Annotated in this window: 44 protein-coding genes, 1 tRNA gene and 1 pseudogene; 21 read left to right on the forward strand and 25 right to left on the reverse strand. The window is 65.9% G+C overall.

The window, feature by feature from the left end:
• Positions 1-116: 116 nt before the first annotated feature.
• Entirely contained in the window at positions 117-2108 is a 1992-nt protein-coding gene (locus tag QOJ24_RS27880; protein ID WP_526267022.1) for a potassium transporter Kup, read from the forward strand.
• Positions 2109-2113: 5 nt separating this feature from the next.
• Here QOJ24_RS27880 and QOJ24_RS27885 read toward each other — a convergent pair whose 3' ends face one another.
• Genes QOJ24_RS27885 through QOJ24_RS27895 form a run of 3 tightly spaced genes read right to left on the reverse strand, consistent with a single transcriptional unit; the run spans position 2114 to position 5854 of the window.
• Positions 2114-2953: a carboxymuconolactone decarboxylase family protein gene (locus QOJ24_RS27885; protein ID WP_526266961.1), complete on the reverse strand. Its 840-nt coding sequence runs from the start codon at positions 2951-2953 to the stop codon at positions 2114-2116.
• 7 nt (positions 2954-2960) lie between these two features.
• Positions 2961-4334 carry a metallopeptidase TldD-related protein gene (locus QOJ24_RS27890; protein ID WP_526266962.1) on the reverse strand — a complete coding sequence of 458 codons (1374 nt, stop codon included), beginning with the start codon at positions 4332-4334 and terminating at the stop codon, positions 2961-2963.
• Positions 4335-4336: 2 nt separating this feature from the next.
• On the reverse strand, positions 4337-5854 hold the full coding sequence (locus tag QOJ24_RS27895; protein ID WP_526266964.1) for a metallopeptidase TldD-related protein: 1518 nt from the start codon (positions 5852-5854) through the stop codon (positions 4337-4339).
• 46 nt (positions 5855-5900) lie between these two features.
• Here QOJ24_RS27895 and QOJ24_RS27900 point away from each other — a divergent pair, with 46 nt between their 5' ends.
• From QOJ24_RS27900 to QOJ24_RS27910, 3 genes are read left to right on the forward strand one after another with little or no spacing between them, the layout of a single operon-like run.
• Positions 5901-6770: a carbohydrate ABC transporter permease gene (locus tag QOJ24_RS27900; protein WP_526266966.1), complete on the forward strand. Its 870-nt coding sequence runs from the start codon at positions 5901-5903 to the stop codon at positions 6768-6770.
• A complete protein-coding gene (locus QOJ24_RS27905) occupies positions 6757-7584 on the forward strand; it encodes a carbohydrate ABC transporter permease (protein ID WP_526266968.1) in 828 nt (275 codons plus the stop codon). Before QOJ24_RS27900 ends, QOJ24_RS27905 begins: the two co-directional genes overlap by 14 nt.
• The gene (locus QOJ24_RS27910) at positions 7581-8918 is read left to right on the forward strand and encodes an ABC transporter substrate-binding protein (RefSeq protein ID WP_526266969.1); all 1338 of its coding nucleotides are present in this window, start codon (positions 7581-7583) and stop codon (positions 8916-8918) included. Before QOJ24_RS27905 ends, QOJ24_RS27910 begins: the two co-directional genes overlap by 4 nt.
• On the opposite strand, the gene QOJ24_RS27915 is transcribed toward QOJ24_RS27910, so the two are convergent.
• Entirely contained in the window at positions 8915-9748 is an 834-nt protein-coding gene (locus QOJ24_RS27915; protein WP_526266970.1) for an energy-coupling factor transporter transmembrane component T family protein, read from the reverse strand. The genes QOJ24_RS27910 and QOJ24_RS27915 overlap by 4 nt on opposite strands.
• On the reverse strand, positions 9745-11811 hold the full coding sequence (locus QOJ24_RS27920) for an ABC transporter ATP-binding protein (RefSeq protein WP_526266972.1): 2067 nt from the start codon (positions 11809-11811) through the stop codon (positions 9745-9747). Before QOJ24_RS27920 ends, QOJ24_RS27915 begins: the two co-directional genes overlap by 4 nt.
• A gap of 101 nt (positions 11812-11912) precedes the next feature.
• Here QOJ24_RS27920 and QOJ24_RS27925 point away from each other — a divergent pair, with 101 nt between their 5' ends.
• The 3 genes from QOJ24_RS27925 to QOJ24_RS27935 all read left to right on the forward strand — a co-directional run bounded on the left by QOJ24_RS27925 (position 11913) and on the right by QOJ24_RS27935 (position 14513).
• Positions 11913-12353 (forward strand): MarR family winged helix-turn-helix transcriptional regulator, encoded by a 441-nt coding sequence (locus QOJ24_RS27925; protein WP_526266974.1) that lies wholly within the window; start codon positions 11913-11915, stop codon positions 12351-12353.
• 27 nt (positions 12354-12380) lie between these two features.
• Positions 12381-13592 (forward strand): MFS transporter, encoded by a 1212-nt coding sequence (locus QOJ24_RS27930; RefSeq protein ID WP_526266976.1) that lies wholly within the window; start codon positions 12381-12383, stop codon positions 13590-13592.
• An 81-nt stretch (positions 13593-13673) separates the two neighbouring features.
• A complete protein-coding gene (locus tag QOJ24_RS27935; protein ID WP_526266978.1) occupies positions 13674-14513 on the forward strand; it encodes an SDR family NAD(P)-dependent oxidoreductase in 840 nt (279 codons plus the stop codon).
• A gap of 8 nt (positions 14514-14521) precedes the next feature.
• On the opposite strand, the gene QOJ24_RS27940 is transcribed toward QOJ24_RS27935, so the two are convergent.
• A complete protein-coding gene (locus QOJ24_RS27940; RefSeq protein WP_526266979.1) occupies positions 14522-15253 on the reverse strand; it encodes a VIT1/CCC1 transporter family protein in 732 nt (243 codons plus the stop codon).
• Between the two features lie 101 nt (positions 15254-15354).
• Between QOJ24_RS27940 and QOJ24_RS27945 the strand changes: the two genes are divergently transcribed.
• Both QOJ24_RS27945 and QOJ24_RS27950 read left to right on the forward strand, forming a co-directional pair.
• Complete coding sequence (locus tag QOJ24_RS27945) at positions 15355-17328, forward strand: acyl-CoA dehydrogenase family protein (protein ID WP_526266981.1); 1974 nt, start codon at positions 15355-15357, stop codon at positions 17326-17328.
• A gap of 29 nt (positions 17329-17357) precedes the next feature.
• On the forward strand, positions 17358-18134 hold the full coding sequence (locus tag QOJ24_RS27950; RefSeq protein ID WP_526266983.1) for an SDR family NAD(P)-dependent oxidoreductase: 777 nt from the start codon (positions 17358-17360) through the stop codon (positions 18132-18134).
• Here QOJ24_RS27950 and QOJ24_RS27955 read toward each other — a convergent pair whose 3' ends face one another.
• The 3 genes from QOJ24_RS27955 to QOJ24_RS27965 form a co-directional block, all read right to left on the reverse strand.
• Positions 18135-18617, reverse strand: a complete 483-nt coding sequence (locus tag QOJ24_RS27955; protein ID WP_526266984.1) for an LppP/LprE family lipoprotein — start codon at positions 18615-18617, stop codon at positions 18135-18137.
• A 49-nt stretch (positions 18618-18666) separates the two neighbouring features.
• Positions 18667-19056, reverse strand: a complete 390-nt coding sequence (locus tag QOJ24_RS27960; RefSeq protein ID WP_526266986.1) for a nuclear transport factor 2 family protein — start codon at positions 19054-19056, stop codon at positions 18667-18669.
• Between the two features lie 369 nt (positions 19057-19425).
• A tRNA-Asn gene (locus tag QOJ24_RS27965) sits at positions 19426-19498 on the reverse strand.
• A gap of 146 nt (positions 19499-19644) precedes the next feature.
• Here QOJ24_RS27965 and QOJ24_RS27970 point away from each other — a divergent pair.
• Positions 19645-19896 (forward strand): hypothetical protein, encoded by a 252-nt coding sequence (locus tag QOJ24_RS27970; protein WP_526267024.1) that lies wholly within the window; start codon positions 19645-19647, stop codon positions 19894-19896.
• Here QOJ24_RS27970 and QOJ24_RS27975 read toward each other — a convergent pair.
• The 3 genes from QOJ24_RS27975 to QOJ24_RS27985 all read right to left on the reverse strand — a co-directional run bounded on the left by QOJ24_RS27975 (position 19893) and on the right by QOJ24_RS27985 (position 23401).
• A complete protein-coding gene (locus QOJ24_RS27975; protein ID WP_526266988.1) occupies positions 19893-20162 on the reverse strand; it encodes a DUF7155 family protein in 270 nt (89 codons plus the stop codon). The genes QOJ24_RS27970 and QOJ24_RS27975 overlap by 4 nt on opposite strands.
• Before the next feature lie 79 nt (positions 20163-20241).
• Positions 20242-22140 (reverse strand): DNA primase, encoded by a 1899-nt coding sequence (gene dnaG / locus QOJ24_RS27980; protein ID WP_526266989.1) that lies wholly within the window; start codon positions 22138-22140, stop codon positions 20242-20244.
• A gap of 4 nt (positions 22141-22144) precedes the next feature.
• Positions 22145-23401 carry a deoxyguanosinetriphosphate triphosphohydrolase gene (locus tag QOJ24_RS27985; RefSeq protein ID WP_526267025.1) on the reverse strand — a complete coding sequence of 419 codons (1257 nt, stop codon included), beginning with the start codon at positions 23399-23401 and terminating at the stop codon, positions 22145-22147.
• A 78-nt stretch (positions 23402-23479) separates the two neighbouring features.
• Between QOJ24_RS27985 and QOJ24_RS27990 the strand changes: the two genes are divergently transcribed.
• A complete protein-coding gene (locus QOJ24_RS27990; RefSeq protein WP_526266990.1) occupies positions 23480-25468 on the forward strand; it encodes a TPM domain-containing protein in 1989 nt (662 codons plus the stop codon).
• 85 nt (positions 25469-25553) lie between these two features.
• Here the strand turns inward: QOJ24_RS27990 and QOJ24_RS27995 are convergent, their stop codons facing one another.
• Entirely contained in the window at positions 25554-26939 is a 1386-nt protein-coding gene (locus QOJ24_RS27995) for a glycine--tRNA ligase (protein WP_526266992.1), read from the reverse strand.
• Between the two features lie 116 nt (positions 26940-27055).
• Here QOJ24_RS27995 and QOJ24_RS28000 point away from each other — a divergent pair, with 116 nt between their 5' ends.
• Both QOJ24_RS28000 and QOJ24_RS28005 read left to right on the forward strand, forming a co-directional pair.
• Positions 27056-27433 carry an ArsR/SmtB family transcription factor gene (locus QOJ24_RS28000; RefSeq protein WP_526266993.1) on the forward strand — a complete coding sequence of 126 codons (378 nt, stop codon included), beginning with the start codon at positions 27056-27058 and terminating at the stop codon, positions 27431-27433.
• Entirely contained in the window at positions 27430-27834 is a 405-nt protein-coding gene (locus tag QOJ24_RS28005; RefSeq protein WP_526266994.1) for a Fur family transcriptional regulator, read from the forward strand. Before QOJ24_RS28000 ends, QOJ24_RS28005 begins: the two co-directional genes overlap by 4 nt.
• On the opposite strand, the gene QOJ24_RS28010 is transcribed toward QOJ24_RS28005, so the two are convergent.
• The 3 genes from QOJ24_RS28010 to recO are packed head-to-tail and all read right to left on the reverse strand — an operon-like array spanning position 27831 to position 29903.
• Positions 27831-28229: a hypothetical protein gene (locus QOJ24_RS28010; RefSeq protein ID WP_526266995.1), complete on the reverse strand. Its 399-nt coding sequence runs from the start codon at positions 28227-28229 to the stop codon at positions 27831-27833. The two genes, QOJ24_RS28005 and QOJ24_RS28010, sit on opposite strands and share 4 nt — an antisense overlap.
• Positions 28229-29107 (reverse strand): decaprenyl diphosphate synthase, encoded by an 879-nt coding sequence (locus QOJ24_RS28015; RefSeq protein ID WP_526267027.1) that lies wholly within the window; start codon positions 29105-29107, stop codon positions 28229-28231. Before QOJ24_RS28015 ends, QOJ24_RS28010 begins: the two co-directional genes overlap by 1 nt.
• Complete coding sequence (recO, locus tag QOJ24_RS28020) at positions 29058-29903, reverse strand: DNA repair protein RecO (protein ID WP_526266997.1); 846 nt, start codon at positions 29901-29903, stop codon at positions 29058-29060. The genes QOJ24_RS28015 and recO overlap by 50 nt, the downstream gene beginning before the upstream one ends.
• 64 nt (positions 29904-29967) lie before the next feature.
• Here recO and QOJ24_RS28025 point away from each other — a divergent pair, with 64 nt between their 5' ends.
• Both QOJ24_RS28025 and QOJ24_RS28030 read left to right on the forward strand, forming a co-directional pair.
• The gene (locus tag QOJ24_RS28025) at positions 29968-31413 is read left to right on the forward strand and encodes an amidase (protein WP_526266999.1); all 1446 of its coding nucleotides are present in this window, start codon (positions 29968-29970) and stop codon (positions 31411-31413) included.
• A 35-nt stretch (positions 31414-31448) separates the two neighbouring features.
• A pseudogene (locus tag QOJ24_RS28030) lies at positions 31449-31906 on the forward strand (CAP domain-containing protein); the annotation flags it as partial.
• A gap of 58 nt (positions 31907-31964) precedes the next feature.
• On the opposite strand, the gene era reads toward QOJ24_RS28030, so the two are convergent.
• The 8 genes from era to hrcA form a co-directional block, all read right to left on the reverse strand.
• Positions 31965-32864 (reverse strand): GTPase Era, encoded by a 900-nt coding sequence (gene era / locus QOJ24_RS28035; RefSeq protein WP_526267000.1) that lies wholly within the window; start codon positions 32862-32864, stop codon positions 31965-31967.
• 67 nt (positions 32865-32931) lie between these two features.
• Positions 32932-33249: a cytidine deaminase-like protein gene (locus QOJ24_RS28040; protein WP_526267001.1), complete on the reverse strand. Its 318-nt coding sequence runs from the start codon at positions 33247-33249 to the stop codon at positions 32932-32934.
• Positions 33242-34534 carry a CNNM domain-containing protein gene (locus QOJ24_RS28045; RefSeq protein ID WP_526267003.1) on the reverse strand — a complete coding sequence of 431 codons (1293 nt, stop codon included), beginning with the start codon at positions 34532-34534 and terminating at the stop codon, positions 33242-33244. Before QOJ24_RS28045 ends, QOJ24_RS28040 begins: the two co-directional genes overlap by 8 nt.
• Positions 34531-35067: an rRNA maturation RNase YbeY gene (ybeY, locus tag QOJ24_RS28050; protein WP_526267004.1), complete on the reverse strand. Its 537-nt coding sequence runs from the start codon at positions 35065-35067 to the stop codon at positions 34531-34533. Before ybeY ends, QOJ24_RS28045 begins: the two co-directional genes overlap by 4 nt.
• Before the next feature lie 3 nt (positions 35068-35070).
• Entirely contained in the window at positions 35071-36105 is a 1035-nt protein-coding gene (locus QOJ24_RS28055; RefSeq protein ID WP_526267006.1) for a PhoH family protein, read from the reverse strand.
• Positions 36106-36247: 142 nt separating this feature from the next.
• Complete coding sequence (locus tag QOJ24_RS28060) at positions 36248-37000, reverse strand: 16S rRNA (uracil(1498)-N(3))-methyltransferase (protein WP_526267007.1); 753 nt, start codon at positions 36998-37000, stop codon at positions 36248-36250.
• A gap of 6 nt (positions 37001-37006) precedes the next feature.
• Positions 37007-38149: a molecular chaperone DnaJ gene (gene dnaJ, locus QOJ24_RS28065; RefSeq protein ID WP_526267009.1), complete on the reverse strand. Its 1143-nt coding sequence runs from the start codon at positions 38147-38149 to the stop codon at positions 37007-37009.
• Between the two features lie 30 nt (positions 38150-38179).
• Positions 38180-39211, reverse strand: a complete 1032-nt coding sequence (gene hrcA, locus QOJ24_RS28070) for a heat-inducible transcriptional repressor HrcA (RefSeq protein WP_526267011.1) — start codon at positions 39209-39211, stop codon at positions 38180-38182.
• Positions 39212-39373: 162 nt separating this feature from the next.
• Between hrcA and QOJ24_RS28075 the strand changes: the two genes are divergently transcribed.
• From QOJ24_RS28075 to QOJ24_RS28100, 6 genes are all read left to right on the forward strand, one after another.
• A complete protein-coding gene (locus QOJ24_RS28075) occupies positions 39374-39688 on the forward strand; it encodes a type II toxin-antitoxin system VapB family antitoxin (RefSeq protein WP_526267029.1) in 315 nt (104 codons plus the stop codon).
• 104 nt (positions 39689-39792) lie between these two features.
• A complete protein-coding gene (locus QOJ24_RS28080) occupies positions 39793-40497 on the forward strand; it encodes an MIP/aquaporin family protein (RefSeq protein ID WP_526267013.1) in 705 nt (234 codons plus the stop codon).
• A 7-nt stretch (positions 40498-40504) separates the two neighbouring features.
• Positions 40505-41140 (forward strand): glycosyltransferase, encoded by a 636-nt coding sequence (locus tag QOJ24_RS28085; protein ID WP_526267015.1) that lies wholly within the window; start codon positions 40505-40507, stop codon positions 41138-41140.
• Positions 41141-41429: 289 nt separating this feature from the next.
• Entirely contained in the window at positions 41430-42143 is a 714-nt protein-coding gene (locus tag QOJ24_RS28090) for an aquaporin (RefSeq protein ID WP_526267016.1), read from the forward strand.
• On the forward strand, positions 42136-43611 hold the full coding sequence (locus QOJ24_RS28095) for a catalase (protein ID WP_526267017.1): 1476 nt from the start codon (positions 42136-42138) through the stop codon (positions 43609-43611). Before QOJ24_RS28090 ends, QOJ24_RS28095 begins: the two co-directional genes overlap by 8 nt.
• Positions 43608-44246, forward strand: a complete 639-nt coding sequence (locus tag QOJ24_RS28100; protein ID WP_526267018.1) for an HD domain-containing protein — start codon at positions 43608-43610, stop codon at positions 44244-44246. The genes QOJ24_RS28095 and QOJ24_RS28100 overlap by 4 nt, the downstream gene beginning before the upstream one ends.
• Positions 44247-44255: 9 nt before the next feature.
• On the opposite strand, the gene QOJ24_RS28105 is transcribed toward QOJ24_RS28100, so the two are convergent.
• Positions 44256-44713 (reverse strand): sensor histidine kinase (locus tag QOJ24_RS28105; protein ID WP_526267020.1); only part of this gene is annotated, 458 nt, incomplete at its 5' end.

Below are 44713 nucleotides of genomic sequence, written 5' to 3' on the forward strand. Positions count from 1 at the left end.
CTAGCGCGCGACCTCGGTGCCCGAACAAGCACTTCTTCGGATTCCCCGACTGCTTCTCAGCGCCCAGGTGGGGCTGGAATCCTCCATCACGGGCCCCATCTGTCGCCGACGCCCAAATGCTAACGCCGCGGTTCAGAGGCTGCCGCCGATCCAGGCCTTACGATCGACCTGCCGCATCGCTGCCAGCCAAGGGACCACCGTTGGAAACGAATACCGCGAAGTCTGTCCGGCCGGTTGTCGTCCTCGCAGCGCTCGGCGTGGTGTTCGGCGACATCGGAACCAGCCCGATCTACACCGTCCAGACGGTATTCAGCCCCGACGATCCCCATCCGGTACCGCTCAATGATCAGAACCTTTATGGTGTCGTCTCGCTGATCTTCTGGTCGATCATGGTGATCGTCACGCTTACCTACGTGAGTCTTGTGTTGCGCGCCGACAACGACGGCGAGGGCGGCATCATGGCCCTGATCACCCTGCTGCGCCGCTGGGGCTCGGAGACGCATCACCGCACGGCGCTGATTCTCGCCGCGCTCGGCGTCTTCGGCGCATCGTTGTTCTTCGGCGACAGCATGATCACCCCGGCGATATCCGTGCTTTCCGCGATCGAGGGCATCGAAGTCGTCGACCCGGATTTCGAGCGATGGGTCGTGCCAGTCACCGCGGGCATCATCGTTGTGCTCTTCTACGTTCAGCGGCACGGCACCGCCATCGTCGGGCGGGCGTTCGGACCGGTGATGGTCGCGTGGTTCGTCGCGATCGGCGCATGCGGAGTCACCGGCATCATCGCGCATCCCCAGATTCTCAAGGCACTGTCGCCGACCTACGCGCTGACATTCATCGTCGGGCATTTCGAGATCGCCTTCTTCGCGCTCACCGCCGTCGTGCTGGCGGTCACCGGCGCGGAGGCACTGTATGCCGACATGGGTCACTTCGGCCGCAAGGCGATCACCCGGGGCTGGCTGTTCGTCGTGCTTCCGGCACTCGCACTCAACTATCTCGGCCAGGGGGCGCTGCTCATCAGCGATCCCGCCACCATGCGCGCACCCTTCTTTCTTCTGATTCCCAGTTGGGCACTATGGCCGATGGTGCTCTTGGCCACCGCCGCAACGGTTATCGCGTCGCAGGCCGTGATCACCGGCGCATTCTCGGTCGCTGCGCAGGCCGCTCGCATCGGCTACCTCCCGCGGCTGCGAGTCATCCACACGTCCGCGGCAACCGAGGGTCAAATCTATGTCCCGTGGATCAACGGCCTACTCATGGTCGCCGTGCTGACCCTCGTCCTCGCGTTCCGAAGCTCCGAACGCCTCGCATACGCCTACGGCATGGCCGTCACAGGCACCATCACCATCACCCTGCTGCTCTTCCTCTACTACGCCAGGACCCGATGGAATGCACCGATTGGCCTGGTGGTGATCGGCGGCGGCATCCTGCTGCTGATCGATGTGTTGTTCGTCGCGGCGAATCTCACCAAGGTTGTGCACGGCGCATGGCTACCGCTGCTGATCGGCATCGTGGCCTTCACTGTGATGGTCACCTGGCACCGGGGCCGTGCGATCGTCACCGTCGCAAGGGAAAAGGCCGAGGGACCGCTCGACGACTTCATCAACGAGGTCCGCGAGTGCGATCCACCATTGGCTCGAGTCCCCGGCACCGCGGTCTTCCTCAACCGCGGAAAAGACACCGCCCCGCTGGCGCTGCGGACCTGCGTCGAACACACCCACGTGCTGCACCACCACGTGATCATCGTCTCCATCGAAACGCTTCCAATGCCGCGCGCAGCGGAGTCCGACCGCATCCAAGTGGACTCGCTCGGCTACAAGGAGGACGGAATCGTTTTCGTCACAGCCAATTACGGCTATATGGAGAAGACTCACGTGTTGGACGCGCTACGCAGCCTGACCCGCAAGCAGGCTGAGGGCAAGATCGCGATAGACGACGCGTCGTTCTTCCTGTCCAAGCTCGAACTCGTCCGGGGTCGCAAGAAGACGATGGCGCAGTGGCGCAAACGACTGTTCATCGCGACCTCCTACATCACCGCCGATGCCGCCGAACGATTCGGGCTGCCGCGCGACCGCATTGTCATCATGGGTTCGCGCATCGAGGTCTAGGCCGCTCAGCTTGCGACCGTCTGGCCGGTTTCGTCGATGACGAACCGCTCCGTTCCGCTCTCGACTCGCGGTGCGTCGGCCTTGAGCGCGACGGCTATCTTGTTGCCCGCGTTGCGCATCACGTCGACGGTCAGCTCGTAGGATTCCGCCTCGGTGAAATGAATTCGCACACCCGCGGCCACCTCTGCTGAGATCTTCGCGGGCGTCCATATCAAAGCATCGGTGTACCTCAGCGCCGCCTTGTGCCGGTCACTGAGTCCGGTCGACGTTTCGTACAGTTCGATCTGGTCGTAGAGTGATTCCGACCCGCCTGCGTCAAGTGCGCTGCCCTCGCGACGCGACTTGCACAGACGACAGTCGTGTTGCGTAGCACCGCGTAACCGGACGACTTCCGTTGTGAGCGGGTCGATTTCACGCAGCCGCGCGACGCCCGGCTGGAAGCGATTGAACAGCACGTCGCCCAGGCCGCTGCCGTGATCCCAGTCAACCGCATCCGACCACGGCGCGGGCAACGCCAGCGACTCCAGGCCCGCGCGCACCCTGGGTAGGAAGTCGGCGATATAGGTCAGTACCACAGCGGGGAACGCCGCTCGACCCAGAGTCGACGTGAACCTGGTTCGCAGTTCTTCGCCGACGGATGACACGTCGACGCTGAACTGTTCGGCGAATTCGACAGCCACCGACTCCGCCTCGTCGGCGGGGCCGTCGACGTCGAGTTCGGTGGGCAACGGTGGCAGCGAGAGCGTCTTGGCGCACGTCTGGCGGACCAGCGCGTTGATTCTGCCGTGCTCGGGTGGTGCGAGCGCTACCAGTCGTCCGAGTTCACCGTTCAGCGGATCGCGCATCGTCGCATTATTGCGCCTGGCTGACCGACGACATGTGAAAGTCCGGTATCCGCAGCGTGGGCATCGCCGCGCGGGTGGCCCAGTCGCCCCATTCGCGCGGCAGCGTGACCTCGCTGACGCCTGCTTGACCGACCCGGCGCAGCAGGTCAAGCGGGCTTTCGTTGAACCGGAAGTTGTTGACCGCCCCGGTGACCTGACCGTCCTCGACCAGGTACACACCGTCGCGGGTGAGCCCGGTCAGCAGCAGCACGGCGGGGTCGACGACGCGGATGTACCACAGCGTCGTCAGCAGAAGCCCACGCTCGGTGCCCGCGACCATGTCGGCCAGGCTTTCGGTGCCACCGGTCATCACCAGGTTGTCGGCCGCCACCGCAACGGGCACGCCGAACTCGGCGGCGGCCGCGCGCGGATAGGCCAGCGAGTTGATCGTGCCGCCACGAATCCAATCGACGCGATCGATGTCCATGCCGTTGTCGAACACCGAGGCCTGGTCCGACGAACTGGTCGCCGCGACGAAGGGCAAGCACTCCAGACCAGGGGCCGCGGGGTCGGAATAGAGGGTCAACGGCAGATCGCTGAGCGTCTCCCCCACCCGGGTGCCGCCGCCGGGGGCCGAGAAGGCGGTGCGGCCCTCCTGCGCCCCACGGCCCTCCATCGACCACGACAGGTAGATCATCAGGTCGGCGACGGCTGACGGCGGCAGGATCGTTTCGTAGCGTCCGGCCGGCAACTCAACAGTGCGCTGCGCCCAGCCGAGCCTAGTCGAGAGCTCCTCGAGCATGGAATCGGTTGGCACGTCTGCGAAGTCCGGTGTCCCCACGCCCGCCCAAGCGCTTGCGCCATCGCGTTTGGCATTGATCTCGACCGAGCCGGTGGGCTGGGTGTAGCGCCTCCGCAGTCCACCCGAAGTCGCGACGAACGTCGTCTCCAGGATGTGCCGTGCGTAGCCGTAAAGCCGGTCGGCGCGGGGAAATCCACGGTTCAGCGCTTCTGCGACGCCACCGAAGACCTCGACACCGGTGCCCGGAATCGGAGCGTCCCAATCATTCGTCGCATCTGTCCCGGGAAGGGGCGGCGCGCTGTCGCGGGATTCCGGCGCCGCAAGCGCCGCCTCCTGCGAAGCAGCCACCAGGCCCGGAATGACGGACGGATCGACCTCGCTGGAGGTCAACGACGCCACGTGACCGCGTTTGCCGCGTCGCACCACCGAGATCACCGTTGTCCTGCGCTGCACCGAGACACCGTTGGTGGTCATCGAGTTGTTGGCCCACCGCAGCGAGGCGTCGCTACGGTCGGTGACGGTCACGATGGTCTCGTCGGCCTTACCGAACCGGGCCGCCTCCGCCAACACCGCGTCGACGACTTGCTGTGCGCCGATCACCGCTACCGCCCCCCTTCGGCGCGCGTGTTGAGCACGTTGACGCCGCGGAACAAAGCCGACGGGCAGCCATGGCTGACCGGCGCAACCTGTCCCGGTTGCGCCTTGCCGCAATTGAATGCGCCGCCCAGTCGCCATGTCGAGCGGCCACCGACGGCTTCCATCGCACCCCAGAAGTCGGTGGTGACGGCCTGATAGGCCACATCGCGAAGTTGCCCGTCCAGCTTCCCGTCGCTGATGCGGAAGAATCGCTGTCCGGTGAACTGAAAGTTGTACCGCTGCATGTCAATCGACCAGCTCTTGTCACCGAGGATGTAAATACCGTCCTCGACCCGCGCTATCAGGTCGTCGGTGGACACGTCGTCGGCGCCCGGCTGCAGTGACACATTGGCCATCCGCTGGATCGGCACGTGGTGTGGAGAGTCGGCGTAGGAGCAGCCGTTGGACCTGGCCATGCCCAGCCGTGGTGCGAACACCCGGTCAAGCTGGTAGCCGACGAAGAGACCGTCGCGCACCAGATCCCACCTTTGCGCCTGTACACCCTCGTCATCCCAACCGACAGTGGCCAGCCCGAAATTCTCGGTACGGTCGGCGGTCACATTCATCACCGGTGATCCGTACCGCATGGTGCCCAGCTTGTCCGGCGTGGCGAACGAGGTCCCCGCGTAGGCGGCCTCGTAGCCGATGGCGCGGTCGTATTCGGTGGCGTGACCAATGGATTCGTGGATCGTCAACCACAGGTTGGACGGGTCGATGACCAGGTCGGTCGGTCGCGGTGTGACGCTCGGCGCCTTGACCTTCTCCGCGAGCAGCGTCGGCAACGCTGCCAGCTCGGTGGTCCAGTCCCACACGTCGTCACCGTCGACGGCTTCCCAGCCCCGCCCCGCCGGGGGCGCCAGGGTGCGCATGGTCTCGAAGGATCCAGCCGCGGCGTCAACGGCGACGGCCTCGAGCGTCGGTTGCACGCGCACCCGCTGTTGGGTGATCGACGAGCCTGCCGTGTCGGCGTAAAACGTCTGCTCCTTCACCGCGTGCAGGTTGGCAGAGACATGATTGACGCCGTCGGCGGCGAGCAGCCGCCCCGAGTACTCGGCGAGCAGGCCGATCTTGTCGGCCGACGGGATCGCGAACGGGTCTATCCGATAGTCGGACACCCAGCTGACGTCGGCGTACACCGGCTCGGGAGCCAACTCGATGGTCTCGGCGTTGAGCGCCGCCAAGGTGCGCGCCACCGCGACAGCGCGACGGGCGGTCTCGGCCGCGACGCCCGCGTCCAACTCGGCGTGTGAGGCGAAGCCCCAGGTACCGTCGACGATCACCCGCACCGCAAACCCGACCTCCCGGTCGACGACGGCCGTCTCCAGCTCACCGTCGCGCAGCGTGACCACCTCGTTGACGATGCGGTGGATGCGCAGGTCGGCATGGCTGGCGCCGGCGGCCACGGCCGCCGTCAGCACGGCGTCGGCAAGCTCACGGCGCGGCAGTGCGAGAAAGTCGGGATCGACTTGTCGGGGTGCACTCACGGCTAACACCGTAGTTCGACGGCGCCACGCCCGCTTTAATGGCTCAGTGGCCAATCGGGTACGAGCAACAGCGGTGGGGTACGCCCTGCTGGCGCCCAGCCTGTTCGGCGTCGTCACGTTTCTGCTGCTGCCGATGCTGGTCGTCGGATGGCTCAGCGTGCACCGCTGGGATCTATTGGGACCCGTTCAGTATGTCGGACTAGACAATTGGCGCTCGGTGCTGACCGACCCGTCGTTCGCGACGTCCCTTGTGGTGACGGCGCTGTTCATCGTGATCGTGGTTCCCACGCAGTCACTGCTCGGTCTCGCCGCCGCGGCGATGCTAGCCCGCAGCCTGCCCGGTAGTGGCTTCTTCCGCACGCTGTACGTGCTGCCCTGGATCTGCTCGCCACTGGCGATCGCCGTGCTCTGGCGGTGGATACTGGCCCCGACCGACGGCGCGATCAGCACGCTGCTGGGTGAGCGGATCGAGTGGCTGACCGACCCGGACCTGGCGCTACCCGTGGTCTCGGCGGTGACGATCTGGACGAACGTCGGGTACGTGACGCTGTTCTTCCTCGCGGGCATCCTCGCGATCCCCACCGATATACAGGACGCGGCGCGTACCGACGGTGCGAACGCATGGCAGCGGTTTCGCCGAATCACCTTGCCGATGCTGAGGCCGACGCTGTTCTTCGTTCTGGTCACGGGCGTCATCAGCGCGGCGCAGGTGTTCGACACCGTCTACGCACTCACCGCGGGCGGGCCACAGGGTCGTACTGATCTGATAGCGCATCGCATCTACGCCGAGGCGTTCGGCGCTGCCGCTGTTGGGCGCGCAGCGGTGATGGCGGCCGTGCTCTTCGCCCTTCTCGTCGGCGCGACGATCGCCCAACAATCGTATTTCCGGCGCCGGATCACCTATGACGTCGTTTAGTCGGGCAGTGTCCGCGCCGGTGATCTACGCCGTGCTGGCGACGGGCGCACTGATCACCCTGGCACCGTTCGCGATCGGAATGATGACGTCGTTCACGACGGCGGACCAGTTCAATACCGGTGAGCCGCTGTCGTTCCCGGTACCGCCAACGCTGCAGAACTACACAGGGTTGGCCGACGCCGGCTTCGGCCGCGCGCTGGCGGTGACTGCGCTGATGACCGCCGTCATCCTGGTGGGTCAGCTGACCTTCTCGGTGTTCGCGGCGTACGCATTCGCGCGACTGGAGTTCCCCGGCCGCGACGCACTGTTCTGGGTATACCTCGCGACGTTGATGGTGCCCGCGACGGTGACGGTGGTGCCGTTGTACCTGATGATGGCGCAGGCCGGTCTGCGCAACACGTTCTGGGCGCTGGTGCTTCCGTTCGTGTTCGGTTCGCCGTACGCGATCTTCCTGTTGCGCGAGTACTTTCGCGGGATTCCGACCGACCTCATCAAGGCCGCCCGCATCGACGGCGCCAACACACTCGACGTTCTCGTTCATGTCGTGGTGCCTGCCAGCAAGCCGATTCTGGTGACGCTGTCGCTGATCACCGTCGTCAGCCAATGGAACAGCTTCATGTGGCCGCTGGTCATCACCAGCGGTGCCAAATGGCAGGTGCTGACGGTTGCGACGGCCGGTCTACAGTCGCGCTACAACGCGCAGTGGACGTTGGTGATGGCCGCGACGACGGTGGCGATCGTTCCGCTGATTGTGCTGTTCGTCGCGCTCGGCAGGCACATTGTCCGATCCATCGTCGTGACCGGCTTGAAATGACTCTGCGCCCGAAGGTTTCGACGATGGCGGCGGCGGCCGTGGCTTTCACGATGGCGCTGCTTCTAGTTGCCGCGGTGCTGCTCGGCCGGTCAGCGGAACCCGCAGGCCGAACTGTGGTCACCCTGCGCCTTTGGGATGAGCAGGTGGCCGCCGCGTACCGGGAGTCGTTCGGCGAGTTCACCCGGATCCACCCCGACATCGATGTCCGGGTCAACGTGGTGGCGTATGCCAGCTATTTCGACACGTTGCGGACCGACGCCGCGGGCGGCAGCGCGGACGACATCTTCTGGCTGTCGAACGCGTACTTCGCCGGATACGCCGACAGCGGCCGACTGCTCGATATCGCAAAAGCACTGGGGCCGAAGGCAGCAACGGAGTGGGAGCCGTCAGTCATCGACCAGTTCACCCGCAACGGTGTGCTGTGGGCGGTGCCCCAGTTGACCGATGCCGGTATCGCCGTCTACTTCAACGCCGACCTCATCGAGGCGGCAGGCGTCGATCTGCGGCAGCTTCTTTCTATGCGTTGGTCCCCGGGCGATGTCGACACGCTGCGGCCCCTGCTCGCCCGGCTGACGGTCGACGCCGACGGACGCCGGGCCGACGAACCCGGCTTCGACCCCGGCCGCATCCGGCAGTGGGGATACAACGCGGCCAACGATCTTCAGGGCATCTATCTCAACTACATCGGCTCGGCAGGAGGGACGTTCTCCGACGGCGACAGGTTCGCCTTCGACAATCCCGGGTCGGTCGTGGCGTTCGACTACCTGGTCCGCCTCATCAACGGCGACCACGTCGCCCCGCCCGCATCGGACACCAACAGCAACGGCGACTTCTCTCGCAACCAGTTCCTTGCGGGCAGAATGGCGCTGTTCCAGTCGGGGACCTACAACCTGGCGGCGATCGCCGAGGACAGCCGGTTCCGGTGGGGTGTCGTCCCGATGCCTATCGGACCGGTCGGCCGGGTGAGCGTCACCAACGGTATTGCCGCAGCGGGAAATTCGGCAACCGTGCATCCCGACGCCGTTCGACAGGTCCTGGCGTGGATGGGCAGCGCTCCTGGCAATCAGTACCTGGGTGCGCGCGGAGCGGCCATTCCCGCCGTCCTGCCCGCGCAGCGCAGCTACTTCGACTACTGGGCCAGCCGCGGAGTTGACGTCAGACCGTTCTTCTCCGTGCTCGACGGTCCACGGATACCCGCGCCCGGGGGCGCCGGTTTTCCCGCGGGCTTCGAAGCGCTGCAACCGTATCTCGACGAGATTTTTCTCGGACGGGCCGACGTGGCCACCTCGCTGGGCGATGCCCAGGCCGCCGCGAACGCCGCCGCCCAGCGCTAAGTGGTGCCGAGCAGCGTGAGTTCCAGCGCCAGCGCGGCGGCGCATACCAGCGCGACGACCGAAAGAGCTACCCAGTCCAGCCGTTTGGGTCCCGACGGTGCCGCGGAGATCTGACCGGCACCTCCGCGCGCGGTGATCGCGTCGCCCATCTCGTCGGCACGGCGCAGGGCCACGATGACGGCCGCTGCGATCAGGTCCACCGCCTCAAGTGCCCAGCGTCGCCTGCGAGCCCGCCGCGTCGTCAACACCGATCTGGGGCGCAAGCTGCGCGCCGCATACAGAGTCCGGAACTCGTCGATCAGCATCGGGAAGGCGCGAAGGGCGAGTGCGAGGGTGACCGCCCACTCATCAATCGGTATCCGCAACCGGCGCAACGGTCTGCCCAGTTTTGCCACGGCGGGTGCGACCTCGGCGACGTTGGTGGTCCACGACACCATGCCGCCGAGCGCGAGCAGCACGATCGACAATGCGGTGATGCGCAGGAACTTCAGCAGACCACCCAGGCCGAGGTCGATCCCGAAGAGTTCGATGACGGGACTGCCGCCGGAAAGCGCCGCGGTGACGCCACCGAGTGCCAGCAGGAACCACAGCCACCGCGGTATCGACGGCAGCACACCGCGCGGAATATGGGCCAGCCGCATCGTGACGAGCACGAGGCCCGCCACGGCCCCGATCGGCACCCAGCCGGGATAGAACGTCAGCAGCACGCCGATGGCCGCCACCACAATGAGTTTCGTGCCCGCCCACAGATCGTGGATGACGGTGCGGCCGGGCACCGGCCGCAGCAGCACGACCGGCCTGCGTTGTTGCTTGCGGGTGGGAGCGGTCATGACACCCCCCCGGCTGCCGTCGGCGCGGTCGCCAGCACGCCGTCCTGCAGATGCAGGATGCGTGGGCACAGATCCTCGAGCCCGGTGAAGTCGTGTGAGATCACAATGACCGTCAGCCCCTCGTTGCGCCGCAGGTTCTCGAGCAGGCGCAGCAGTCCGCGCGCGCTGGCGCCGTCGAGTCCGGCCAGAGGCTCGTCGAGGATCAGCGCTCGCGGGGATCGCGCCAACAGGCCGGCAAGCACGACGCGACGCATCTGTCCGCCGCTGAGCTGGTCGATCCGCCGGTCGGCCAGCGTGGCATCCAGACCGACGGCGGCCAGCGCCTTGATCACCCGCGCACGGTCACGCGGCGAGAACCCTGCCGCCGATGCGACCTCGAGGTCCACACGGCTGCGCAGCAACTGCAGCCGCGCCGCCTGAAACGAGATCGCGACAGCACCAACCTGATCGGCAGCAGGTTCGCCGTCGAGCAGACAGCTTCCACTCGTCGGCTCGGCGAGTCCGGCCATGATCCACGCCAGGGTGGACTTCCCAGACCCGTTCAGGCCGTGAATCAGTACGCCGTCGCCCTCATGGACGGCGAAGTTGATATCGCGCAATGCCTCTGTGGCCCAGGGTGTTCCGCTGCCGTACTCATGGTTGACGTCGATGAGTTCGAGGACAGGCTCCTCCCGACGCGGCTGCAGGAGGCCTTTCGCAGCCGGCGCCTCCGTCGTTTCGACCATCTCCGTGTTGTCGGAGTCACCGTCGTCGCCGGTCAGGTCGATCGCCCGATCGGCGGAGTCCGCCTCGTCGTTGTAGTGGGTGATGTGCACCAACGACATCTGGTGGTGATCGGTCAGTCCGGACAGCACGGCCAGCAGCCCGTCGCGACCCTCCTGGTCGACCATGCTGGTCACCTCGTCGGCAATCAGCAGCGATGGCTCCCTCGCCAACGCCGCTGCGACTGCAAGGCGTTGTAGTTCTCCGCCAGAAAGCCCGCCGGTGTCGCGTTCGGCCAGGCCGTCGAGGCCCACCTCGGTGAGCAGCCGATGCACATCGGTTCTGGTGCCAGGCGGCAGTCCCCAGACCACGTCATCGGCAACCCGCGTGCCGAGCACCTGGCTCTCCGGGTGCTGCAGGATCACCGCGGTGCCGCCGAGGCGTCCCAGCCCTACCGAGCCCGGACGGTCGACGGTGCCCGATGACGGCTCGCGGCCGGCGAGCATCAGCATCAGTGTCGTCTTGCCGGAGCCGTTGGGCCCGGTCACTGCCACGTGCTCGCCGGGTTCGATGCTCAAGGTCACCGGGCCGAGCGCTTCATGGTCGCTTTCGGGATAGCGGAACCGGACATCGGTGAGCCTCACCGGCACTGGCGCGATAGTCGCCGTGTCGGGTGCGGAGTCGAGCTTGTGCACATCGGGTATCACGACGAGCCGGTTGATCACCTGCGACAACGCCCACCAGCCCATCAACATCACGACGGTGATGATGATCACCGACCACCCGCCGAGCAGATACGGCCAGTAGTTCAGCGCCGTGGCGAACCCGCTCCTGAGGCGCTCGGCTGATGCCTCCATGTCGGGCAGCCACCGCCAGTTCGGGAGACCCGACATGAACGCCGCGATGCCGTCGACGTTGGCGGTCATCGATTCGAAGATCAGGTGGCGCAGCCGGACCAGGACCGCGAGTGCTGCGACGACCGCGACCCCGAACACCGCGCCCGCCACCAGCCCGACGCCGAGAACCGTCAGTGTGCCGCGACCGCGCCGCAGGATCAGACCGATCAACAAACCGATGTAGGCGCAATTGATCACCGTCATGAAGCCGCCCATTCCGGCGATCAGGAATGCGATCGTCGCGCCCGCCACCGTCGCGGCGACCAGCACCCGAACCCGGAACCGGTAGACCAGCAGCCCCATCGGGACGGTGCCCAGCAGCGATATCCCGGCGGCGAACGGCACCACGACCGCGATGATGGCGGTCGCGGCACACAGCGCGGCCATCACCGATGCGTGGGCGAGCTCGACGGGATGCAGTGGACCTCGCCGCCGAGTCGCGCTCGAGCGGCGGGTCGCAGTCATTTCACGATTCTGCCAGTCGCCGCTCGGACCGCCTGTGTCGGCGCTGTGAGCGACGACACGAAGGTTTGATACGCATAGTAAAGCTATGTAATCATGGAGTGGTGACCCGGACTCTTGGCGCAGACCTGCTCGCCGTGGTGGCTCGACTCAACCGCCTTGCGTCGCAGCGGGCGCGCATCCCGTTGCCCTTCGCGCAGGGACGCTTGCTGTCCACGATCGAGGACCAGGGTGCGGCGCGCATCTCTGATCTGGCCGCGCTCGATCACTGTTCGCAACCGACGATGACCATGCAGGTGCGCCGGTTGGAGGACGCGGGTCTGGTGTCGCGCACCGTGGATCCCGACGATGCCCGCGCTGTGCTCATCCGCATCACCCCGAAGGGAGTGGACATGCTGCGGCAGGTTCGCGTCGATCGCGGAGCGGCGATCGACCCGTACCTGGAACGGCTCGACGCCGCCGACCGGCAGACGCTCGACGACGCCGTACGCGTGATGCGCAGGCTGCTCAAAGACGCGGCAGCGCCGAAACCAACCGTCAAATAACCTCAACCGTTAGGAGTAGCGCACCGTATGTGGCGCCAACCCAAGGCCGTATGGGCCGTCGCCTTCGCTTCCGTCGTCGCCTTCATGGGAATCGGCCTCGTCGACCCGATTCTCAAGCCGATCGCCGACAATCTCGACGCCACACCGTCTCAGGTGTCCCTGCTGTTCACCAGCTACATGGCGGTGATGGGGGTGGCCATGCTCGTCACGGGCGTCGTCGCCAGCCGGATCGGCCCCAAGAGGACGCTGCTGCTGGGCCTCGCGGTCATCATCGCCGGCGCCGGACTGGCCGGCCTGTCGGACACCGTGATGGGCATCGTCGGCTGGCGGGCACTGTGGGGTCTCGGCAACGCCCTGTTCATCGCGACCGCGCTGGCGACGATCGTGAACTCGGCGCGTGGATCGGTCGCCCAGGCGATCATCCTGTACGAGGCGTCGCTCGGCCTGGGAATCGCCGTCGGCCCCTTGGTCGGCGGTGTGCTCGGCTCGATCTCGTGGCGCGGCCCGTTCTTCGGGGTGTCGGCATTGATGGCGATCGCACTCGTCGTCACCACGTTCCTGCTGCCGTCGACGCCGCGCGCCGAACACGCCACGACACTCGCCGACCCGTTCCGCGCACTGCGCCACCGCGGACTGCTCGGCGTGGGAATCACCGCCCTGCTGTACAACTTCGGATTCTTCACCCTGCTGGCGTTCACTCCGTTCCCCCTCGACATGACCGCACATCAGATCGGGCTGATCTTCTTCGGCTGGGGCATCGCGCTGGCATTCACCTCAGTCGTGGTAGCGCCTAGGCTGCAACGCCGGTTCGGCACGGTGCCAACACTTTTGGTCAACCTGCTGGCGATGACGGCGACACTGGTGGTGATGGCGCTCGGCACGGACGTCAGGGCGGTGCTGGCCGCATGCGTTGTGGTCTCGGGCCTGTTCATCGGCATCAACAACACGCTGATCACCGAGACCGTGATGAAGGCCGCACCGGTCGAGCGTGGAGTCGCCTCGGCGGCATACAGTTTCGTGCGGTTCTCCGGCGCCGCGGTCGCGCCGTATCTTGCAGGTGTCCTCGGCGAACAGATAAGCGTGCACCTGCCGTTCTGGGTCGGCGCCGCCGCGGTACTTCTTGCAGCCGGTGTACTGGCGGCAACGCGGCGTCATCTTGTCGGCATCGACGCCGAGGAGGCCGAACTCGACGAGATCGCCGATCAGGCCGAATCGGTCACCATCGGCAGCGAGACGTAGTTTCGGCGCGCGCAGTTGCGCTGAGCGCAACCAAGCACGCCGAAATCGCACATGGGCGACGGCCCACAGCTACTGTCGGCTATGCCCGCGGTCCTTGTCACAGGTGCTTCACGCGGCATCGGGCGATCGATCGCCTGCCGCTTGGCAGCCAGCGGCTGGGACGTCGTCGCGGGTGTTCGCACCGAAGAGGATGCCGTCACAATCGGCGCAGTGGGCCCTCGGATTTCGCCGGTGCGGCTCGATGTCACCGACACCGCCCACATCGCCGCGCTCGACGACGCGCTCCCCGAGCGCCTGGACGCGGTCGTCAACAACGCCGGCATATTCCGCCCGTGCCCGGTCGAAGCGCTCAACGCTGACGACCTGCTCCGACAACAGCTCGAGGTGAACCTGATTGGAGCAATCGCTGTCACCCGGGCGGTGCTACCGCGCTTACGGCGATCAGCGGGCCGGATCGTTTTCGTCTCCAGCGTCAATGGGCGTGTTTCCTTCCCACTGTTCGGCGGATATTCCGCCTCCAAATTTGCGCTGGAGGCGGCGGCCGACGCACTTCGCATGGAACTCAAGCCGTGGAACGTCGCCGTAGTTGTGGTTCAGCCCGGCGAGACCGACACCGACATCTGGCGCACCATCGGGGCACAGGTCGAACAGAGCGCGGCGGCGATGCCGCTCGACCAGCGCGACCTGTACGCGCGCCACTGGTCTGGCCTCACAACGATGATCCCGATCGGCCAGAAGCTGACTGCACCCCCGGAGAAGGTTGCCGACGTTGTCGAGAAAGCGCTCAGTGCACGACATCCCAGGGCCCGCTACGCCGTGGGAATCGCCACCAAAGCGCAACTCGTCACGTTGAGCAAACTGCCCGCGTTCATGCGTGACCGGTTGCTGCGAGCGATGCTTCGCCAACCGGGACGTACATAGTGGCTGCCCTACAAGATCGAATCGACGAGCGTGCCGACCAAATAGGTGGCGGCGATCGCGACGCCACCGAACAGAAGCTGCCGCAGCGACGCCCACCAAATGGGCCTGCTGGTGAATCTGGCCGCGACGCCACCGGCGATCGCCAGACCGATGCCGCCGCAGATCACTCCCGCCCACAACGACTCGTACCCGAGTAGGTACGGGATGAGCGGCACGATGGCACCGATTGCGAACATGACGAACGACGAGATGGCCGCGACCCACGGCGACGGTTTTTCCGACGGGTCGATGCCGAGCTCCTGGATGAGATGGAAGTTGACGGCCCGGGTTTCGTCGCGGTGGATTTCCTCGGTGGCCTGCGTAGCGGTCTCGCGACTCATGCCCAGATTGACGAGCATCGCAACGAGTTCGGCGCGCTCGGCATGAGGATGATTCTCGAACGCCTTTTGCTCCACCCGCACCTCGGAGTCGATCTGCTCGTTGGCCGTGGTAACCGATGTGTACTCGCCCAGCGCCATCGAGAAAGATCCGGCCAGCAGGCCGGCCACGCCGCTGATGACGACGGTGTGCGCGCTGGCCGCCGCCGCAACCCCGGCAATCAGCGCCGTGTTGCTGACAAGACCGTCCATCGCGCCGAACGTCGCTGCGCGCAACCAGCCGCCGGACACATCCGAGTGCCGGTGACCCCCGACGTGAGGCATACCGGTCGGCGATAGCGCCGCATCCCTTGATTTGGCCATGCTTGTGATTCAACGCGATGGGTTTAGCCAGGTCCAGCAAGGTTTGCCTACGTTTCCGACATCACAGTTTCCGCAAAGCGGATAAGGGCTACCGTCTGGGTATGACCACCACTGCGGAGCATCTACGCAACACGCTGGACGGCCGTTGGCGCGACGTGAAGAACAAGATGCGGCAGGATCTCTCCACCGAGATCTTCAGGCCGCACTACACCCCCAACACCGTCATCGCCCGCACCAAGGTAGCGGAGCAGTTGAAGATCATGGCCGCCCAGGGCGCCGCCGAGGATGGCTTCAAGAAGGAGCACGGCGGCAACGGTGATGTCGGCGCCGCGGTCACCCAGATCGAGATGCTCGCGATGTCCGACCTCTCGCTGATGGTCAAGGCTGGCGTGCAGTGGGGCTTGTTCGGCGGCGCGATCGAGAACCTCGGCACCGAGCGCCATCACAAGAAGTACGTCCAGAAGCTGATCGACCTGGACCTGCTGGGCTGTTTCGCGATGACCGAGACCGGTCACGGCAGCGACGTGCAGGCCCTGGAGACCACCGCGACCTACGACCCGGAGACCCAAGAGTTCGTCATCGACTCCCCCACTCGCACCTCGCGCAAGGACTACATCGGCGGCGCCGCCCAAACCGCGCGTGTGGCAGCCGTTTTCGCGCAGTTGATCACACCCGACGGCGAGGGCCACGGCGTGCACTGCTTCGTCGTGCCCATCCGGGACGACGAGGGCAACGATCTGCCGGGTGTGACCACGTCGGACTGCCACTACAAGGGAGGGCTGCCCGGCGTCGACAACGGCCGCATCCAGTTCGACCACGTCCGCGTGCCCCGCGAAAACCTGCTCAACAAGTACGCAGACGTCGCCGAGGACGGCACCTACTCCTCGCCGATCGAGAACCCCGGCCGGCGCTTCTTCACCATGCTCGGCACGTTGATCCGCGGCCGCGTCACCGTCGGCGGTAGCGCAGGCGCCGCGGCCAGGGTCGCACTGGACATCGCGACCCGATATGCGTTGGAACGTAGGCAGTTCGAAGCACCCGGCGACGACCACGAAGTGCTGATCATGGACTACCTGGTGCACCAGCGCAGGTTGTTCCCACTGATCGCCAAGTCCTACGCGCTGCAGTTCGCGCAGAACGAACTGGTGGCCAAATGCCATGAGCTGCAGACGTCGGACGATCCCGACGCCGAAGAGCAGCGCGAGCTCGAGTCCCGTGCGGCGGGGCTGAAAGCTGCCAACACCTGGCACGCGACGCGCGCCATCCAGGAGGCCCGCGAAGCATGCGGCGGCGCAGGCTATCTGGCCGAGAATCGACTGATCGCGCTCAAGGCCGACACCGACGTGTTCACCACCTTCGAGGGCGACAATCATGTTCTGACGCAGCTGGTCGCCAAGGAGCTGCTGACCGCCTACGCCGACGACATCAAGGGCATGAGCCCGGTCGAGTGGGTCCGGTTCGCCGCCAACTTCGCAGGCGAGCGGGTGATGAAACGAACTGCGGCCGAAACGATCATGCAGACCATCCTCGACACCCGCCAGGACAACGAGGAAGAGGGCAGCCTGTTCAACCGCGGCACCCAGGTCAAGATGTTCGAGGACCGCGAGGAGTACATGCTCGCCACGGTCGCTCGTCGCCTGCAGGGTAAATCCAAGGAGATGAGTGCATTCGAGGCGTTCAACTCCGTGCAGGATCACGTGTTGCACACCGCGCGTGTGCACATCGATCGAATCATCCTCGAGGCGTTCGTCGCCGGAATCGACTCCTGCGAGGACGACGAGGCGCGCAAAATCCTCAACATGGTGTGCGACCTCTACGCGCTGTCGGTCATCGAGGACGACAGGGCGTGGTTCATGGAACATCGCTTCCTGTCCACCGAGCGGGCCAAGGCCGTCACCCGCGGCGTCAACGAACGGTGCCGCGACCTGCGGCCGCATGCGGAGCTCCTCGTCGACGGCTTCGGGATTCCCGAGCAGCTGCGCTACGCCGAGATGCTGCACCCGGAGAACATCCCGGACGCCGACGAGCACAAGGAGATGGACGCCACCAGCTCCGGCACCATCGAGCCGAAGTAGGCGTCGGCGGCGGGTGACAGACTCGCCGCATGACCGATCACGATGAACTATCCGGCCGGACGGCACTGATCACCGGCGGAACCCGCGGCATCGGCAAAGGCATCGCCGACCGGCTTCGCGCGGACGGAGCGCAGGTGTTGGTCGCGGCTCGGTCGATGCCGGCGGACGCCTCTGCCGATCAGGTCGTCGTCGCCGATGTGGCCACTGCCGACGGCGTCGCCGCATTGGCCGCTGAGGCGCTGGAACGACTCGGCGCGATCGACATCGCAGTACACAACGTCGGCGGTTCCGGACAGCACGACGGCGGCGCCGCGACCCTCACCGACGAAGACTGGCAGTCCGCGTTGGAAACCAACCTGTTGGCGGCCGTCCGCTTGGATCGCGCGGTCATCCCCGGAATGGTCGACCGCAACACTGGTGCGATCGTGCACATCACGTCAATCCAACGGCGTTCCCCCCTGCCCGCGTCGATTCCATACGCGGCGGCCAAGGCCGCACTCACCAACTACAGCAAGGCCTTGTCAAACGAGCTGGCGCCCAGAGGCGTTCGCGTCAACGCGGTATGTCCCGGCTACATAGAGACGGAGTCGGCATATCAGATGGCGGTGCAGATCAGCGAACTAAACGGCACTACGGTCGATCAGGCACGCAGCGAGATCATGAACTCCATCGGCGGCATCCCGCTCGGCGCACCCGGCAGCCCGGCCGACGTCGGCGAACTCGTCGCGTTCCTGGTGTCCGACCGTGCCCGCTACATCAACGGCGCCGAGTATGTGATCGACGGCGGAAGCGTCCGCGGAGTGTGATCACGGATTCGGGATCGGGTCGCGTGCCTCGAGCTTGCCGTCGTCTCCGATCTGAAACCTGACCGAGCCGATGCCGGTGGGGCAGCACGCCGGATCCTGGCCCTGACGCCATTGGTACTGGACGTTGGCGGTGTCGTTGCCCATCGAGATGACGTTGATGTAGGACCGCGGCTCGGGTGTGGCGGGGCCGAGCGGGTTGTTGCGGTCGAAGAACAGCACCTGCATGGGGCTGTCCGATGCGTCACCGGCGGTCGCCACCACCCAGTTGAGCCGACAGTCGGGCGTGTGGCCGCGGGAGGTCTCCCGCCACTGTGCTCCCTGCGGCAGCGTGCCGATCGCCTGAGTAACTGTGTCCGGGCTCGGCGCATCCGAGGGCCCGCAGGCCTGCGTACTCGTCGGCGATGGCCCCGGCGGACTCCAACCGCAGCCGATGGCGAGCAGTCCAACGGCGGTCACGGCCGCAAGCAAGCGAAGTATTCGCATGCCAAGAGCTTACGGACATCGCGCCGCTGGTCAGAAGACCATCCTCGGGTTATCCAGCGGTCATCGCCTTCTTGCCGTAGACGCGCTCCATCATCGCGGTGTCCCCATGCATCAGGGCACGGATGGTCTTGCCGTTGCGGACGGTGAATACGTCGGCGTCCCTTCCGGTCTCACCACCGGCTGACACCTCGGTGAGCGCGACGACCGTGTCACCCTCGGCGAACAGGTCGATGAGCTTCACCGCCAGAGATTTCTCGGCCAACCGGCCAAGGTATTCCAGCACTTCCGTCTTGCCGTGAAACGTGCCGCTGACCGCGCTCTCGCCAGGCTGGACCCATTCGACGTCGTCGTCGAACATGCTCATCACCGTCTCGACGTCACCCGTCGCGAAGGCTGCATAGCCCTTCTTGATGAGCTCCTTGTTTTCTGACTCGGACACTTTCGGACCCCCTTCTAGTGCATCCGGTATTGCGGCCGCGAGAGATCCGCCGGGTCCGGGGAGCCGTAGCTTCGGCGGCCCGACCGACCGTTCGCCGTACCTACGAGTGTCAACCTCATTTAGTCGCGAATTAGAGCATTTCGCAGTTTTTGGTTCAATTTGGCCTCGGATGCTTTGGCCCTGATCGCTGACGCGTCAGGTGGCCGGACGGCGATGAGAGAAGAGCGCTGTGTGCTCAACACTCGGTTGCGCCGCCCCATCGCCTGACGATGTGCGAACGCAACCCAGTCCAATGCCCACCGCTTGCGGGCGCATACCCAGGGCTGATCCACCTGCAAACACAACGGGCGATAGAAAGATTGACGTGTGCTCCCCCGGGTGGACTCGAACCACCAACCCTTCGGTTAACAGCCGAATGCTCTGCCAATTGAGCTACAGGGGACTGGCCTGGCCGCGCGTTCAACCGCGGACCGAGGGTTGACTTTAGCGTACGTGCGGGTCGGGCCGCCAATACTCTCCCGGCCCGGCACACACCCCGCGCGGTGAGGCAGGATGGACACTGTCACACCGTCGTTTGGAGGGGGCTTCGTGTTCCGGTATGTCGCCGTAATGGCAGTCGGCTACGTGTTGGGTACGAAGGCGGGCCGTCGCCGCTATGAGCAGATCTCGGGCACGTATCGCGCCGTCACCGAGAGCCCGGCCGCCAAGGCCGTGATCACGGCCGGACGCCGAAAGATCGCGAATCGGGTCTCGCCGGACCCGGAGATGGTGACTCTGACGCCGATCGACGGCGAAACCGCAGTGCTGAAGCCGAAGGCCCCGGCGGCCGACAATCGCTAGTTGATGCCGCGGTTGAACGTCTGACCCGGCAGCAGTCCGCCGTTTTGATAATTGTTGGGTCCGTAGATGCCCCACGGCGTGCCGATATTGGTTCCATTGCCGTTCGAGTAGCCCAGGCAGTGGCCGTCTTCCTGGTTGCCAAACCAGGCGAGGCACTCTCCGCCGGGGGCGGCCTGCACGCTCTGGGGCGCAGAAGTCGAAAGCGCGGTCGCGGCGATCACCGGTCCGGCCGCCGCGGCAACCGCGAAAGCGCTGAGGACGATCACCTGACGAGTCTTTTTCGAAGCCACAATTGCCTTTCGCGGGTGGGCCGAGGGCCGTTACACCATAACTTGTGCGGACGGCTCACGCAGTAAGGTCGTCACCACTGGCCTGTTCCAACAGGCTGCGGCGATAGGCCTCCATCGCGACCAGGTCACCGAACAGCGCGTGGTACTCGTCGCCCTGCTCCACCGGTGACATGCGCTGCAGCTTGGATTTCACCTCGGCGATCTGACGGCCGACCGCGACCTCCTGCAGGCGAGCGAGCACCCCGCTGATGTAGCGCGGCAGCCTCTCGTCGTCCTCAACGCTGATCGATTCCACGCCGAGCTCGTACACCAGGCTGGCCGCGGCATCCGAGCCGGTCTGCTGGCGGACCGCGTCGATCCATTCCGCGCCCGACGCGCCGGCAGTTGTGCCGCCCGCCGCCGCGATGGCTGCCCGCACGGCGGTGTATCCGGGGTGGGTGAAGCTCTCCGGAGTCAACGCATCGAATACCGGACCAGCCAACGCCGCGTATTGCAGAGCCGACTTCAGAGCCTCCCGCTGCGGCCACAGCGTCGGATCGCGCGGATCGGGTCGCGCCAGCACCGACGGCGAGGCCGCCGATGAGGCCCTGGCCCGCGTCGGCGCCGATGCCTGCTTGCCGCCGCCCTTCGACTGGTCCCGCACCCTGCTCACCACTTGGGCGACGTCGTTCCAGCCCACCCAGCCGGCCAGCTGGCGCGCGTATTCGTCGCGCAGCGTCGGATCCTTGATCCGGGCGACCATCGGCGCGCATCGGCGCAGCGCGGTGACCCGACCCTCGGCGTTCTCCAGGTCGTGCTCGGCAAGCTCGGTGCGGATCGCGAACTCGAACAACGGAGTTCGGCGCGCCACCAGGTCACGCAGCTCTCCGTCTCCCGACTTCAGCCGCAGATCGCACGGATCCATGCCGTCGGCCGCCACCGCGACGAAGGACTGCCCGGCTAGATTTTGTTCACCGCCGAACGCCTTCACCGCCGCCGCGCGTCCGGCAGCGTCACCGTCGAACACATAGATCAGTTCGCCGCGAAAGAAGTTGTCGTCCATCATGAGTCGCCGCAACATCGCAAGGTGCTCGTCGCCGAACGCGGTCCCACACGATGCGACCGCGGTGGTCACCCCGGCCAGATGCATCGCCATCACGTCGGTGTAGCCCTCGACGACGACCGCCTGGTGCGCCTTGGCGATATCCCGCTTGGCGTGGTCGAGGCCGAACAGCACGGACGACTTCTTGTACAGCACGGTTTCGGGTGTGTTGACGTACTTGGCCTGGTTCTGGTCGTCGTCGAACAGCCTGCGGGCACCGAACCCGATGACCTCTCCGCTGGACACCCGAATGGGCCACAGCAGCCGCCGGTGGAAACGGTCCATCGGCCCGCGCTTGCCCTCGCGCGACAATCCAGCCGTTTCCAGCTCCTTGAACTCAAAACCCTTGCGCAGCAGGTGCTTCGTCAAGGTATCCCAGCCCGATGGGGCGAAGCCGCAGCCGAAGTGCGCTGCCGACTCCGCATCGAAGTTGCGGTCACGCAGGTATTCACGCGCGGGCGCCGCCTCATCCGACTTGAGCGCCTCGGCATAGAACTCCTGCGCGGCGGCGTTGGCGGCGATCAGTCGGCTGCGACTGCCCCGGTCACGCTGAACGCTGGTCGCCGCGCCGGTGTAGGTGACGGTGAAGCCGACGCGGTCGGCGAGAAGTTCGACCGCCTCGACGAACGTGACGTGCTCGATCTTCTGAACGAACGCGTAGACGTCGCCGCCCTCACCGCAGCCGAAACAGTGGAAGTGGCCGTGGTTGGGTCGCACATGAAAGGACGGGGACTTCTCGTCGTGAAACGGGCACAGGCCCTTCAGCGAGTCGGCTCCTGCGCGGCGCAGCTGGACGTAATCGCCGACCACATCTTCGATGCGAACGCGTTCACGGATGGCCGCGATATCGCGATCAGGGATACGGCCGGCCACCGAATCAGTCTAGAGCGGGTTCCAGCCGCTCCAATCGGCCTTCGGTGAACGACGCGATCTGGTCGACGACCACCCGCAGGCGCCCTCCGTCGTCGTCGGCGGCATTGAAGGCCGGCACGAAGATCGGGTCGAGCGTGGCGGGTGCGCCGACCAACAACCACTCCGCGACGCGGTGAATCCGGTCACGCTGACGCGCCTGCAGGTCCAGGTGTCGCGGATCGGACATGATGAACTGCAGCGCCAGCACCTTCAGCACTGCGACCTCCGCGCGCACCAGCGCGGGCACCCGCAATTCGGCGGCGTAGCGGACCAGCGGTCCCGGGCCTGCCTCAGCCCTGGTGGCGGCGATAGCGGCCGATGCGAACCGCCCGACCAGCTCGCTGGTCAGCTTCTTCAACTCGACCGACGCGGCGAGCGTGGAGTCGTATTTGCCGACTGCGGCGACCACCGGCAGCTCGGAGAGCCGCACGGCCGCCGACACCAGGTCGGCGGCCGACAGCCCGCCGCCCATTCCATGCGACTCCCCCAGCCGGCCCAGCTCGGCAGCGGCGTCGTCATCGGCAAGTACGCGCATGTCGATCCGGCCCGACACCACCCCATCCTCGACGTCGTGGACCGAGTACGCCACATCGTCGGCCCAGTCCATCACCTGAGCCTCCAGGCAGGGCCGTCGGTGCGGCGCTCCGTCCCGCATCCAGTCGGCGGCGGCCATGTCGTCGGAGTAGAAGCCGAACTTGCTGCGCTGCGGATCCCGCTGCCACGGATATTTCGTGACGGCGTCCAGCGCCGCCCGGGTGAGGTTCAAACCAGCGCTACGGTCCTGCGAATCAAGGACTTTGGGCTCCAGGCGGGTGAGGATTCGAAAGTTCTGGGCATTGCCTTCGAATCCGCCGTGTGCATCGGAAAATTCGTCGAGCGCGCGCTCACCGTTGTGCCCGTACGGCGGATGCCCGATGTCGTGCGCGAGCCCGGCCATGTCGACGAGGTCTGGGTCGCAGCCGAGCCCGATCGCCATCCCGCGGCCGATCTGCGCGACCTCCAACGAATGCGTCAGCCGGGTGCGCGGGGTGTCGCTCTGACGCGGCCCGACCACCTGCGTCTTATCGGCGAGCCGACGCAACGCCGCGCAGTGCAGGACCCGGGCCCGGTCGCGGGCGAAGTCGGTGCGGTGTTCGGACTCCGTGCCCGGCAAAGCGGCACCCTTCGGCGGCTCGACCACCAGGCGCTGCCGGTCGAACTCGTCGTATGCGTCGCTGTTCATCACCACCGACGCACAGTCTGCCAGGACACTTCGCCGGTACCGACGGTCCCGGCGTGCCAGCGCACTACATTGACGAGCATGCGCATCGCCCGCCTGCTCAGCCTGGTCCTCGCGATTCTGGCCGCCGGGGTCCTGGTGGCGCCGACCGCGGGCAGCACACCGCCGTTCCGGCTGCCCGGCTACGTCACCGACGCCTCGAGGGTGCTGCGCGGCGCGCAGATCGACGAGGTCGAGCAGACCGTCGACAAGCTTTACACCGACCGCCGGGTGCGGCTGTGGGTGGTATATGTCGACAGCTTCGACAGCCTAGGAGCTGTGGCCTGGGCCGAAAGGACAAGGCGAACCAGCGACTTGGGCGTTGCCGACGCCATTCTTGCGATCGCCACCCGTGACCGCTCCTATGCGTTTCTGGTGCCGACGGAAATCGTCAGCGACTCCGCTTCCAACGATATTCGCCGCAACGCGGTCGAGCCCAAACTACGCGAAAACGACTGGGCCGGAGCAGCCGTCGCGGCGGCAGAAGGACTGAACTCGGCGAGCGCGCCGGGACCCGGAGTCTCGGGGTTCGGCGTACTCGTCGCGGTGGCCATCCTCGTCGTCCTCGTGTTGTTGCTGTGGTGGTGGACCCGCCGGCGGCGACGCAAGCGCCGTGAAGCCGAGTTCGCCGCGGCGCGGCGCGTCGATCCGTCTGATCCCAATGCGCTGGCCGCCGTCCCCATCGACGCGCTCGACGACCTGTCCAAATCGATCGTCGTGGAGGTCGACAACGCGGTGCGCACGAGCGATAACGAACTCGCCTTGGCCGTCGAGGAATTCGGCGACAAGGACACGGCGCCGTTCAGCAAGGCTGTCCTTGACGCGAAAACGACACTGGCGCAAGCATTCAACGTACGTCAGATCCTCGACGACGCCGTTCCGGAGACTCCCGCGCAGCGGCGTGACCTGCTGACGCGGGTACTCGTGGCGGCGGCCAAGGCCGACCGAGAACTCGACTCCCAGCGGGAAGCATTCGCGCAGCTGCGCGACCTGGTCATCAACGCGCCCACCCGGCTGGATGCGATGACCCAACAGATGGTCGACCTGACGGCGCGCCTGGAACCATCGCAGCAGGCGCTTACCGCGTTGCACAACCAATTCGCCGATACCGCACTGGCTTCGGTGGCCGGCAACGTCGATACGGCCAAGCAGCGACTGGCCTTCGCCGAGCAGAACATCACCAGCGCGCGGAGCCTGCTCGCCCGTCCGGCAGATCGCCAGGGTGGGCTCGTCGATGCCATCCGCGCGGCGGAGTCGTCGCTCGGTCAGGCGCGCATGCTGCTGGACGCGGTGGACACCGCCGCGACAGACATCAACCGCGCGATCGCCACACTTCCGGCCGCGATCGCCGACATTCAGAACGGCATCAATGCCGCGGGAGACCAACTGGCTCGGGGGGACATCGCGCAGGCCGACAAGCTCAACGCCGCAAGGGATGTGGCGGTCAAGGCCGTCGCCGACGCGCAGAGCGCGGGCACCGCTGATCCGCTGGGGGCGTTCACCAAACTGACCCAAGCCGACGCCGAGCTGGACCGGTTGCTGGCGGGCGTCGCAGAGGAGCGTAAGGCGGCCGAGCGGCTCAACCGCGCATACGATCAGGCGCTCTTCGCTGCGCAGTCGAGGGTCCGCGCCGTATCGGACTTCATCGACGTCCGCCGCGGGAGTATTGGCCCGGAGGCGCGCACGCGGCTCGCCGAGGCGGTGCGCCAATTGCAGGCCGCGCAGGACAAGCAGCAGAGCAATCTCAACGAGGCGATCGCGCACGCGAACGGTGCGGCGATGCTGGCGTCGCAGGCGCAGTCGATGGCCACCTCCGACGCTGCGGCCGCGCAGCGCGCATACACCGGGCGATACGGCAGTACCGGCGGGTCCAACATGGGCGCGGTGCTCGGCGGCATCATCCTGGGAAACATCCTCAGCGGCGGGATGGGCGGCGGCATCGGCGGCAGCATGGGCGGCGGCTGGAGCTCGACCTCATACGGTGGGTCCGGCTCCGGCGGCGGACTCGGCGGCGGCGGTGGCCGCTTCTAGTGGTCGGGCTCCCCTCGCGAGCAGACGCAAAAGTTCCCTTTTCGAGAGCTTTCCGAGTACATATGCGTCTGCTCGCGGGAAGAAGTCAGCCGCCTTTGAGCCGCACGGCCAGGTAGTCCGACACGGCGTCGAGCCCAACCCTCTCCTGCGACATCGCGTCTCGATCGCGAATCGTCACGGCCTGGTCGTCCAGTGTGTCGAAGTCGACGGTCACGCAGAACGGCGTGCCGATCTCGTCCTGTCGGCGGTAGCGCCTGCCGATCGCACCAGCGTCGTCGAACTCAACGTTCCACGACTTGCGCAGCTCGGCGGCGAGGTCACGCGCCTTGGGCGACAGGTCCTCGTTTCGCGACAGCGGCAGCACCGCCGCCTTGACCGGGGCCAGCCGCGGGTCGAGCCGCAGCACCGTGCGTTTGTCGACGCCGCCCTTGGCGTTCGGCGCCTCGTCCTCGGCGTAGGCGTCGACGAGAAACGCCATGAACGACCGGGTCAGGCCGGCGGCCGGCTCGATCACGTATGGCACGTATCTGGTGTCGGTGGCCTGGTCGTAGAAGGATAGGTCGACACCGGAATGCTTTGAGTGCGTTGACAAGTCGAAGTTGGTGCGATTCGCGACACCTTCCAGCTCACCCCACGGGTTGCCCTGGAAGCCGAACTTGTACTCGATATCGACGGTGCGGTCCGAGTAGTGCGACAACTTCTCCTTCGGATGCTCGTACAGCCGAAGGTTGTCGCGCTCGATGCCGAGATCGACGTACCACGAAAGCCTGGTGTCGATCCAGTACTGGTGCCATTCGGCGGCGGTGTCCGGCTCGACGAAGAACTCCATCTCCATCTGCTCGAACTCTCGGGTGCGGAAGATGAAGTTGCCCGGCGTGATCTCGTTGCGGAAACTCTTGCCGATCTGGCCGATGCCGAACGGCGGCTTCTTCCGTGACGTCGTGACGACATTGGCGAAGTTGACGAAGATGCCCTGTGCGGTCTCCGGCCGCAGATAGTGCAGCCCGTCCTCGGTCTCGATCGGGCCGAGGTAGGTCTTGAGCATCATGTTGAAGTCGCGTGGCTCGGTCCACTGACCCTTGGTGCCGCAGTCCGGGCAGGCGATCTCCGCCATCGAGACGGATTCGGGGTCGTCGATACCCTTCTTTTCCGCGTACGCCTCCTGCAAGTGGTCTTGGCGATGGCGCTTGTGACAGTTCAGGCACTCCACCAGTGGGTCGTTGAACACCTCGACGTGTCCAGACGCCACCCACACCTCGCGCGGCAGGATGATCGCGCTGTCAAGGCCGACGACGTCGTCGCGACTGGTGACCACGGATCGCCACCACTGCCGCTTGATGTTCTCCTTGAGCTCGACACCCAAAGGGCCGTAATCCCAAGCAGACTTGGTGCCGCCGTAGATCTCGCCGGACTGGTAGACAAGACCACGGCGCTTGGCCAGGTTTGCAACGGTGTCGATGATGGACGCCACGGGTCAACAGCGTAACGATGCGGTTGTGGCGGGAGTTACCCGCACTTCGCCGCAACAACCGATACCGACGCGACGCCGTTGACATGCGCAACCACGCATGTATCGTGGCGGACATAATGAAAACGGTTTCCACCTTCTCCTCGGGGCTGGCGCCGGACACCGACGACCGCCACCAGCACAGCGACGCGCCGCTGCCGGACCTGCCTCGGCGGGAGGTCCTCGACACTGCAGGCGATCTGCTGCGTGCACTGGCCGCACCCGTACGAATCGCGATCGTCCTGCAATTGCACGAGTCGTCGCGCTGCGTGCACGAACTCGTCGACGCGCTCGGCGTGCCGCAGCCGCTGGTGAGCCAGCACCTTCGCATCCTCAAGGCGGCAGGCGTCGTGGCAGGTGAACGGTCGGGCCGCGAGGTTCTCTACCGCCTCGTCGACCACCACCTGGTGCACATTGTGGTCGCCGCCGTGACACATGCCGCTGAGGACAGCGAGTGAGCTCCGCCGCGCCGGGCGTGCGCGCCACCAAGCAGCGCGCGGCGATCTCGGCACTGCTCGAGAAACTGGACGACTTCCGCTCAGCCCAGGACCTGCACGACGAGCTGCGTCGCCGCGGCGAGGGCATCGGCCTGACCACCGTGTACCGCACCCTGCAGTCGATGGCCACGGCGGGTTTGGTCGACACCTTGCGCACCGACACCGGAGAGTCGGTGTACCGGCGCTGCTCCGAGCATCACCATCACCACCTGGTGTGCCGGGTGTGTGGCTGCACGGTTGAGGTGCAGGGTGGAAACGTAGAGACGTGGGCGGCCGACGTCGCACGCGAGCACGGCTTCTCCGACGTCAGCCACACGATCGAGATCTTCGGCGTGTGCGGCGGCTGCGCCCCGGAAAACTAGGCGTCGCCGATCAACGTCTGGCGTACATCGACGCCGGTGCTGAGCACCATCATGAGCAGCGTCTGCAACGCCTCGTCGGTCAACCCGGCGGCCGGGAAGTTGTAGCGCAGGGTGACGTCCGCGCTGCCACCGCCTGCCACCTGCTCGGCGAGCGACACCGTCCCCAGCACGGTGTCGTGTGCGAGCCGGCCGACTTTGTCGCGAATGTCGTTGTCCAACCGCAGATCCCACGCCAGAATCTGAGTCAGCGACACCATCTCGAGGCCCTTGGCGATCGCCACCACCCGCAGCGAGGCGAACGTATGGTCATGGTGGACGGTGAGCGCGCCGTCGTCTTCTTCCTCGAACGGCCACACCCCTTCGACGACGCCCCGCAGCCGATCGGCGAGTTCCATCAGGCCCTGCCGAATCTACGATTGCGGTTCACGTACTCCACGCACGCATCCCACAGATCGCGTCGGTCGTAGTCCGGCCACAGCTTGTCCTGGAAGACGAATTCGGCGTAGGCCGCCTGCCACAACAGAAAGTTGCTCGCGCGCTGCTCCCCCGACGTCCTGATGAACAGGTCGACGTCGGGGATGTCGGAGCGGTGCAGATGTTTGGCGAACATGGCCTCGCTGATCCGGTTCGCATTGATTTTTCCGTCAACGGCCTCCTGCGCGAGTTCACGTGTAGCCTCGACGATTTCGGTGCGACCACCATAGTTCACGCAGTAGTTGATGGTGATGACGTCGTTGCCGACGGTCATCTGCTCGGCGATGTCGAATTCCTTGATGACGCTGCGCCACATCCGGGGACGCGAGCCCACCCAGCGCATCCGCACGCCCATGTCGTTGAGGTTCTCCCGCCTGCGCCGGACGACCTCGCGGTTGAACCCCATCAGAAAGCGGACCTCTTCGGTGCTGCGCTTCCAGTTCTCGGTCGAGAAAGCGTAGACCGTCAGATGCTTGATGCCTATTTCGATGGCGCCGCAAGTGATGTCGATGAGGACCGCCTCACCCATCTTGTGGCCCTCGGTGCGATGCAGCCCCCGCTGGGTGGCCCATCGGCCGTTGCCGTCCATGACGACCGCCACGTGCGCAGGGACCTGGTCGGCCGGAATCTGGGGCGCGGCGGCCTTGGAAGTGTGCTGGGGCGGGCGAGCGAACCTCCCGTTGCTGTGCGCGGGCAACGGCGGAAAGACGACCGGCCAGTTCGTCTTGTCCGGAAACGTCGGGTAGTCCTCAGGCGCCGGAGGCAGCTGTGGGTACGTGGTCTTGGCCGCCCGTTTCATCGCCACGGATGACATCCTGCCCGAACAGCGAGATGCGGTGCTCGGCGACCGCGCGATCGACCCGGTACACGCGTTCGACCAGCGGCAATGTCCGGAGCTGACGCTCGAGGTGCCACTGCAGGTGTGCGGCCACCAGCCCGCTGGCCTGGGTACGGTGCGACGGTTGGGACGCCTCGGCGGTTTCCCAGTCGCCGTCATGGAGCGCCGACATCAAATCGATCACGGCCTGAGGCGGCGTCGCCGAGCCCGACGGCCTGCAGTGCATGCACACGCTGCCTCCCGCGGCGATGTGAAACGCCCGGTGCGGGCCTGCAGCAGCGCAGCGGGCGCACTCGGTGAGCGAGGGCGCCCATCCGGCGATTCCCATGGCGCGCAGCAGATAAGCGTCCAGCACGAGTTCCCACGGACGGCCACCGTCGGCCACCGCCCGCAGCGCACCGACCGTCAGCCGGTGCAGCGCGGGCACCGGAGCGCGTTCCTCCCCTGCCAGCCGTTCTGCGGTTTCCAGCACGGCGCACGCGCAGGTGTAGCGGCCGTAGTCGCTGACGATGTCGGCGGCAAACGCGTCGATGGCCTGGACCTGGGTGACGATGTCGAGATTGCGGCCTGGGTGCAGTTGAACGTCGATATGGGCGAACGGCTCCAGCCGGGAACCGAACTTGCTACGGGTGCGCCGGACCCCCTTGGCCACGGCACGGACCAACCCGTGCTCACGGGTGAGCAGGGTGACGATCCGGTCGGCCTCGCCGAGCTTGTGCTGGCGAAGCACCACGGCCCGATCCCGATACAGGCGCATCGGACTAGTTTCGCACCGTGTTCGGACAGGGGCGGGAGGCAGCGCCGGGATATTCTCGACTCTGATGGCCCAGCCTGCCCTGCCCACCCTGACGGGCCTGCAATATCGGCTGGCAAGCGGCCGCGTGACATCGGTTGAGCTGGTGCGCCAGTCGCTGGCCGCCATCGAGGCCAGCCAACCGACACTCAACGCCTTCCGCGTCGTGCTGCGGAAGCAGGCACTTGTCGACGCCGCACGGGCCGACCGCAGGCGCGCCGCCGGGCAGCAGGGCCCATTGCTCGGGATCCCGATAGCGGTCAAAGACGACGTCGACGTCGCGGGCGTGCCGACGATGTTCGGCGCGGCGGGCCGGGTGCACCTTGCGACGGCCGACGCCGAGGTGGTGCGGAGGCTGCGTACCGCGGGGGCGGTGATCGTTGGCAAGACGAATACCTGCGAGCTGGGCCAGTGGCCGTTCACCAGTGGGCCCGCCTTCGGCCATACGCGAAATCCGTGGTCACGCAACCACACCCCGGGTGGTTCATCGGGCGGCAGTGCAGCGGCTGTGGCAGCGGGACTGGTCACCGCCGCGATCGGGTCCGACGGGGCGGGCAGTGTCCGGATTCCCGCGGCGTGGACGCATCTGGTCGGCATCAAGCCGCAACGAGGCCGGATCTCGACGTGGCCGCTGCCGGAGGCGTTCAACGGCATCACGGTCAACGGCGTGCTGGCCCGCACCGTCACCGACGCGGCATTGCTGCTGGACGCGGCGTCGGGCAATGTCGACGGGGACCGCCACAAGCCACCCCCGATACAGGCCGCTGAGGCGGTCGGCCGTGCACCGGGCCCACTGAAGGTCGCGCTGTCGACGAAGTTTCCGTTCAACGTCTTCCGGCCCAAGCTGGACCCCGAGATCCGGTCCGCACTGCACACCGTGGGCGAGCAGCTCACCGACCTGGGACACACCATCGTCGCGGCCGACCCCGACTACAAGGTCGGGATGTCGTGGAACTTTTTGGCCCGCTCCACGTCGGGGCTGTTGGACTGGGCGGACCGCCTCGGGCCCGGCGTCGAACTGGACCCGCGCACCGTCGAGAACCTTCGGACTGGACGGCTGCTGTCGGAGAACGTGCTTCGCAAGGCCCGCGCGAAGGAAGCTGCCGCCCAGCGCCGCGTCGGCTACATCTTCAACCTCGTCGACGTGATCTTGGCGCCGACGACTGCGCTGCCGCCGCCGACGGTGCACCACTTCGACAAGCGCGGCGGGTTCTCCACCGATCGCGCGATGATTCGTGCCTGCCCCGCGACGTGGCCCTGGAACCTGCTGGGGTGGCCGTCGATCAACGTCCCCGCCGGCTTCACCCCTCAGGGATTACCGATCGGCGTGCAATTAATGGGTCCGGCCGACAGCGAGCCACTGCTGATCTCGCTTGCCGCCGAGCTGGAGGCGGTAAACGGCTGGGTGACCAAGCAGCCCGAGCCGTGGTGGACCGAACCCGTCCGAGACGGCGGAAGCGGCGTTTCGGCGTAAGGTGCCACGACGTGGACATATGGCGTTGGGCAGGCGTGTCGTCGGTCGTCGTCGGATTGTGTGCCGCGATCGCAGGCACGCCCACCGCGGCCGCCGACAACAAGCGGCTCAACGGGCGGTGTCGTCGCCAATGTCTACACGATCCAGCACCAGCACGGGTGCGGCAACGACGTGAAGATCAACCCGGCGCTGCAGTTGGCCGCGCAGTGGCACACCGACGACGTGTTGAACAACCGGTCGCTCGACGGCGACATCGGGTCGGACGGGTCGACACCGCAGGCGCGGGCCGATGCCGCCGGCTACAAGGGCATCGTGACCCAGACCGTCGCAATCAACCCGGCACTGGCGATCAACGGCGTCGAGATCATGAACCAGTGGTACTACCGGCCCGACTACATGGCGATCATGTCGAACTGCTGCCAACACCCAGATGGGCGTGTGGTCGGCGAACTCGTTGGACCGCTCGGTCGTCGTCGCGGTCTACGGCCAGCCCGCCTAGCGATTTCGGCGCGCTGACATGCGCTCAGCGTCGATAAGCGCGCCCAAATCGCCTAGAAGCCGAGTCGCCCGAGCTGTTTGGGGTCGCGCTGCCAGTTCTTGGCGATCTTGACGCGAAGGTCCAGATACACCTTGGTGCCGAGCAGCTTCTCGATCTGTGTGCGCGCGGCCGTTCCGACCTCGCGCAGCCTCGCCCCGCCCTTGCCGATGACGATGCCCTTCTGGCTGTCCCGCTCGACGAAAAGGATGGCGTGCACGTCGATCAGGTCGTCACGGCCTTCGCGTGGACTGACTTCCTCGATGACCACGGCCAGCGAGTGCGGCAGCTCGTCGCGGACGCCTTCCAGTGCGGCTTCCCGAATCAGCTCGGCCATCAGCACTTCTTCCGGCTCGTCTGTCAGCTCACCCTCTGGATAGAACGCGGGTCCAGGCGGAAGCTGGTCCACCAGCACGCCGATCAGCACGTCGACCTGCTCACCCGTCGTCGCCGACACCGGCACGATCTCGGTGTCCTGGCCGACCAGCTCGCTGGCGGCAATCAGTTGCGCGGCCAACCGCTCCTTGGGCACCCTGTCGATCTTGGTGACGATCGCGACCAGGGTGGTCCTGGGTGCCACGGCGCGGATCTGTTCGTGGATCCACCGGTCGCCAGGTCCGATCGACTCGTCGGCCGGGATGCACAACCCGATGACGTCGACCTCCGAATAGGTATTCCGGACAAGCTCGTTGAGTCGCTTGCCCAGCAGTGTTCTCGGCCGGTGCAGGCCGGGGGTGTCGACGAGGACGATCTGGAAGTCCTCGCGGTGCACGATCCCGCGAATGGTGTGCCGCGTCGTCTGCGGACGGTTCGACGTGATCGCCACCTTGGCGCCGACGAGAGCGTTCGTCAACGTCGACTTGCCCGTATTGGGTCTGCCGACGAAACAGACGAAGCCGGAACGGAACTCGCTCATGTCTTCTCGAGACTGCTGGGAGATCGCGATGAACGCCGATGCGGCGTTCTGTGTGCAGTCTCGGCGATCACAGCAGCGCGCCCGATCGGTCGGTGACGATGATCTTCGCGTCACCCGACAGTTGGTGGACGGCGGCAATACCGGCGTCGTCAGCGGTCCCGCCGACCAGTACAGCCGCCTCCAGCTCGGTCGCACCGCTCGATACGGCGGCGGCCACCGCGGCCTGCAGAGCGGTCAGCGTCAAAGCGTCGAGACCGACCGGCGCTCCCGCGTAGGTGCGGCCATCCTGATCGCGCACGGCAGCGCCGCTGCCTGCCTCGGCACGGCCCATCGCACCGCGAGCGAGCGTCACCAGCTTGGCGTCTTCTGCGTCGAGATCAGTCATCGTCACCCTCCTGCTCAGGCTCCGTCGGGCTGACGAGAACGGTGCCGATCCGCACCCGGCCGCGATGGTCACGGCCGCCCTCGGCACGCAATTGCAGTCCGTCCCAGGTCACTTCGGCGCCAGGGAGAGGTACGCGGCCGAGCTCGAGGGCCAGCAGGCCGCCGACGGTGTCCACGTCGAGGTTCTCGTCGACCTCGATGTGATACAGCTCGCTGAGGTCCTCGATGGGTAGCCGGGCCGACACCCGATAGCGCTTGTCTCCTAATTCCTCCACCGGCGCGACCTCGTCAGTGTCGTACTCGTCGGCGATCTCGCCGACGATCTCCTCGAGCACGTCCTCGATGGTGACCAAGCCGGCGATCGCACCGTATTCGTCGACGAGCAGAGCCATGTGGTTGCGGTCGCGCTGCATCTCACGCAGCAGCGCGTCCAGCGGTTTGGAGTCGGGTACGAAAACCGGGGGACGCATCACCGCCGAGACGTTGGTGTCGCGCCCGCCGTTTTTCGAGTAGTAGGTGCGTTCGACGAGATCCTTGAGATAGACGACGCCGACGACGTCGTCAACGTTCTCCCCGATCACCGGGATGCGGGAATGCCCGCTGCGGACCGCGAGCGAGGTCGCCTGGCCCGCGGTCTTGTCGTTTTCGATCCAGACCATCTCGGTGCGCGGCACCATGACCTCGCGAGCCGGGGTGTCGCCGAGCTCGAACACCGACTGGATCATCCGCCGCTCGTCGTCGGCCACCACGCCGCTCTGCTGAGCAAGGTCGACGACCTCTCGCAGTTCGATCTCCGACGCGAACGGTCCGTTGCGAAACCCGCGACCGGGTGTCAGTGCATTACCGATCAGCACAAGCAGCCGGCTGATCGGGGTCAACAGAATCGAAATCGCTTGCAAGGGAACCGCCGAGCCCAACGCGATCGTGTAGGCATTCTGCCTGCCGAGTGTGCGTGGGCCCACCCCGATCAACACGAAGCTGATCACCACCATGATCGCCGCCGCCGCGATCAGGCCCCAATCCAGGCCGAGGTGCTCATAGAGAAAGTCGACCAGCAGCGCGGTCGCGGTGATCTCGCACGCGATACGCAGTAGCACAACAAGATTGATGTAACGCGGCCGTTCGTTGATCACGCGCGCCAACCGAACCGCACCCGGGCGCTCGTCGCGCACCATCTCTTCGACGCGGGCGATCGATACCGTGCTGATCGCGGCGTCGATCGCGGCGAACAAGCCACCGAAACCGATCAGCGCGATCGCGCCGATCAGCGAGCCTATGCCGGTCACAGCTCGTCGAAGTAACGAGACTTGTCCAGCAGCCGACGATCCTTCTCGATCTGCCGGTCCTGGTGATAGGCCTCGACCTGGGCGGCCACCCACTCCTCGAGCAGTTGGCGTTGCAGTGTGAACATCTCCTTCTCTTCGTCGGGTTCGGCGTGGTCGTACCCGAGCAGATGCAGGACCCCGTGCACGGTCAGCAGCGCCAACTCCTGACCGAGCGTGTGCCCGGCCTTGGTGGCCTGGTCTGCGGCGAACTGCGGGCACAGCACGATATCGCCGAGCATCGACGGCCCCGGCTCCGGCGCATCGGGTCGACCACCGGGCTCCAGCTCGTCCATCGGGAAGCTCATGACGTCCGTCGGGCCCGGCAGATCCATCCACCGCATGTGCAGATCGGCCATCGCGGCGCTGTCGAGCAACACCATCGAAAGCTCTGCTGCGGGATGAACTTTCATCTTCTTGATGACGAAACGGGCAACGCTGACGAGCTCTTCTTCGGAGACGTCGAGGCCCGACTCGTTGGAAACCTCAATACTCATGGACTATCGCCGCGGCCGGTTGCCCGAGGCGCGTCGCTGCGCGCGGTTCGCCAACCCGGGCTCTTCGGATCTGGCGTATGCGTCGACGATCTCGGACACCAGCCGATGCCGCACGACGTCGGCGCTGGTGAGTTCAGCGAAATGGATGTCCTCGACTCCGTCGAGAATGCCCACCGCCGCACGCAGCCCGGAATTGGCGCCGCCGGGCAGGTCCATCTGCGTGATATCGCCCGTGACAACCATTTTGGACCCGAACCCGAGGCGAGTCAGGAACATCTTCATCTGCTCGCCGGTGGTGTTCTGTGCTTCGTCGAGAATGATGAACGCATTCGAAAGCGTTCTGCCCCGCATGTAAGCCAGCGGTGCGACTTCGATGATGCCTGCGCTCATCAGCTTCGGGATCAGCTCCGGATCCATCATGTCGTGCAGGGCATCGTAGAGCGGGCGTAGGTACGGGTCGATCTTCTCGGAAAGCGTGCCGGGCAGAAAGCCAAGGCGTTCACCGGCTTCCACCGCAGGACGGGTGAGGATGATCCGGGACACCTCCTTGGTCTGCAGCGCGCGGACTGCCTTGGCCATCGCCAGATACGTCTTGCCGGTGCCGGCGGGCCCGATACCGAACACGATGGTATGCGCGTCGATCGCATCGACATATCGCTTCTGGTTCAGCGTCTTCGGCCGGATCGTCTTGCCACGCCGGGACAAGATGTCGAGGGTGAGCACCTCGGCGGGCGACTCCCCCTCGCTGCCCGTCAGCATCGCGACGCTGTGCCGGACCACCTCCGGGGTCAGCGGCTGGCCGCTAGCGGCGATCGCGATCAGCTCGGAGATCACTCGCTCGGCCAATGCGACATCCGCGGGCTCGCCGGTCAGGGTGAGCGCGTTGCCGCGGGCATGGATGTCGGCCGCCAGGATGCTCTCCAATGCGCGCAGATTCTCATCGGCGGAGCCGAGCAGGCCCACGATGAGGTCGGGCGGAACATTGATGCTGCTGCGGACGGGTGTATCCGCGTCAGCGTTGGTTTCGCTGGGCGTCACGTGGGGTTTTCTGCCTGCTTTCTGGGTTCTTAGCTATCTCGTTGGTGACGGATACCCAGTTTACCGCCGCAAACCGACCCGCCGGAAATGTTTAACCTGCGACGACGTCCTCCAGGGCCGCCACCGTCGGGGCCTGCGGTGGTCAATCCCACCGGGGCGTCAATGCGCCCAGCGCGCCCAGTGCGACCGCCGCCGCTGTCGACGTCCTCAGCACCGTCGGCCCCAGCCTCACTGCCTGAGCCCCGGCTGCAGACAGTGCGGCGATTTCGTCGTCGGTGATCCCGCCTTCCGGTCCGATCACCAACATCAACGAATCCGACTGCGCGAGAGACAGTTTCGTCAGTGGCTCGGCAGCAGACTCGTGCAGTGCCAGCACCCTCGCTCCGCGGGAAACCGCCGCCCGGACATCGGCCAGCAACGCGTCGGTGGTCGCCACGCCGGTCACCGACGGGATGTGCGGCCTGCGCGACTGACGGGCGGCAGCGCGGACCACCGCACGCCATCGGCGCAGGCCCTTCTCGGCGCGGCCGCCGTCCCAGCGCGCCACGCAGCGCGCTGCCTGCCAGGCCACGAACGCGTCCGCGCCTGCCTCGGTGGCCAGTTCAATCGCCAGCTCAGAACGGTCGGACTTGGGAATCGCCTGGATGACGGTTACGGTCGGCGCCCCGGGCTCGACGGTCCAGCGCTTCAGTACGCGAGCCGTCAGCCTGGCCTTGCCGACGTCCTCGATCACACAATGCGCCATCGTGCCTGCGCCGTCCCCCAGGTCGAGCTCTTCACCGGACCTGATCCGTCGCACGTTCGCGGCGTGGAACCCCTCGTCACCGTCGAGAACTGCCGGCTCGCCGACTTGGGGCACGTTGTCGACGTAGAAGAGGGCCGGCACAGCGCTCATGTCCGGTCAGCGACCGGTGAAGGTCTCGCGCAACCTGCTGAACAGCCCGCCACCTGCGCTGTTCGACTGGGTGGATTTCACCTCGGCGGTATCGCGGCTGCGGTGCTCTTTCAGCTTGCGCAGCAACTCGATGTCGTCATGATCGAGCCGCGAGGGGACCACCACGTCGATGTGGGCGTGCAGGTCGCCGCGCACCCCGGACCGCAGATGCGGCATGCCGCGACCGCGCAGCGTGGTCACTGAGCCGGGCTGGGTTCCCGCGGCGATGGTGATATCGATGGGGCCGTCCAAAATTGCGTCGACGGCCACCGAGGTGCCAAGGGCGGCGTCGACCATCGGCACCGAGACTGTGCAGTGCAGGTCGTCGCCGTCACGGACAAAGGTGTCGTGCTGCTGTTCGTGGACCTCGACGTACAGATCGCCCGCGGGGCCGCCGCCGGGGCCGACCTCGCCTTGGGCGGCCAGCCGGACGCGCATCCCGTCCCCGACCCCTGCCGGGATCTTGACGCTGATCTCGCGCCTGGCCCGCACCCGGCCGTCGCCGCCGCAGCGGTTGCAGGGGTCCAGGATGACCTCGCCGACTCCGCCGCAGACCGGACACGGCCGCGACGTCATCACCTGGCCCAGCAGCGAGCGCTGGACCGTCTGGATTTCGCCTTGGCCGCCGCACGTGTCGCAGGTGGTCGGTGTGGACTTGCCATGGGTGCCCTTGCCTTGGCACAGGTCGCACAAAACGGCCGTGTCGACCGTGACCTGTTTGGTGACACCGGTCGCGCATTCTTCGAGATCCAGTCGCATCCGCAGCAGCGAGTCGGCGCCGGGCCGGACCCTTCCGATCGGTCCTCGGGCCGTTTGGCCGCCGCCGAAGAAGGCCTCGAACACATCGCCGAGCCCGCCGAAGCCGCCGAAGCCGTTGCCCGCGGCACCCGCGCTCTCGTGCGGATCGCCGCCGAGGTCGACGATGCGCCGCTTCTCCGGATCGCTGAGCACCTCGTAGGCGACGCTGATCTCCTGGAACCGCGCCTGCGCCTGCTGGTCCGGGTTGACGTCCGGATGCAGTTCACGGGCCAGCTTGCGGTAGGCGCGCTTGATCTCCGAATCACTTGCGCCCTTGCTCACCCCGAGCAGGCCGTAATAGTCGCGTGCCACTCCCTGACCTTTCTTACCGCTGACGCGGTGCTAGCGGTTGCCTAAGACTTCGCCGATGTAGAGGGCAACCGCGGCGACGTTGGCGATAGTTCCCGGATAGTCCATCCGAGTCGGTCCCAGCACCCCCATGCCGCCGTAGACAGTTCCCATTCTGCCGTAAGCCGTCGTGACCACGGACGTGCCGTGCATCTCCTCGGCTTCCGTCTCGTGTCCGATACGTACGGTGACCTTGCCCGCCTCCTGCTGTGCGGCCAGCAGCCTCAACACCACGACCTGCTCCTCGAGCGCCTCGAGCACCGAGCGCAGGGAGCCGCCGAAGTCGGCCGTGTTGCGGGTGAGGTTGGCGGTGCCGCCCAGCAGCAGCCTCTCCTCGGTGTGTTCGACGAGCGACTCCAGCAGCACCGTCGCCGACCGGCCGATCGCGTCTCCGAGGCCGCCCCGGCCGTCCATGTGGACGGCCAGGTCCGAGACCGCTACCGACGCAGCCGACAGCCGCTTGCCCTCCAACGCCTGGCCGAGCATCTCGCGCAGCTGGCCGACCTGGTGATCGTCGATGGTGTCGCCGAGCTCGACCATGCGCTGGTCGACGCGGCCGGAGTCGGTGATCACCACGAGCAGCAGCCGCGCGGGCGTCAACGCCACGACCTCGAGATGACGGACCGTCGAGGTGGACAGCGTCGGGTACTGAACGATCGCGACCTGGCGGGTCAGCTGTGCCAGCAGCCGGACCGCACGGCGCAACACGTCGTCGAGGTCGACGCCGGACTCGAGGAACTTCAGAATGGCCGATCGCTCCGGCGTCGACAACGGCTTGATGTCTTCAAGCCGGTCCACGAACTCGCGGTAGCCCTTCTCGGTCGGCACCCGGCCAGAGCTGGTGTGGGGCTGGGCGATGTAGCCCTCGGCCTCGAGAACTGCCATATCGTTGCGCACGGTCGCGCTCGACACTCCTAGGTTGTGCCGCTCGACGAGGCTCTTCGAGCCGATCGGCTCCTTCGTCGACACGAAGTCGGCAACGATCGCGCGCAACACTTCGAACCGACGGTCATCGGCACTGCCCATGGTGTTCACCTCCCGATCGTTTCCATTTTACGGTGATCAGCAGGGGCTATGCCTCATCGCGGTCCGGCCGCGATGTTCCCATGGCGGATCGGCCGGTTGGGACTAGCCTCTGATCATGGTGAAGCCGTCGCCACGCGGAACGAGTCGAGGGATGCCGGGCAGGTGATCTTCAAGGGTGTGCTCGATGGCAAGCCGTATCCCCACCACGGGCTGACGTATCGACAGTGGTCGCAGATTCCGCCACGGCAGATCCGCCTCGACGAGCTGGTGACAACGACGACCGTGCTGCAGCTGGACCGCCTGCTTTCGGAGGACTCGACGTTCTACGGGGACCTGTTCCCGCATGCCGTGCGGTGGCGAGGGGTGACCTACCTCGAGGATGGGCTGCACCGCGCAGTCCGGGCCGCGCTGCGTAATCGGACAGTGCTGCATGCCCGGGTATTCGACATGGACACCCCCTTCGCAGAGCAGAAGTAGCCCTACTTGCAGCTGGCAGGAATAGAGCGACTGCGGCTGGCGGGAGGGTCAGATAGGCGTCAGCATTGACGACTTCACACGCCGGGGCGGCGATTCTATGACTCATGGTGACAGCGCAACCCAGGGTGACCAACCGGGAGACAGCCGAATTAGTTAGCGGCCCTCGTGCGGCCGTGAAGTATGCGGTCGAGGCGATCGGCACCTTCTTCTTGGTATTCACCGTCGGCGCGACTGTCGGCAGTGCCAGCCCGTTCGCCCCACTGGCGATCGGTGCGGCCCTGATGGTCATGATCTATGCCGGCGGACACATATCCGGTGGGCATTACAACCCCGCTGTGACGTTGGCCGTCCTGGTTCGGCATCGGATTGGGCTGCGTGATGCTGTCGCGTACTGGGTCGTGCAGTTCGGTGCCGGACTACTCGCGGCGGCCGTAGTGCGGACGATCATTGACCCGGCGCGGAAACCGACCGCGGCAGCCGTGATGCTGAGCGGTCACATCCTGACCGCGGCGTTCGTGGTGGAGCTGTTGTTCACCTTCGCACTCTGCTACGTGGTGCTCAACGTCGCCACCAGCAAGGATCACTCGGACAACTCATTCTATGGCCTGGCGATCGGATTCACAGTCGTGGCAGGCGCGTTCGCAGTCGGAGCTATCTCAGGAGGCGCGTTCAACCCGGCGGTGGCACTCGGCGCCGCCGTTATGGGCTTGTTCGCCTGGCCGACGTTATGGGCGTACTTGCTGGCTCAGGTAGTGGCCGGGATAGCTGCCGGGGTCAGCTTCCTTGCACTGAACCCCGACGACAAGTGAGCGAGCTATGAACAATCAATCTGATGCCAAGGTGATGCAACCCGACATTCCGGTGATCCCACGGATCTCTCCACACGACCCGATGGTCGCGCGCTCGAGGGTAGGCCTGGCAGGCCTCCCGACGATCGTTGCCATCGGCCCATTTGACGACCGCGCACACGCCGAACAACTGGCCGCTGCCTTCACCATGGTGCGGCGCCGCTGCCAAGTTCAGCTCGTCCTCCTTGGGACCGGGATACAGCGCGCCACCATTATGCGAAGGACTCTGGCACAGGGTGTTCGGACCAGCGTGCACGTGGAAAGGGATCTCACCGGGGAGCGTTGGGCAGACCTGATCGCCGCTGCGGATGTCGTCGTGCCGAGCGTCGTCGCGGGCCCGATCACATTGCTGGACGTATTGGCCGCAGGCAGACCCGTTGTCGCGCCGGGGGCTCCAGCCGCCGTGCAGCTCGTTGTTCCGACCAGCGTGGGACTGATCTACCGGCCAGGCGATGTGCCCGCGATGGCGAGGGCGCTCCTACGTCTCCTGGCTAGTCCTGCACTACGTACTGGAATGGGCTGTCGCGCAATTGAAGTCGCCCGTCGACACCATCTGCAACGGACGGCGCTGCAGCAGGGCCGACAGGAAATTGATCATGCGTAGCTTCGCTGCACGGCTAATCGAATGGATCGCTGGAATCCTCGATCGCTATCTGGTCACAGTCCCAGATGTGGATGTGTGAGAAACAGTGGCTAAGCCAAATTCGCTCAGGTTCTGCCGAGGCATTGACCATCCTGCTGGCATCGCGCTGATTCTGACGGGTGGATTATCGATTAAGCCGCAGAGCTCGACGATATCAGCTGACAGGCATCCCGGCAGCGGTGCTGGCCTGGGAGATGGATTGGCGCCAGCACTGACGACATCAACAACGGTGGCCGCGAAGGTAGAAGCCATGGTCACGGCTGACACGGGCGCAATCCCTAGCGGCCCAAGCACTGTCACGACGGCGCGCGGCCCGCGGCCGAGCGTGAAGTACGCGTTCGAGGCCGTCGGGACGTTCTTGCTGGTCCTCACTGTCGGCGCAGCGGTGGAAAGCGGCAGCCCGTTGGCCGTTCTAGGCATCGGCGCGGTGCTGATCGCGATGGTCTATTCCGGCGGATACCAGTCCGGTGGGCACTACAACCCGGCTGTGACGTTGGCCGCGCTGGTTCGGCGTTGGATTGGTGTACACGAAGCCATCGCGTATTGGGTCGTGCAGTTCGGCGCCGGGCTGCTGGCGGCAGCCGTAGTTGGAACGATCGTCAAACCGATACGTGCGGCCGCAACGGCGGCGATCACGTTGACCGGTCACACTCTGGTGGCCGCGTTCGCGGTGGAGCTGTTGGTCGTCTTCGCGCTGTGCTACCTGGCCACCAGCGGGCACAACGGGGATGACTCGTCCTACGGCCTGGCGATCGGATTCACCACCGTGGTAGGCGCATTCGCGGTCGCTGTGATTTCGGGCGGCGCATTCAACCCCGTGGTGCCGCTCGGCGTGGCCGTGACGCTGTCGGTGTACCTGGTCGCCCAGGTTCTCGGTGGAATAACCGCCGGAATCACCCTCCTTGCGCTCAACCCGACGATGAGTACGCGCCCATCCAACAATGAAAGGCAAGACAATGACTGACGCTCAACCCAATCCGACGACAACGAATGCCGGTATCCCGGTCGAGAGCGATGAGCATTCCTTGACGATTGGTCCGGACGGGCCGATCCTGCTGCATGATCATTATCTTGTCGAGCAGCTGGCGCAGTTCAACCGCGAGCGGGTGCCCGAGCGCCAGCCACACGCCAAGGGTTCGGGTGCGTTCGGCCGGTTCGAGGTGACCCATGACGTCAGCGCGTACACCAAGGCGGCGGTGTTTCAGCCCGGCACCACCACTGAGACGGTGATTCGGTTTTCCACGGTGGCCGGTGAGCGCGGCAGCCCAGACACCTGGCGCGACCCGCGCGGATTCGCGTTGAAGTTCTACACCACCGAAGGCAACTACGACATCGTCGGCAACGACACCCCGGTGTTCTTCCTGCGCGACCCGATCAAGTTCCCCAGTTTCATCCGCTCCCAGAAGCGTCGCGCCGACAGCAACCTGCGCGACCACGACATGCAGTGGGACTTCTGGACCCTGTCGCCGGAATCGGCGCACCAGGTCACCTGGCTGATGGGAGATCGCGGCATCCCGCGCAGCTGGCGCTACATGAACCTCTACAGCGGACATACCTTCATGTGGGTCAACGCCGCCGGCGAGAAGGTGTGGGTGCGCTATCACTTCATCACCGATCAGGGCATCCAAAACCTGACCCAGGCCCAGGCCGACGCGCTGGTATCCAAAGACACCGACTACCACACCCGCGACCTGTTCGAGGCGATCAATCGCGGCGACCATCCGTCGTGGACGCTGAAGATGCAGATCATGCCGTTCGCCGATGCCAAAACCTACCGGTTCAACCCGTTCGACCTCACCAAGGTGTGGCCACACGGCGACTACCCGCTCATCGAGGTGGGAAAGCTGACGCTGGACCGCAATCCCACCGACAACCACAGCCAGATCGAACAGGGCGCCTGGTCGCCGTCCAACCTGGTACCCGGCATCAGTGCGAGCCCGGACAAAATGCTGCTGGGCCGGATGTTCGCCTACGCCGACGCGCAGCGCTATCGCATCGGCGCCAACTACAACCAACTGCCCGTCAACGCACCCAAGTGCCCGGTGCACAGCTACAGCACCGCCGGGCATATGCGCTACCAGTTGGCCGCCGATCCGGTGTATGCGCCCAACTCCAAGGGCGGACCCCAGGCCGACACCGAGCGCTACGGGCAGCCCGCCGGCTGGCACACCGACGGCGACATGGTGCGCACCGCCTACACACTGCGTTCCGACGACGATGACTGGGGCCAGGCCGGCACCCTGGTGCGCGAGGTCATGAACGACGCCGAACGCGACCGGTTGGTGGACAACATCGTCGGGCACCTACTCGACGGCGTGACCGAACCCGTCCTGCAACGCGCCTTCGAATACTTCCGCAACGTCGACCTCGATCTGGGCGAACGCGTCGAAAAGGGTGTCCGCGCCGGCTCAGTTGCGGATGCGAACCGATGACGGAAACTATCGCAGGAGTCACGGTCCCCGACACGGTTGTCGTCAAGGCAGCGACCGAACTGGTCCTTGATGCGGATGACGACCTGCTTTTCCACCACTCGCGGCGGGTATACCTCTGGGGCACAATCAAGTCCCGCCGACGTGGACATCGGCCCGACCCCGAACTCAGTTACGTCGGCGCGATGTTCCACGATCTCGGCTTGACGCCGAAATACCGCACCAAGCATCAGCGATTCGAAGTCGACGGTGCCGACATGGCACGGCTCTTCCTACTGGATCACGGCTACAGTCGTGCCGAAGCCCAGATGGTCTGGTTGTCGATCGCCCTTCATACGACTCCTGGTATCCCCGAACATCTTCCACCCGAGGTCCATCTAGTAACCCTCGGCGTGGAGACCGACGTACTCGGCCAGCAGATCTATGAGATCACCGACGAGCAACGCGCGGCTGTTACCGCCGCACACCCCCGCCCAGATTTCAAGAACCGTATCCAACGCGCGTTCTACGAGGGAATGAAAGAGCGGCCGGAGACCACGTTCGGCACGATGAACGACGACGTTCTCGCGCACTTCGATCCGAACTTCCGCCGGGAGGACTTCGTCAGCATCATCACGCAGTCAGCCTGGCCTGAGTGACTCGATACCTCACTCGCTGTCGAGTGGGATCGTAACGTCCAGTGACGTTCCATTCCCGGCTCGGCTCGTAACCGTGAAACTGCCGCCGAGAGCCTCGGCTCGGTCTTTGAGCCCGATCAGTCCTGACCCCTTGCCCAAGTCGGCCCCCCCGACTCCGTCGTCGCGAATCGAGAGATAGAGGTCGTCATCCCCGGAACGTGCGCACACTTCCACTTGCGACGCGCGGGCATGCTTGGCGGCGTTGGTCAGCCCCTCGGCCACGACGTAATAGGCGCCGACTTCGACGGAGTCCGACAAACGTCGATCAATGGCGAGATCGAGGGCGACAGGAACGGTGGAGCGGCGGGCCAGCGTCTTGAGCGCGGGACCCAGTCCGCCCTTCGACAAGATCGCGGGATGAATTCCCCGCGAGATCTCTTGCAGATCGACTGATACGTCGGTCAACCCCGAAACAACGCGGGCCAGTT

Source organism: Mycobacterium sp., from assembly GCF_032159775.1.
Lineage (GTDB): Bacteria > Actinomycetota > Actinomycetes > Mycobacteriales > Mycobacteriaceae > Mycobacterium.

Coding starts and splice junctions, on each gene's coding strand:
- QOJ24_RS27880 (WP_526267022.1), top strand. CDS start 117: ATGCTAACGCCGCGGTTCAGAGGCTGCCGCCGATCCAGGCCTTACGAT.
- QOJ24_RS27885 (WP_526266961.1), bottom strand. CDS start 2,953: ATGCGCGATCCGCTGAACGGTGAACTCGGACGACTGGTAGCGCTCGCA.
- QOJ24_RS27905 (WP_526266968.1), top strand. CDS start 6,757: ATGACGTCGTTTAGTCGGGCAGTGTCCGCGCCGGTGATCTACGCCGTG.
- QOJ24_RS27910 (WP_526266969.1), top strand. CDS start 7,581: ATGACTCTGCGCCCGAAGGTTTCGACGATGGCGGCGGCGGCCGTGGCT.
- QOJ24_RS27915 (WP_526266970.1), bottom strand. CDS start 9,748: ATGACCGCTCCCACCCGCAAGCAACAACGCAGGCCGGTCGTGCTGCTG.
- QOJ24_RS27920 (WP_526266972.1), bottom strand. CDS start 11,811: ATGACTGCGACCCGCCGCTCGAGCGCGACTCGGCGGCGAGGTCCACTG.
- QOJ24_RS27930 (WP_526266976.1), top strand. CDS start 12,381: ATGTGGCGCCAACCCAAGGCCGTATGGGCCGTCGCCTTCGCTTCCGTC.
- QOJ24_RS27935 (WP_526266978.1), top strand. CDS start 13,674: ATGCCCGCGGTCCTTGTCACAGGTGCTTCACGCGGCATCGGGCGATCG.
- QOJ24_RS27940 (WP_526266979.1), bottom strand. CDS start 15,253: ATGGCCAAATCAAGGGATGCGGCGCTATCGCCGACCGGTATGCCTCAC.
- QOJ24_RS27945 (WP_526266981.1), top strand. CDS start 15,355: ATGACCACCACTGCGGAGCATCTACGCAACACGCTGGACGGCCGTTGG.
- QOJ24_RS27950 (WP_526266983.1), top strand. CDS start 17,358: ATGACCGATCACGATGAACTATCCGGCCGGACGGCACTGATCACCGGC.
- QOJ24_RS27955 (WP_526266984.1), bottom strand. CDS start 18,617: ATGCGAATACTTCGCTTGCTTGCGGCCGTGACCGCCGTTGGACTGCTC.
- QOJ24_RS27985 (WP_526267025.1), bottom strand. CDS start 23,401: ATGAACAGCGACGCATACGACGAGTTCGACCGGCAGCGCCTGGTGGTC.
- QOJ24_RS27990 (WP_526266990.1), top strand. CDS start 23,480: ATGCGCATCGCCCGCCTGCTCAGCCTGGTCCTCGCGATTCTGGCCGCC.
- QOJ24_RS28000 (WP_526266993.1), top strand. CDS start 27,056: ATGAAAACGGTTTCCACCTTCTCCTCGGGGCTGGCGCCGGACACCGAC.
- QOJ24_RS28010 (WP_526266995.1), bottom strand. CDS start 28,229: ATGGAACTCGCCGATCGGCTGCGGGGCGTCGTCGAAGGGGTGTGGCCG.
- QOJ24_RS28015 (WP_526267027.1), bottom strand. CDS start 29,107: ATGAAACGGGCGGCCAAGACCACGTACCCACAGCTGCCTCCGGCGCCT.
- recO (WP_526266997.1), bottom strand. CDS start 29,903: ATGCGCCTGTATCGGGATCGGGCCGTGGTGCTTCGCCAGCACAAGCTC.
- QOJ24_RS28025 (WP_526266999.1), top strand. CDS start 29,968: ATGGCCCAGCCTGCCCTGCCCACCCTGACGGGCCTGCAATATCGGCTG.
- era (WP_526267000.1), bottom strand. CDS start 32,864: ATGAGCGAGTTCCGTTCCGGCTTCGTCTGTTTCGTCGGCAGACCCAAT.
- QOJ24_RS28040 (WP_526267001.1), bottom strand. CDS start 33,249: ATGACTGATCTCGACGCAGAAGACGCCAAGCTGGTGACGCTCGCTCGC.
- ybeY (WP_526267004.1), bottom strand. CDS start 35,067: ATGAGTATTGAGGTTTCCAACGAGTCGGGCCTCGACGTCTCCGAAGAA.
- QOJ24_RS28060 (WP_526267007.1), bottom strand. CDS start 37,000: ATGAGCGCTGTGCCGGCCCTCTTCTACGTCGACAACGTGCCCCAAGTC.
- hrcA (WP_526267011.1), bottom strand. CDS start 39,211: ATGGGCAGTGCCGATGACCGTCGGTTCGAAGTGTTGCGCGCGATCGTT.
- QOJ24_RS28080 (WP_526267013.1), top strand. CDS start 39,793: ATGGTGACAGCGCAACCCAGGGTGACCAACCGGGAGACAGCCGAATTA.
- QOJ24_RS28085 (WP_526267015.1), top strand. CDS start 40,505: ATGAACAATCAATCTGATGCCAAGGTGATGCAACCCGACATTCCGGTG.
- QOJ24_RS28090 (WP_526267016.1), top strand. CDS start 41,430: ATGGTCACGGCTGACACGGGCGCAATCCCTAGCGGCCCAAGCACTGTC.
- QOJ24_RS28095 (WP_526267017.1), top strand. CDS start 42,136: ATGACTGACGCTCAACCCAATCCGACGACAACGAATGCCGGTATCCCG.
- QOJ24_RS28100 (WP_526267018.1), top strand. CDS start 43,608: ATGACGGAAACTATCGCAGGAGTCACGGTCCCCGACACGGTTGTCGTC.